The organism is Streptomyces sp. NBC_01497, from assembly GCF_036250695.1.
Taxonomy (GTDB): domain Bacteria; phylum Actinomycetota; class Actinomycetes; order Streptomycetales; family Streptomycetaceae; genus Streptomyces.
Genome location: NZ_CP109427.1, coordinates 4,547,515 through 4,605,185 on the forward strand (window position 1 = coordinate 4,547,515; position 57,671 = coordinate 4,605,185).

General features: G+C 70.9%; 46 protein-coding genes and 1 tRNA gene (2 of these 47 only partly in view). 25 read left to right on the plus strand and 22 right to left on the minus strand.

Annotated features, from left to right (window positions below; all coding sequences use genetic code 11):
• The 5 genes from OG310_RS19400 to OG310_RS19420 form a co-directional block, all read right to left on the minus strand.
• Positions 1 to 1,192, minus strand: the 5' portion of a protein-coding gene (locus OG310_RS19400; protein ID WP_329457144.1) for a relaxase/mobilization nuclease domain-containing protein. Its footprint begins 548 nt before the window's first position; 1,192 of the gene's 1,740 nt are visible here — the first part of the coding sequence; its start codon is at positions 1,190 to 1,192; its stop codon lies off the left edge, out of view.
• A complete protein-coding gene (locus tag OG310_RS19405; protein ID WP_329457145.1) occupies positions 1,189 to 1,530 on the minus strand; it encodes a plasmid mobilization relaxosome protein MobC in 342 nt (113 codons plus the stop codon). Before OG310_RS19405 ends, OG310_RS19400 begins: the two co-directional genes overlap by 4 nt.
• Positions 1,531 to 1,859: 329 nt before the next feature.
• A complete protein-coding gene (locus OG310_RS19410; protein WP_329460254.1) occupies positions 1,860 to 3,161 on the minus strand; it encodes a hypothetical protein in 1,302 nt (433 codons plus the stop codon).
• A gap of 243 nt (positions 3,162 to 3,404) precedes the next feature.
• A complete protein-coding gene (locus OG310_RS19415; protein ID WP_329460255.1) occupies positions 3,405 to 4,103 on the minus strand; it encodes an ATP-binding protein in 699 nt (232 codons plus the stop codon).
• Complete coding sequence (locus tag OG310_RS19420; protein WP_329457146.1) at positions 4,100 to 5,029, minus strand: hypothetical protein; 930 nt, start codon at positions 5,027 to 5,029, stop codon at positions 4,100 to 4,102. Before OG310_RS19420 ends, OG310_RS19415 begins: the two co-directional genes overlap by 4 nt.
• 837 nt (positions 5,030 to 5,866) lie before the next feature.
• Here OG310_RS19420 and OG310_RS19425 point away from each other — a divergent pair.
• Together OG310_RS19425 and OG310_RS19430 are read left to right on the plus strand one after the other, a co-directional pair.
• Positions 5,867 to 6,235 carry a helix-turn-helix domain-containing protein gene (locus OG310_RS19425; RefSeq protein WP_443078866.1) on the plus strand — a complete coding sequence of 123 codons (369 nt, stop codon included), beginning with the start codon at positions 5,867 to 5,869 and terminating at the stop codon, positions 6,233 to 6,235.
• Positions 6,236 to 6,282: 47 nt separating this feature from the next.
• Positions 6,283 to 7,803, plus strand: coding sequence for a LacI family DNA-binding transcriptional regulator (locus tag OG310_RS19430; RefSeq protein ID WP_329457147.1), 1,521 nt, complete (start codon positions 6,283 to 6,285; stop codon positions 7,801 to 7,803).
• 75 nt (positions 7,804 to 7,878) lie between these two features.
• Here the strand turns inward: OG310_RS19430 and OG310_RS19435 are convergent, their stop codons facing one another.
• From OG310_RS19435 to OG310_RS19450, 4 genes are all read right to left on the minus strand, one after another.
• The gene (locus OG310_RS19435; protein WP_329457148.1) at positions 7,879 to 10,944 is read right to left on the minus strand and encodes a hypothetical protein; all 3,066 of its coding nucleotides are present in this window, start codon (positions 10,942 to 10,944) and stop codon (positions 7,879 to 7,881) included.
• A gap of 158 nt (positions 10,945 to 11,102) precedes the next feature.
• Positions 11,103 to 12,164, minus strand: coding sequence for a hypothetical protein (locus OG310_RS19440; RefSeq protein WP_329457149.1), 1,062 nt, complete (start codon positions 12,162 to 12,164; stop codon positions 11,103 to 11,105).
• A gap of 223 nt (positions 12,165 to 12,387) precedes the next feature.
• Positions 12,388 to 12,461, minus strand: a tRNA-Pro gene (locus OG310_RS19445).
• A gap of 169 nt (positions 12,462 to 12,630) precedes the next feature.
• Positions 12,631 to 13,560 carry a metallophosphoesterase gene (locus OG310_RS19450; RefSeq protein WP_329457150.1) on the minus strand — a complete coding sequence of 310 codons (930 nt, stop codon included), beginning with the start codon at positions 13,558 to 13,560 and terminating at the stop codon, positions 12,631 to 12,633.
• A 166-nt stretch (positions 13,561 to 13,726) separates the two neighbouring features.
• Between OG310_RS19450 and OG310_RS19455 the strand changes: the two genes are divergently transcribed.
• The gene (locus tag OG310_RS19455; protein WP_329457151.1) at positions 13,727 to 14,188 is read left to right on the plus strand and encodes a GatB/YqeY domain-containing protein; all 462 of its coding nucleotides are present in this window, start codon (positions 13,727 to 13,729) and stop codon (positions 14,186 to 14,188) included.
• A 301-nt stretch (positions 14,189 to 14,489) separates the two neighbouring features.
• Here OG310_RS19455 and OG310_RS19460 read toward each other — a convergent pair whose 3' ends face one another.
• Positions 14,490 to 16,769 carry a transglycosylase domain-containing protein gene (locus OG310_RS19460; protein WP_329457152.1) on the minus strand — a complete coding sequence of 760 codons (2,280 nt, stop codon included), beginning with the start codon at positions 16,767 to 16,769 and terminating at the stop codon, positions 14,490 to 14,492.
• Between the two features lie 572 nt (positions 16,770 to 17,341).
• Here OG310_RS19460 and OG310_RS19465 point away from each other — a divergent pair.
• Positions 17,342 to 17,689: a WhiB family transcriptional regulator gene (locus OG310_RS19465; RefSeq protein ID WP_329457153.1), complete on the plus strand. Its 348-nt coding sequence runs from the start codon at positions 17,342 to 17,344 to the stop codon at positions 17,687 to 17,689.
• 267 nt (positions 17,690 to 17,956) lie between these two features.
• Here the strand turns inward: OG310_RS19465 and OG310_RS19470 are convergent, their stop codons facing one another.
• Positions 17,957 to 19,441 carry an ArsA family ATPase gene (locus tag OG310_RS19470; protein ID WP_329457154.1) on the minus strand — a complete coding sequence of 495 codons (1,485 nt, stop codon included), beginning with the start codon at positions 19,439 to 19,441 and terminating at the stop codon, positions 17,957 to 17,959.
• Entirely contained in the window at positions 19,438 to 20,403 is a 966-nt protein-coding gene (locus OG310_RS19475) for an ArsA family ATPase (protein ID WP_329457155.1), read from the minus strand. The genes OG310_RS19470 and OG310_RS19475 overlap by 4 nt, the downstream gene beginning before the upstream one ends.
• Before the next feature lie 94 nt (positions 20,404 to 20,497).
• Between OG310_RS19475 and OG310_RS19480 the strand changes: the two genes are divergently transcribed.
• The 4 genes from OG310_RS19480 to OG310_RS19495 all read left to right on the plus strand — a co-directional run bounded on the left by OG310_RS19480 (position 20,498) and on the right by OG310_RS19495 (position 23,265).
• On the plus strand, positions 20,498 to 20,659 hold the full coding sequence (locus OG310_RS19480; protein ID WP_106965770.1) for a DUF4177 domain-containing protein: 162 nt from the start codon (positions 20,498 to 20,500) through the stop codon (positions 20,657 to 20,659).
• Entirely contained in the window at positions 20,656 to 21,126 is a 471-nt protein-coding gene (locus OG310_RS19485; protein WP_329457156.1) for a RidA family protein, read from the plus strand. Before OG310_RS19480 ends, OG310_RS19485 begins: the two co-directional genes overlap by 4 nt.
• Positions 21,127 to 21,511: 385 nt before the next feature.
• Positions 21,512 to 22,438 (plus strand): NUDIX hydrolase, encoded by a 927-nt coding sequence (locus OG310_RS19490; protein ID WP_329457157.1) that lies wholly within the window; start codon positions 21,512 to 21,514, stop codon positions 22,436 to 22,438.
• On the plus strand, positions 22,435 to 23,265 hold the full coding sequence (locus OG310_RS19495; protein WP_329457158.1) for an MBL fold metallo-hydrolase: 831 nt from the start codon (positions 22,435 to 22,437) through the stop codon (positions 23,263 to 23,265). The genes OG310_RS19490 and OG310_RS19495 overlap by 4 nt, the downstream gene beginning before the upstream one ends.
• A gap of 232 nt (positions 23,266 to 23,497) precedes the next feature.
• On the opposite strand, the gene OG310_RS19500 is transcribed toward OG310_RS19495, so the two are convergent.
• Both OG310_RS19500 and OG310_RS19505 read right to left on the minus strand, forming a co-directional pair.
• Positions 23,498 to 24,415, minus strand: coding sequence for a nucleotidyltransferase domain-containing protein (locus OG310_RS19500; protein ID WP_329457159.1), 918 nt, complete (start codon positions 24,413 to 24,415; stop codon positions 23,498 to 23,500).
• A 121-nt stretch (positions 24,416 to 24,536) separates the two neighbouring features.
• Complete coding sequence (locus OG310_RS19505) at positions 24,537 to 25,211, minus strand: Crp/Fnr family transcriptional regulator (protein WP_329457160.1); 675 nt, start codon at positions 25,209 to 25,211, stop codon at positions 24,537 to 24,539.
• A 298-nt stretch (positions 25,212 to 25,509) separates the two neighbouring features.
• Here OG310_RS19505 and nth point away from each other — a divergent pair, with 298 nt between their 5' ends.
• The 3 genes from nth to OG310_RS19520 all read left to right on the plus strand — a co-directional run bounded on the left by nth (position 25,510) and on the right by OG310_RS19520 (position 28,961).
• Positions 25,510 to 26,337 (plus strand): endonuclease III, encoded by an 828-nt coding sequence (gene nth / locus OG310_RS19510; protein WP_329457161.1) that lies wholly within the window; start codon positions 25,510 to 25,512, stop codon positions 26,335 to 26,337.
• A gap of 582 nt (positions 26,338 to 26,919) precedes the next feature.
• Complete coding sequence (locus OG310_RS19515; protein WP_329460257.1) at positions 26,920 to 27,636, plus strand: NUDIX hydrolase; 717 nt, start codon at positions 26,920 to 26,922, stop codon at positions 27,634 to 27,636.
• A gap of 125 nt (positions 27,637 to 27,761) precedes the next feature.
• Positions 27,762 to 28,961, plus strand: a complete 1,200-nt coding sequence (locus OG310_RS19520) for a MarP family serine protease (protein ID WP_329457162.1) — start codon at positions 27,762 to 27,764, stop codon at positions 28,959 to 28,961.
• A 363-nt stretch (positions 28,962 to 29,324) separates the two neighbouring features.
• On the opposite strand, the gene OG310_RS19525 is transcribed toward OG310_RS19520, so the two are convergent.
• The 6 genes from OG310_RS19525 to OG310_RS19550 form a co-directional block, all read right to left on the minus strand.
• A complete protein-coding gene (locus OG310_RS19525; protein WP_329460258.1) occupies positions 29,325 to 29,558 on the minus strand; it encodes a hypothetical protein in 234 nt (77 codons plus the stop codon).
• A 358-nt stretch (positions 29,559 to 29,916) separates the two neighbouring features.
• Positions 29,917 to 30,861: an alpha/beta fold hydrolase gene (locus OG310_RS19530; protein WP_329457163.1), complete on the minus strand. Its 945-nt coding sequence runs from the start codon at positions 30,859 to 30,861 to the stop codon at positions 29,917 to 29,919.
• Positions 30,858 to 31,361 carry a phage holin family protein gene (locus OG310_RS19535; protein ID WP_329457164.1) on the minus strand — a complete coding sequence of 168 codons (504 nt, stop codon included), beginning with the start codon at positions 31,359 to 31,361 and terminating at the stop codon, positions 30,858 to 30,860. The genes OG310_RS19530 and OG310_RS19535 overlap by 4 nt, the downstream gene beginning before the upstream one ends.
• 647 nt (positions 31,362 to 32,008) lie before the next feature.
• Positions 32,009 to 33,964, minus strand: coding sequence for an acetate--CoA ligase (gene acs, locus OG310_RS19540; protein ID WP_329457165.1), 1,956 nt, complete (start codon positions 33,962 to 33,964; stop codon positions 32,009 to 32,011).
• 213 nt (positions 33,965 to 34,177) lie between these two features.
• Positions 34,178 to 37,177: a SulP family inorganic anion transporter gene (locus OG310_RS19545; protein ID WP_443078867.1), complete on the minus strand. Its 3,000-nt coding sequence runs from the start codon at positions 37,175 to 37,177 to the stop codon at positions 34,178 to 34,180.
• Positions 37,178 to 38,140: 963 nt separating this feature from the next.
• Entirely contained in the window at positions 38,141 to 39,127 is a 987-nt protein-coding gene (locus OG310_RS19550) for an ATP-binding protein (RefSeq protein WP_329457166.1), read from the minus strand.
• Positions 39,128 to 39,322: 195 nt separating this feature from the next.
• On the opposite strand from OG310_RS19550, the gene OG310_RS19555 reads away from it, so the two are divergent.
• Positions 39,323 to 40,180 carry an oxidoreductase gene (locus tag OG310_RS19555; RefSeq protein WP_329457167.1) on the plus strand — a complete coding sequence of 286 codons (858 nt, stop codon included), beginning with the start codon at positions 39,323 to 39,325 and terminating at the stop codon, positions 40,178 to 40,180.
• A 702-nt stretch (positions 40,181 to 40,882) separates the two neighbouring features.
• Here OG310_RS19555 and OG310_RS19560 read toward each other — a convergent pair.
• Positions 40,883 to 41,728 (minus strand): HAD family hydrolase, encoded by an 846-nt coding sequence (locus tag OG310_RS19560; RefSeq protein ID WP_329457168.1) that lies wholly within the window; start codon positions 41,726 to 41,728, stop codon positions 40,883 to 40,885.
• A 515-nt stretch (positions 41,729 to 42,243) separates the two neighbouring features.
• Between OG310_RS19560 and ssd the strand changes: the two genes are divergently transcribed.
• From ssd to OG310_RS19595, 7 genes are all read left to right on the plus strand, one after another.
• Positions 42,244 to 43,389 (plus strand): septum site-determining protein Ssd, encoded by a 1,146-nt coding sequence (ssd, locus tag OG310_RS19565; RefSeq protein ID WP_443078695.1) that lies wholly within the window; start codon positions 42,244 to 42,246, stop codon positions 43,387 to 43,389.
• Positions 43,386 to 44,564 (plus strand): TadA family conjugal transfer-associated ATPase, encoded by a 1,179-nt coding sequence (locus OG310_RS19570; protein ID WP_329457170.1) that lies wholly within the window; start codon positions 43,386 to 43,388, stop codon positions 44,562 to 44,564. The genes ssd and OG310_RS19570 overlap by 4 nt, the downstream gene beginning before the upstream one ends.
• Positions 44,561 to 45,436: a type II secretion system F family protein gene (locus OG310_RS19575; RefSeq protein ID WP_443078696.1), complete on the plus strand. Its 876-nt coding sequence runs from the start codon at positions 44,561 to 44,563 to the stop codon at positions 45,434 to 45,436. Before OG310_RS19570 ends, OG310_RS19575 begins: the two co-directional genes overlap by 4 nt.
• Positions 45,433 to 46,212 carry a type II secretion system F family protein gene (locus OG310_RS19580; RefSeq protein WP_329457172.1) on the plus strand — a complete coding sequence of 260 codons (780 nt, stop codon included), beginning with the start codon at positions 45,433 to 45,435 and terminating at the stop codon, positions 46,210 to 46,212. The genes OG310_RS19575 and OG310_RS19580 overlap by 4 nt, the downstream gene beginning before the upstream one ends.
• A gap of 344 nt (positions 46,213 to 46,556) precedes the next feature.
• Positions 46,557 to 46,748, plus strand: a complete 192-nt coding sequence (locus tag OG310_RS19585; RefSeq protein ID WP_329457173.1) for a DUF4244 domain-containing protein — start codon at positions 46,557 to 46,559, stop codon at positions 46,746 to 46,748.
• Complete coding sequence (locus OG310_RS19590) at positions 46,735 to 47,151, plus strand: TadE family type IV pilus minor pilin (protein ID WP_329457174.1); 417 nt, start codon at positions 46,735 to 46,737, stop codon at positions 47,149 to 47,151. The genes OG310_RS19585 and OG310_RS19590 overlap by 14 nt, the downstream gene beginning before the upstream one ends.
• Entirely contained in the window at positions 47,148 to 47,567 is a 420-nt protein-coding gene (locus tag OG310_RS19595; protein WP_329457175.1) for an Rv3654c family TadE-like protein, read from the plus strand. The genes OG310_RS19590 and OG310_RS19595 overlap by 4 nt, the downstream gene beginning before the upstream one ends.
• 368 nt (positions 47,568 to 47,935) lie before the next feature.
• Here the strand turns inward: OG310_RS19595 and OG310_RS19600 are convergent, their stop codons facing one another.
• On the minus strand, positions 47,936 to 50,449 hold the full coding sequence (locus OG310_RS19600) for a DEAD/DEAH box helicase (RefSeq protein ID WP_329457176.1): 2,514 nt from the start codon (positions 50,447 to 50,449) through the stop codon (positions 47,936 to 47,938).
• Between the two features lie 79 nt (positions 50,450 to 50,528).
• Between OG310_RS19600 and OG310_RS19605 the strand changes: the two genes are divergently transcribed.
• The 6 genes from OG310_RS19605 to topA form a co-directional block, all read left to right on the plus strand.
• Positions 50,529 to 50,882, plus strand: a complete 354-nt coding sequence (locus tag OG310_RS19605) for an STAS domain-containing protein (protein ID WP_003967428.1) — start codon at positions 50,529 to 50,531, stop codon at positions 50,880 to 50,882.
• Positions 50,883 to 51,002: 120 nt separating this feature from the next.
• Positions 51,003 to 51,455: an ATP-binding protein gene (locus OG310_RS19610; RefSeq protein ID WP_329457177.1), complete on the plus strand. Its 453-nt coding sequence runs from the start codon at positions 51,003 to 51,005 to the stop codon at positions 51,453 to 51,455.
• A gap of 120 nt (positions 51,456 to 51,575) precedes the next feature.
• The gene (locus OG310_RS19615; RefSeq protein WP_329457178.1) at positions 51,576 to 51,752 is read left to right on the plus strand and encodes a hypothetical protein; all 177 of its coding nucleotides are present in this window, start codon (positions 51,576 to 51,578) and stop codon (positions 51,750 to 51,752) included.
• Between the two features lie 147 nt (positions 51,753 to 51,899).
• On the plus strand, positions 51,900 to 52,472 hold the full coding sequence (locus tag OG310_RS19620; protein WP_329457179.1) for a small secreted protein: 573 nt from the start codon (positions 51,900 to 51,902) through the stop codon (positions 52,470 to 52,472).
• 289 nt (positions 52,473 to 52,761) lie between these two features.
• Positions 52,762 to 54,321, plus strand: a complete 1,560-nt coding sequence (locus OG310_RS19625; protein ID WP_329457180.1) for a class I SAM-dependent methyltransferase — start codon at positions 52,762 to 52,764, stop codon at positions 54,319 to 54,321.
• Between the two features lie 945 nt (positions 54,322 to 55,266).
• Positions 55,267 to 57,671: the 5' portion of a type I DNA topoisomerase gene (gene topA, locus OG310_RS19630; RefSeq protein ID WP_329457181.1), read on the plus strand. The gene runs 475 nt beyond the window's last position; 2,405 of the gene's 2,880 nt are visible here — the first part of the coding sequence; its start codon is at positions 55,267 to 55,269; its stop codon lies beyond the right edge, outside the window.

The window sequence follows — 57,671 nt, forward strand, 5'->3', positions numbered from 1 at the left end:
CTTCGCCGCGGCCCAGGGCGGTCCCGCTCTGCACAAGATCGCGGGCGGCCTGGCGCAGGGCGCGGTCACGCCCGTGTACGGCCCTGATGTGGGAGCGGCCGGCTCGCTCGAACGCGGAGGCCGCCTCGCGGAGTTGATCACGGGTGTGGGCGGCGGAGGTCTGGGCGAGGGCGTCCAGGACCTCGCCCGCTGCGGCGATCTGGGCGGCTGCCGAGCCGTCGTCGCCGTGGTCGATGATCAGCAGCGCCTGCCAGGTGGCGGCGGTGGCCCTGCGCCGAGCGAACGCGGGACCAGTCACGTCCGGCAGGCCGCGCTGGGCCGGTTCGGAGCCGTCGGCCGGGACGGCGGCCTCTGCCGGAAGCGCCCAGCGTTCGCGGATGCGCGGCAGGGACAGGTCGGGGGCGAGCTTGGAACCGGAGTAGAAAACCGGGTCGCCGTCCTTGTTGCGATCGTCGGTGAGGGCGATCTTGTAGCCGAGAAGATCGCCGGAGGGTGCCACGCGTTTGCGGATCAGCAGGCCGGCGGCGGCCAGGCGGCCGAAGAACTCCTCCTCGCTGGTGGCGCCGGCCACGGCGTGCCGCACGGTTCTCCGAAGTTCCTCGCGCGCCGTGCGGTCCCTGCCCTGGCGTTCGGCTTTGCGGCGTTCGGCGCTGGTGGGGCGCTTGGCGGCGGTGCCGTCTCCGGGTGCGACTCGGCGTAGGCGGTAGTCGGCTTCCACGCGGCGGGCTTCGTTCTGGGCGCGCCGGGCCTCGTTGTGCAGACGGGGGCGGCGGCCGTCGTCGCGGACCAGGGTGGCGATGATGTGGATGTGGTCGTCGGCGTGCCGGACGGCGGCCCATCGGCACGCGGCATCGTCGCCGTCAGGTGCGATACCGGTGGCAGCGAGCATCCGGCGGGCAATGGCCGCCCAATCCTCGTCGGGCAGGATCGGATCCTCCGGGCTGGCCCGTACGGACAGGTGCCACACGTGCTTCTTCGGGCGCCTGCCGACGGGCAGGGCGTTGACGGGCTGGTCGAGCAGTCGCTGAAGCTGCCCGCAGGTGGCCTTCGGGTCGCGGCCGGGGTCGGGGGTGAGCGGGTCGAAGGCGGCGACCAAGTGGGGGTCGGTGTGCTCCTCGTGGGTGCCCGGGCCGTACAGGTAGCGGATCAGGCCGACCGTCTTGCCGCCCCGTTTGTGGAGGCTGGGGATCACGTGGCGACGTCACCGTTTCGGTAAGCGAGCAGGGCGTCGGCCGCGTCCTCCGTACGGCGGGCCGCGCTGCGGACAGCGCGGGCGGCGGCGTCGAGCTGGGGTGTGTCGGCGCCGGAGTTGATGGCCTTGGCGACCTGGTTGAACAGGCCGTGGATGCGGCCCAGGTGTCGGCGGGCGGCGAACAGTTCGTCGATGACCTCCCGTTCGGTGGCGATCTCGGCGGCGGTACGGGTCAAGTCGCGGGCGGCCTTGTCGACGGAGTAGGCGAGGAAGGCGGCGTTGGACATCTCACAATGGGCGGCTGCTTCGGTGAAGCGCTCGTACTCGGCGTCGTTCATACGGCAGCTGGGCTGGTGAACGCGCTTGTGGGATTTCGGTTGACGGGCTCGCTGGCGTCTCTTCGTGAGGGACTCGGTCTGCCGTCCTCCTCCCGGCTGCGGTCCGCCCGCGGTCGCGGCCTGACAGCCCGGTGCCTCCTGGCGCCGGGCTGTTCCCGCCACCCCCGGGGCGGGAACTCCGGGAGCATTGCTCCCGGGACAACTTGCTGCGCCTGGGGCAGAGGTGGCGGCCAGGAAACCTGCGGGCGAGGTGGGGTCTTGGCGGTTCGGGGCGTTCATGGAGTCTCTCTCGTCTCGGGGCGTGGGGATGCGCGTTGGCGTTGAAGGGGTCAGCGAGGTGAATCGCTGTCCGGGGCCGTGAGCTGCGCCTTGAAATGACGGACGATCCGCCCGACTTCGTCGCTGGAGACCGTGTAGCCGGCGGTCCGCAGGGCGTCCTCCACCCGGTCGCGTCCGACGCTTCCGTTCTCCTCGTACGCCCGGCGGGTGAAGCCGAGGATGACCTCGTCGGAGGCGCGGCGCCTGCGGTCCGCGTGTCTCTTCCGGGCAGGGGGCTTCCGCCTGGGCCTGCCCGTGGCGCTGCCCGAGCCGGTGTCTGCCAGCGGTGGGGCGTCTTCGACGTCTGCCCGTGGGGGCTGCCCGGCCCCGGGCAGGGGAGCCGGGAGCTCCTCGCCGTCATCCGGGTCCGACGGATGCGGGCGGGCGGTGTCCTCCACCTGCCCGGCCGGTTCCGGGCGGGCAGCGTCCTCTGCCCGTGGCGTCGGTTTCGAGGCGGCCGATCGCGGTCGACTGCGCCCGGGTTCACGGGCGGTGTACGAGTCCGGGACGTGCCAGCGCGGCGGCAGCGTGATGGATGCGAGGCCGAGGCCCTGCTTGCGCGTGGCGAGTTTGCGCAGCAGTAGTGCGTCCTGCCGGGGATCGCGGTCGACATCGGCCTGCTCCAGGGCCTCGTGCAGCCGGTTGGCCAGGCGTTGTCCCTTCCTTCTGCTGCGCTGCTTGTCGGTCATCGCCTCGGCCCGGAGTATCAGGGCGACGGAATCACTCAGCGCGCGCTCGCGGATGAGCCGGGCCGCGTCGGCGTCCTGGTCCGCGATGCCGAGCCGGGCCAGCAGATGTTCGCGCGCCTGGCGGACGAGGACGGCGGCCAGGCTGCGTGAGGTGGCGTCGGGGCTGCGGTGGCGCAGCTCGATGCCCATGGCCAGATGCCACAGCATCGCGGCCATAACCGGTCCGATCAAGGCTCGCACGGTGCCACCGACGGGCCCGAACTCGGCGTAGGCGGGGATGATCTGCACGGTGGTGATCACCCACACCAAGGACCCGGGCAGGCCGGGTGCTCTTGCGGGCCCGGCGAGGTTCTGGCGGGCCATCAGCGCGGTGGCGAAGAGGGCCAGCTCGGCGGTGGCGAACATGAAGGCGCGCTCGACGGTGCTGCCCATGTCCAGGTAGTCGGCGGCGAACCGCCAGCTGGTGTCCGCGCTGTAGACGGTGCAACCTAGCGCGGCCGTGGCCGCTACGGGTACCGCGATGGTTCCGCGCCGACGGTTGGCGCTGGGCAGCTGCCGGCGCTGCCGGTGGATCAGCCATCCGGCGAAAAGGGCGAGCAGCACGAACAGGGCGAGGAGCACCAGGGTGGTCTCTGAGGATGTGGCCCAGTCCGGGAGGAGCCGGGTGCCGCGATCCCGGGTGGCCAGGGGCGTGAGAGTGCGAGCAGGCAGGGTGGGTCTCCAAGGTGCGGAGGGAACGGAGGCGGAGTGCGGAAACGGCGGACGCTGAGCGCGGCTCAGACGACTCGCGACGGGCGGGACAGAGCAGGCGTGAGCGCGGGCGGCGGGTGAGGCAGGGCCGAGGGCGGAAGTGCCGGTGGCGGCCGGTCAGGCGGCGGACGCTGTGCTGCGGCGTCGATCAGTGCCGTCGAGGACGACTCGGTCGGTCATCTCGGCGAGGCGGGAGGCGACGCGGTCACCGAGGGCGCTGCGTAGCTGATCGGTGGGGAGGTTGGTGGTGATGAGGGTGGGGAGCATGTGCTCGTACCGGTGGTTGATGAGCCGGTACGTCAGCTCCTCGGTCCACTCGCTGGCTTTGGCCGCCCCGAGGTCGTCCAGGAGCAGCAGCGGGCAGCGTGCCAAACTCCGCAGGTCACGTTCGGCGTCGCGGCCGACACGGGGACGCAGGCGCGCGTGGAGGTCCGCGGTGGTCGTCGCCTCCCAGCGCAGGCGGACCCCTCGGGCGAGGAGAGCTCGGATGGCGCCGTACGCCTGGTACGTCTTGCCGGTCCCGGTGGGGCCGGCGATCAGTAGGGACGGACCTTTGGCGATGCCGGGCCCGCCGGGGCCGGGGCGCCCGGCATGGGCGATCTGGTCGGCCCAAGCGGTGACCTTTGGGCGGTCGGCCAAGGCCCGGCGGTAGCGGGCGGGGATCCTCGCGTCGGCGAGTTCGAGCGCGGTGACGGGTTCCGCATGCGCCTCGTCGGCGGCGGTAGCGAGGTCGATGCCGCGGCTGGCCAGGATGCCGTTGAGCCGGTCGGCGAGTGGACCGACCCGGTGGGGCTCGCGGGTGGCGGTGGCGTTCAGAGCTCACCTCCGTAGGCGGCTTCGATGTCGGCGGGGTTTGTCCACGCCCTGTGGACAGCCGGCGCCTTGGGGGCCGCGTTCATGGCTTCGTTCACGAAGCTCGGCAGGGTGCTGGGGTGCAGGCCCTTGGCCCGGTGCAGATCGAGCCCTGCCCGGATGTGTGCGGGCGCGATGCCCTCGTCGAGCAGCTTGCGTACCATCCGGCCGAGATGGCCCAGGACGTCCGTGGGCGGGCGGTGTGCGCAGGCGTCCGCGTATTCGGTGACGAGCTGCTTGGCCGAGACGGTGCTGGGCGCGGGGGCGCTTGCGCCCCCAGGGGTATCTCCTAGATCCATGATCCTAGGTCCTAGATCCGTAGCGTGAAGTGTCACCGCTCCTTCGCGGAGACCTCGCTGCTCCCTCGCGGAGGACTCTGTGAAATCGCTCTGACCTGCTGGTTCGTCGGCATCGATGCGATTCGCCGCCAGTTGGGGCACTTGCTGGGAGCCTTCGCGGAACGGTGCCTGAGGCCGCGGTGAGGGCTCCGTGACACTTCCTCCCGCAGGCGCTGAGACGACGTCCTGTGCGGTGCGAGCCGACCCGTCGTGGTGCGGACAGGCAGGAAGGCGGCTCACGCTGGGTCGGTTGATCTTCTGATGCCGCCGCCAGGTGACGATGTGCAGGTAGCACTTATCGTCCGGCCCCTTGTAGCGGCATATCAGCCCCGCGTCGGCGAGCTGGGCGAGATCCTGCTCGACGTCGGCGGGCGTGTGCTCCGGGCGCAGGACCCACAGCTGTCCGGCGATGATCGCGGCGTGGTCGCGGTGGCGTCCCTGGTCATCGGCCTGCGTGAGCAGACCGAAGAAGGTGCGCTCGGCGGGCAGGGAGACGGTGGCCAGGGACTCGGAGACGAAGGCTTCGGGCTTGATGGTGCGGATTCGTGCCAAGAGGGCGGTCCTCACTCGGTTGCCGTCGGGCGGGCAGTGACGGCCCACCGTCGGGTCGGGCGGACGTGAAGGCAGCGGAGAGGCCCGGCTGTTCGCGCGTGAGCGCTGGGAGCCGGTCGCGTTTCCTGGGGGTGACGTCAACATAGCCACACCCAAGGTGTGCAAGTCCAGCCCGTCGCGGCCGAATCTCTGACGGCAGAAAGGCCACCGAGAATCGGGCTGCGAAGAGCCGTGGGAAAACGGTAAGGCGTGATCGGCTTCTGACCAAAAAGTTGCTCCGGATACCGAGCCAGAAGCATCACATCGTCAAAGCGTTGACCGGCCGGCGGGGAGGAAGCTACAACACAACACCGCACGCCAGGACGCTGTTTGGCCGCCCCCGGCCATTGGGGAACTCGCACCCGTAGCGCCGATGACCTCTCCCGGCACGAGTCGTGCGCGACGCAACATAGACGACGATCGCCGGTTAACCAAAACGGCGAATGCACGCTGAACTGGAGCCATGGCAGCACGATCAGTCGAAACCGGGAGCGCGGGATTACGAGCCGCCTCACCCATCGAAATCCTCCGCGCCGAACGAGGCATCTCCAGGGCGAGTTGGCCACCTGGGTGGCCCCTTCCGCCCTCCTACGCCGAGTGAAGCGTTGTCCCGGATCGAGCGCCTCAGGTACCGCGGCGATGTCGACGACCTCGTCGCGACCGGACAAGAAATCCTCGCCTCGGCCGCTCGTACCGCTCCAAGGCCCGCGCGTCCCGCTACGAGGCCGGCTCCGCTCCCGTGACCGCATCCGCCCGCTACCGAGATAGGACCCCTCGCCCTTGCAGCGTCACTCCGCAATACCCCCTGCCCTCACCCCTGGCCTCTCCGGCACTGAGGGCGAAGCCTCCCTGCCCCGCGTATACCGACCAGAGGAGATCGCCGAGACCCTCGGCTGCTCGGCCTGGTGGGTCAAGGACCGAGCCCGGCGCCGCCTCATCCCCCACACACGAATCGGTCGCTCCTACCGCTTCACCGCCGGCCACCTCGTCGAGATCGTCCGCCTCTACGAAGAGCGTCCTCCGCAAGCACGGACAGCGGCGGCTGCTCCCGCACCGGTACGGCCAGCTGCTCGAACCGCCGTGCCACCTCCCCGGACGTCCGGCGCCTCGGCGCCGAGCTTGCGCGCCCGGCCGCCTCGTCGGGCGCTGTACGACGCGGTCGTGTAGCGGGTCACCCATCAGCCACAGCGGAATAAGGAAGAGGACGGCAGGAATTGGGCTTCGCGGAGAAGCGCGCAACCTACTGGCGCGGCCGATACAAGGTCGCGCCCGGCAAGCACCTCACTGTCGTCGACGAACGCGGCAAGGCGATCAAGTTCGCCACCAAGGGCGAGGCGCAGCGCGCCGCGAGCGAGGCCGAGAACAAGTACCGGCGTGGCGACTGGCGCGACCCCGCGCTGGGACAGGAGACCTTCGGCGAGTACGCGAACCGCTGGTACGCGTCCCAGGACCTGGCCGCGTCGACCATGCAGAACTACAGGCGCCACATCGAGGAGCACCTGCTGCCCGAGTTCGAGGACAAGGCGCTCGCCGGCATCCTGCGCACGGACGTCGACCTGTGGGAGAAGAAGGAGAAGGCCGCCCTCTACGCGGCCTCCAGCGTCAAGACCTGGCGCTCGACCCTCCACCTGATCTTCGAGGACGCGATCGACGAGGGCCTGATCGCCTCGAACCCGGCGGCCAGGAGACGCGGGCGCGGAAAACGGGCCGGTCGTTCCCGAGACCGTGGACCGGAGAAGGTCGTCACCGACCCGCTCGGCATCCTGCTGACCGCGGAGCGGGCCGCTCTCCTGTCAGGCCGCGACGACGAGTTCGTCGCCGTCGTCCTCAAGGGCTACACCGGCATGCGGTGGGGCGAGATCGTCGGCTTGGAGACCGGCTTCGCCCGCCCGGGATCCGTACGCGTCGAATGGCAACTGTACGAACTCGACACGGGCGAGTTGGTGCGCTGCCCCCCGAAGGACGACAGCTACCGCACCATCGACGCGACGGACTGGTTGGCCGCCCTGGTCGCCAACCACGTCGCTCGTACGAAACCCGCGCCGTGCCCCTGCCATGGCAAGATCTACGTCTTCCGAGGACAAGGGGCGGCGCGTACGGGTGGTCACCAAGGCGCGAAGCTCGTCGACGTCGCTCGCCGGGCCGGCGTTTCGACAGGCTCCGTGTCCAACGCCCTCAACCACCCCGAGCGCGTCACCGAAGCCACGCGAGTGAAGGTCGAGCAAGCCATCGCGGACCTCGGCTTCGTGCGTGGTGGCGTCGTGCCGGAGCACGCCGCCCACTGGCGCAGGAACGGTTTCGCGACCTGGCTGTTCACGCCGGCGGTCTCCGGCTGGTACCCGAAGAAGGCACCACAGGAAGCCCGCCCCGTCCCGCTGCTCGGCGAGCCGTGGCCCGGCGTCCCGGCCCGAGGACGCGGAGCCAGCGACCGGGCCGACGCTTGCTGGCTCCCGATCGCCAAGGGCCTCACACCCCACGGCCTCCGCCACACCCACCGGACCGTGATGGAGGACCTCGGCACCGAGAAGGTTCTGATGGACGAACGCATGGGCCACATCGACGGCTCCGTCTCGGCACGCTACGCCCATGTCACCCCTGGCATGCGCAAGCGCCTTGTGCTGGGGCTGACCGAGCGGTGGGAGACGGCGCTCGATGCCCGGCTCGCAATGTGCCCGACGTCGCCGGTGCGCGTGCTCAACGAGCTTCTTCGCGCACGAGCGGTCGCACTCCGGTAGTTCCATTCTGTCCGCGCAGGTCGCTGCGGGGGCAGGGCGGAACTCGGCGCCTGCGAGACGACACCCGTGTCCTGTTCAGCCCGCGAGAGTCGCAGTGGCCGTCGAGATGGTAAAGAACGTGAGCAACCGCCATCCAACTTCGTGAGCTGCGTTGAGTACAGACTTATCCGCCGTTTTGAGCTCTGTAAGGAGCACCTCGGTCTCGCTAAGGTCGCCGCGATACAGAACGTCGAGGAGACGGAGAACCAGCAGCTTCAACGGCCGGTCGACCTCTCTGGCCAGGTGCTCCTCGTCGACATGGGCGATGATCTCCATCAGGATGTGTAGTGCAGGGAGAGCATGGGTGGTCTCGTTCTTGATTAGGGCCATGCCGACCTGCAGGCCGATATTGTGCACAGCTGTTGCGATTGACTGAGGGTTCAGCTTCGATGTGGCCGCGTAGCTGTCGAGCGTTGCGAGCTCAGCGGTGACCTCGGTCCAGCGGCGCTGGAATGCGAGGGCTTCCGCCAAAAGGGCAATGACGTTGATCCGCTGGGTAACGGGCAATCGGGCGTCGTCCAGCATCATGCGACACCGAATCTCGACCTCAGCGTCATCGACGCTTCTATCGCTCAGCGCCTGTGTGATGTCCCCGATTTCAGCAAGAATCTTGGAGACATCTGTATCCGGCAGCCGTGTACCAAGTGCTTGCAGGTCGGCCATAAGACGCATGACCGCTTCACCTGGAACTTCACGATGCGTTGCCATACGGAGTGTACTCATGACGTTGGCGACCGCGTTGGCTGCATCGGTTGGACGGGAGTCAGCGAGTTGCAGAGCTAGCCCGTAGATACGCTTCAGATGCGGGAACAATTGGTCCAGTGGCGCACCCTCTCCTCGCATCACAGCAACGAGGGGAAAAAGCGTCTTGATCTCAAGTACGGGTGCCGGTGTGGTACGGGCCCTAATTACATCGAGTTCCGATTCGAAGCAGGATCGTGCTGCTTCCAGGCTCCCGATGCGGAAGTAGGCGCCGCCGAGATTGCCGTACAGGACTGCAAGGTCGTCGGAGCGAACCCCGAGCCGTAGGGCATGGCCAGCGAGGCTCTGTGCGTGTGGAACCATCCGATGCATGCGGTGCTCATCCTCATCATCGATGAACTCCGCAAGCCATCCCTGGGTGTGAAAGGCGGCGCGGCTCAGAATCGGCTCCACGTTGCTGGAGTTTTCCAGGGTGGTCCGTACTACGTGCTGCACGATCTCGTTGATGTTGATCGTCTCGTCGAGCTCGACAGGATGTCCTGACTCTGTCTGCCGATGAGGCCCGCCGGCGCTGAGCGGCTCACCCCGCTGCACGAGGGACTCGGTCCGCAAGGCACGGTGTATCTCCAGGACGCTGAGAGGATTCCGGCTCGATTCCACCATGATCAGCGGCCCCTTCAGGCCACTGCGCATGACGGACTCCTTGGATACCACGGCCGCGGCGACCAAGAGCTGGAGCGGAATCTGGCGAGAGGCCAGGTACGAGGCGGTGCTGATCGACGCGATTGCAGCACTCGATATGTCCTGCGGTCGAACGCTTGTCGTGGCGCGGCCGATTCGTTGCAGGGCTAGCCGGATTGCCGCGACAAGCGTGCACGGATACCCAGGCGGGACAGATTGCTTGTCGTCCAATGCGCGATCGCGGATGAGATCCAGATAGCGAGGTACCTCTTCAAGGCCGAGCCCGCAACTGGCCAGGTAGCCACAGGCCAGTTCGATGGCTAGAGGCCAGCACTCCAGGTTATGTGCCAGCTCGACTGCTGCCTGTTCACTCACCTTGTTCCAGACGGATCCGTCGTCCGACAGACGCAGACGGATCAGCGACACGGTTTGGTCGGTGGTGAGGTGAGTGACGGGTACTCGTCGGGGGTGGGTTGCCCAACTGCTCTGGTTGGTGGACGTAATGATCAGGTGCCCACGCCCGCTGGTGGGCAGCCATGGAAGTAGATGGCGACGGTCCGAGGCGTTATCGATGACCATAAGCCAGCGGCCCGGGAACGCACTCAGGAGCGCGTGCACGCGATGACGTAGGGCAGAAGAGTCCATGTTCGCCTGCGCTTGCTGTGGGACGAGCCAGTCGTGCAAGACGTGATAGGAGGCGGCCAGGCTGGCGTCGCTCTCCGCATCAATCCAGAAAATGTGGTCGTAGGAGTCCGCTACGTCGTGGGCATACGCAGCTGCTGCACTGGTCTTTCCTATACCGGACAATCCCAGCAGTACGCAGGCCCGCACCACTCGATCCTCGGGTGTTCCCGTGAGTGCCCGGTGAATGCGTGCCAGCAGGTCGGGCCTGGGGAGATCCGGTGGCGACGGGATGGGCCCCACCATGATGCCCCAGTCGAAGCTGCCAAGGTCATGGGCGAGGTGAGCGGCCTCTGTCAAGAGTTCGGAACGGAAGTCCGTCAAGGTCAGCACTCCATCGAACTCGCCACAGGCTCTGCGGAAGATCTCCGAGACCAGATGATTGGTCATGCGCCCTGCCGAGCGAAGTCCGAGGCCGCCCCGCTGCTGCGAACGGAATTGCCTGATGCGTTCCCTTAGCTGCTCGCGCAGCTCATGCGGCTCGCGGGTATCCGGCACGATGCGTGCGCGACGCAACCGCAACAGCTCGTCGTGGTTAAGGCGTTTGGCGTTCCCTTCCTGTCTAGAGCTGCGCTCCAGGAGCGCGGTCAGTTGGTGTTGGAGCTCATCGGGATCGGTTAGGCGCAGAACCCGGTTCAACTGAACGGCCTTGGGGTGCAGTCTCATATTGGTGATCAAGACGTACGTCTTGGCCCTCGGCCTGGCCTTGATCATCCGTATCAGCACAGCGAAAGCAGCCGGAGCAGACAGCTCGGTACCCGGTCCTCCTGATTTCACTTGCGCGGTCAGCACGGGGGACCGGTCGCCATCTACCAGGTCGAAGTCGATGGCGTCCGGGTCGTTCACTACCTCTGCATCGGTTTCAGTCGGTTCGATGACCGCTGCCTGTACGCCAGGTCGGAGCCCCTCGGCAGCAGCCAGCAGCTCCTCCAACGTGACCAGATACTGGTACTGAAACCCGAAGGCAGCAGCCTGCCCTCCGCGCTCCGCCATGCCGCCGCCTTCGTCCCAGCGCTCAAGTTTTCTTGCCGTGATCAACGTGATGGCTGCTGTGGATGGTTCCGTCGCTGCCGGGGCCTTATAACCGGCCCGACCAACCGTGGAAGATGGCGCTCGACAGTCCTCTCAGCGCCACCTGGGGCCAATCACTGAGAGCGATACGTGGAAGCCAGCCTCGACGGCTGGCTCCAGGCAATTCAGGCGCCAAACACTGCTTGGTATGCGCTCTGCCCTGCCCCGACGAGCATGGTCAGGCCAGGAGTAGCCGTACCGATTGCGGTGAGGGTTGAGTTCAGTCGATCAAAGGCCACCCGTACACGTCCCGGTTCAGGTACATCAGTGGCAGCAGTCTCTTCCAGGACTTCTGCTTCTAGAATCAGCTGGCTCTGTTCCTCGGCGGAGACCCCCAGGCTCGGTGCGAACTGCCGTACCTGCTGGGCGAATTCCGCGAGTTTGGATGCGTCCAGGCCGAAGGAATTGTTCTGTACGACGTGCTGCTGGGAGCCCGCAACGAAGCCGTGGGAGTCAGTGATGTTGTAGATGTCGCCGGTCGATTGACTGCTCAGAAAGTCATTCACGGTGCCTCCAGCGAGTACGCAGTGGGTGCCCTGCGCCGTGATCAGGACGGAGACCTCGGCATCTGTGACCACTCGCTCAACGAGAGCGTGCTCGCGCAGGTAGTCGAGAGCGCTGAGAACTTCATCCTCGGTCAGGGGGCCCCCGGCGAAGCTGCACAGTGGGTCTTCCAGGAACGTCAGCGCCGGAACAGAGGCTTGCCTTCCGCCTACGCGTAGGACCCAGCGCAACAACACATCGCAGGCGTGCCCGAAGCGTTCAACCGTGTCGGCGCGCAGAGCGAGCAGGCGGCGCGCTTCCAGCAGTCCGTCGTCGGTGGGAAACACCTCGGAGAGTCCGCCGGCGAGGGTTCGCGCGATCTTGACGAGCCCTAGCTTTTCAAGCTGCAGCGCCATGTTGTCGCTGTCGTCTTCAGGTAGCCCTTCGTCCTGCGCGAAGTCCCGCACGTCTACGTAGTGGCTCGGATTCTGCTGGATCGCCTCGTACAGCCAGAGCAGCAAGCGGGACAGCTGCGGGTCGCTTTCGAGGCCGCTGGCGCTCGCGAGGGTGAGCACACCCATGGATGGGGGCTCGACCTCGATGGGGATGCGGACGGGATGCTTGCGGTTCGCCCGCTCGAACTCCTTGACGATCTCTTTCTGCATCTTTGCGATCGCGCGCTTGTCGATCTTGAACCCGGCCAATCCGGTCTCCTATGGGGCGGTGGTTGTTCAAGGCTAGACGGGTGCACTGACAGCGAGGCCACGCTTCCGGCCGAAGCGTCCGTTGCTGGCGACATCCTCGCAAGCGGCCGGGCGAGGGGCCGCATCCCGAAGTTGGCTCCCAAACGGCTCCCAAATTGGCCCCCAAAGCAAATCAGGCCCGGTACTGATCTCTCAGTACCGGGCCTGACCTGGTCTTACTCTGTCGGGGTGGCGGGATTTGAACCCACGACCTCTTCGTCCCGAACGAAGCGCGCTACCAAGCTGCGCTACACCCCGATCGCTGCCGCGTCGTGCTCCGGCAACGAGGTTTACTTTAGCCCACCCGCCGCCCCAGGCGAAATCCGGTTTCTGGTGGGGCGCGGTCCTCGTCGGACGAGGTCGCGGGACGGCGGGCGGCGTCGGCCGAGAGGCGGGCGGGCGTAGTCCCGACCCTGGTCGGAGCGGGTCAGGCGGCCCTGGCCGTCAGCGTCAGCAGGGTGGCTTCCGGGGGGCAGGCGAAGCGGACCGGGGTGTAGCGGTTGGTGCCGCAGCCCGCCGAGACGTGGAGGTAGGAGGTGTGGCCCGCCGAGCGGTGGGTCGAGAGGCCCTTCACGCGGTCCGTGTCCAGGTCGCAGTTGGTGACCAGCGCGCCGTAGAAGGGGACGACCAGCTGGCCGCCGTGCGTGTGGCCCGCGAGGACCAGCGGGTAGCCGTCCGCCGTGAACGAGTCCAGTACGCGCAGGTAGGGGGCGTGTACGACGCCGATAGAGACGTCCGCGTCCGCTTCGGGGCCGCCGGCGACCTGCTCGTACCTGTCCCGCTTGATGTGCGGGTCGTCGAGGCCGGTGAAGGCCAGTTCGTAGCGGTCCAGCTTGAGCCGGCCGCGGGTGTTGGAGAGGTTGGTCCAGCCCGCCGCGTCGAAGGCGTCCCGCATGGGCTGCCAGGGGTTGTGCAGGGCTTGGACGGCGGGTGCGTTGCCGTTGAGCCCGTGCTTGCCCTGCGCCTTCTCGAAGAGGTAGCGCGCCGGGTTGCGCAGCTTCGGCCCGTAGTAGTCGTTGGAGCCGAAGACGTACACACCCGGGAACTCCATCAGGGGGCCCAGCGCGTCCAGCACCTCCGGTACGGCCTCCGGGTCGGACAGGTTGTCGCCGGTGTTGACGACGAAGTCGGGGCGCAGGCCCGCCAGCGACTGGAGCCAGCGGCTCTTCTTGCGCTGGCCCCGCACCATGTGGATGTCGGAGACCTGGAGAACCCGCAGGTCACGCATGCCACGCGGGAGGATGGGCACGGTCACCCGGCGCAGTCTGAACGAGCGGACTTCGAACCCGGCGGCATAGGCGACGCCTGCCGCGCCGGCCGCCGCGATGGACAAGGGGACTCCGTAGCGTGCGCGCATAGGCCCATGGTCGCAGACCCGGCGTGAGGCCGGTCACGCGCCCGGCCCGCCCGGGTCCCGCGAGCGATCTGCGCGGGTCCGTTTCGTGGCACCCCGCGCGCCGCCCCTCGCGGCCCTCTCGTAATTCGGCGGCCGACCGCTCGTACCGCCTGCCACACTTGACCCCATGACCAGCCTCAAGTCCAAGCTCCACGAAGACCTCACCGTCGCCATCAAGGCCCGCGACGAGCTGCGTTCCGCGACGCTCCGGCTCACCCTCTCCGCCGTCACGAAGGAGGAGGTCTCGGGCCGGACCGCGCGGGAGCTCAGCGACGACGAGGTGCGGAAGGTGATCGCCAGGGAGGCGAAGAAGCGCCGCGAGGCGGCCGACGCGTTCGCCAAGGGCGGCCGGGCCGCGCAGGCCGAGCGGGAGCTGGCCGAGGGTGAGCTGCTGGCCGGGTACCTGCCGAAGCCGCTGACGGACGACGAGCTGGAGTCGATCGTCGCGGAGGCCGTCGCGGAGGCGAAGGCCGGTGGCGCGGAGGGCCGCAGCGCCATGGGAGCCGTCATGAAGATCGTCACGCCGCGCGTGGACGGGCGGGCCGAGGGCGGGCGCGTCGCCGGTGCGGTGAAGCGCCTCCTCGGGTAACCCTGGCTACGGCTACGGCTACGGCTACGGCTACGGCTACGGCTACGGCTACGGCTACGGCTACGGCTACGGCTACGGCTACGGCTACGGCTACGGCCACGGCGCCGCCCCAGCCGCCACCGCCGGGTCGCCCAGGTGGCGGTACCGGCCATCTGGCGGCGCGGCGCCGCGTTCAGGGCATACGCGAGGGCGCCCGCCCCGGTGAGGACCGGGGCGGGCGCCCTCGTTCGTTCGGTTCGGTCTGTACGTTCCGTTCGTTCCGTTCGGTTCGCTCGGTTCGTTCGTCGGTGACCGGCCGCCGTCAGTGGCCGTTGCCGCCGCCGAAGAAGTTGCCGAACCCGCCGCCGTTGTCGCCGGTGGTCCCGCCGTCCTGGCCGGTCCCGCCGTTCTGGCCGGCGCCGCCGTCCTGCGCACCCGCGGTGTCGCCGTTGTTGCCGTTGTCCCCGCCGTTGTCCCCGCCGGTGGCGGCCTGGCCGCCGGTGTCACCCTTGGGGTTCCCGGGCTTCGGGTCCTTCTTCTTCATGTCGGGAAGGTTGATCGTGGGCAGCGGCGGCGACGTCGTGCCCGCCAGCGCCCCGCTCATCGCGTCCTTCCAGATCGGTCCCGGGGTATCGGCGCCCTGGACCTGCGTGTGGTACTGGCCGCCGATGGTGATGTTCCGCATCGACACGTTGTGCGTCGGGCCACCGACCCAGACCGCGCCCGCCATGTCCGACGTGTAGCCGACGAACCAGGCGGCGTTGAGGTTGTCCGTGGTACCGGTCTTGCCCGCGTTGTCGCGGTCGCTGAGGCCGGCGAGCGTACCCGTACCGTCCTCGACCACGCCCTTCAGCAGGGAGTTCAGGACGGTGGCGGTGTGCTCGGACATCGCCTGCTTGCACTGCGACTTCGGCACGGGAAGCGACTTGCCGGTCGTCGTCGTGATCGACTCCACGGCGACGGGGGAGCAGTAGACGCCCTTGTTCGCGAAGGTCGCGTACGCGTTGGCCATCGTCAGCGGCGAGACGAGCTGCGTGCCCAGGGTGAGCGAGGGCACCTGGTCGAGCTTCTTGCCGTCGGCGCGCTGCACGCCCATCTTCGTGGCCATCTGCGTGACCGGGCAGACGCCGAGCTTGCTGATCAGCTGCACGAAGTAGGTGTTGACCGACTTGGCCATGGCCTCCTTCATGTTCATCGGCCCGACCTCGGACTTCGACTCGTTCTCGACGGTCGCGGGGTCCGTCGTGCTGTTCTGCCAGGTGCTGTTGCAGGTCTGCACCGGCGAGGGGTAGTTCATCTTGTTCGGCGCGGATTCGACGGTGCCGGGGTCCGTGCCGCTGTCGATCGCGGCCGCGGCCGTGATCGGCTTGAACGTGGAGCCGGACTGGAAGCCGTTGCCGCCGCCCATGTCGTGGTCGGTGCTGAGGTTGAGCTGGGTCTCGTTGGTCCCGAAGCCGTACGGGCGGGACTGGCCCATCGCGACGATCTTGCCGGTGCCCGGCTGGACAAGGGTCACGGCCGTGGCGACCGAGTCCGTCTTGTAGACGTGGTTCTGGATCGAGGCCTGGACCGATCCCTGGGCCTTCGGGTCGAGCGTCGTCTTGATCGTCAGACCGCCGGTGTTCCAGCGGTCGGCGCGCTCCTGAGACGTCTTGCCGAAGGTCGGGTCGTCCAGCAGGGTGTCGCGCACGTAGTCGCAGAAGAAGCCCGCGCCCTTGACGGCGGTGATGCAGCCGCTCTTGGGGCGCTTCACCTTGAGCTTGATCGGCGTCGCGATCGCTTTGTCCGCCTCGGACTGCGAGATGTCGCCGACCTGCTCCATCCGCGTGAGGACGGTGTTGCGCCGCTTGAGTGCGGTCGGTTCGTCGTTGATCGGGTCGTACTGGCTGGGCGACTGGACGAGGCCGGCCAGCAGCGCCGACTCCTCAAGATCCAGGTCCTTGGCGTGCTTCGAGAAGTACAGCTCGGAGGCCGCCTCGACGCCGTACGCCTGCTCCCCGAAGAACGTGATGTTCAGGTAGTTCTCAAGGATCTTCTTCTTGCCGAGTTCGTCCTCGACCTGGATCGCGTACTTCAGTTCCTGGACCTTGCGGCCCAGGGTCTGCTGGGTGGCCTGCGCGACCTTGGTGGGGTCGTTGCCGGCCTCCTCGATGAAGACGTTCTTGACGTACTGCTGTGTCAGCGTCGACGCGCCCTGCGCGACGCCGCCGGACTGCGCGTTCTGGTTGAGTGCGCGGGCGACGCCCTTGATGTCGATCGCCCCGTGCTCGTAGTACCGCGAGTCCTCGATGGCGACGAGCGCCTTCTGCATGTACGGGGAGATGTCCTTCAGCGGCACCACCGTGCGGTCGCGCGAGTAGACGTCGGCGATCTTGCCGCCGTCCGCGTCGAGGATGGTGGTCCGCTGGCTCAACGGCGGGGTCTTGAGGTTGGCGGGGAGTTCGTCGAATCCCGTGACCGTCCCCTTGGCCGCGAGACCCAGCGATCCGAAGGCCGGCAGGGCGATGCCGGCGAGCACCGCGCCGGCGAGCACGCTGACTCCCAGGAACTTGGCGGCCTGCTGGGTCTTGGACAGGCCTCCGCCCGAGCGCTTCTTTGGCATGGGTGCAGCCTACGGTCTGATTCGCCGGACAAGGGTCAAGGCTCTGGCCTAAGCTGCACTCAACTGTCACGATCTCGCACGCGGGTGTGGCGAAGCACCACGCGGCATCCCGAGCCGGTGCGGTCGAGGACGTACGAAGCAGAGGTACGGAACGTACGAGCAGAGGTGCGGGACGTACGAAGAGGTACGGGACGTACGGGGCGAGGACTCCGAGAGATATGCCGACGGCAGCCGGGCCGAGACCGGCCAGGGTCACACTTTCGGGTGGTCTTGTGTCATGAATTTCCGGCGAACCCGAGCGCCGGAAAACGTGCGCGGGCACCCTCCGGTGTGCTGCCTGGCATCGGCTGTGACGAGGCTGAACCACCTGGTCGTACGGGTTTGTTCAGGGCCTCTTTCGTTCACTCCCCTGGGTGATCTTTCGAGCACGCATAGTCCGTTCGGGCCATTCAAGATTGGGCACGAAGGGGGTGTTGCGCTGTGCCCGCCGCCCGTAACGTCCTCAACTGGCAGCGGTGAATATGCCTCTGCCGCCGTGGGGGAGCCTCGATTCGGGAGAGGACGGCGCCGGCATGGGCTGGGTTACCGACTGGAGTGCGCAGGCAGCCTGCCGCACTACCAATCCGGACGAACTATTCGTTCAAGGTGCAGCGCAGAACAGGGCCAAGGCGGTGTGCACCGGTTGCCCGGTGCGTACGGAGTGCCTGGCAGACGCGCTCGACAACCACGTCGAGTTCGGCGTATGGGGCGGAATGACCGAGCGGGAGCGCCGTGCGCTGCTGCGCAGGCGGCCGACGGTCATGTCGTGGCGGCGCCTGCTGGAGACGGCGCGCACGGAGTACGAGCGCAGCGCGGGCCTGCTGCCCGCCGGGCTCGAGGGTGACGAGGTGAACTTCGAGACGTTCGCGGCGGTCAGTTAGCCCGGGCAGTCCACCCACCGCCGGGGGAGCGGTGACCGACATCGGACCGAAGCGCCGGCCCGGGATGGCGCGCTTCGACGCGCCGACCTGCGGTTGCGGGGGCGTCTGCGCGCTTCGTCCCGCCAGTGCGCCCCGGGAGCCGTCACCGCAGCTGAGGGCGGCCACCGCTGAGGGCACGCTGTCGCTGAGTGCCGCCGTCGGTTCCGAGCACCACCGTTTCGTGCCACCGCCATGCCGCCACCGGCGCCGCCTATCGGAGCGGGCGCGTCACTCCGACGTGTCACCCGCCGCCAGGCGGTCCCCCACGGACCTGAGTCCGACCAGGTCGTGCACGTCTCCGGGCAGTGCCGGGACGGCGATCACCGCCACCTCAGGGTGGAGTGCCGTGAAGCGGTCCCGTGTGCGCTGCTCGCGCGCGATCACGTGCATGCGGTCCGCGTGGAGCCGCAGCAGACCGGCTGTCAGCTGTTCCACACTTGTGACAGAGTCGACCGCCGGTGAATCGGAACTACCCGGCGAATCGGTTGAATCGGTTGGGCTCGGGTCCGGGGATTCGGGGTTCTCGGACGGCCCGGCGGCCTCGGGAGAGGAGTCATCGCGCGGGGTGCCCGCACTGCTTGTCGCGCTACGGGGAGTGGCGCCACGGACACCATTCCCGGCCTCCTGATCCACAATGCCGGACTCTTCAAGATTTTCCGCGGCGGCCCGCGCCCGGTCCGCCGACAGCCGGCGCGCGCCGCTGTCATGCACCCGGTTGAGGACCAGTCCCGCCAGCGGCATCCGCTCCGCCGCCAACCGGCTGACGAAATAGGCCGCTTCACGCAGCGCGTCCCGCTCGGGCGCCGCCACCACGAGGAAGGCCGTGCCCGGCGCCTGGAGCAGCCGGTACGTCGCGTCCGCGCGGGTGCGGAAGCCGCCGAACATCGTGTCCATCGCGGCCACGAACGTCTGCACGTCGTTGAGGAACTGCCCGCCGAGCAGTTTGCCCAGGGTGCCGGTCATCATCGTCATGCCGACGTTGAGGAACTTCATCCCCGCGCGCCCGCCGACCTTCGCGGGGGCCATCAGCACCCGGATGAACTTCCCGTCCAGGAACGACCCGAGGCGCTTCGGCGCGTCCAGGAAATCGAGGGCGGAGCGCGACGGCGGGGTGTCCACGACGATCAGGTCCCACTCGTCGCGGGCCCGCAGCTGGCCCAGCTTCTCCATGGCCATGTACTCCTGCGTACCGGCGAACCCGGCCGACAGGGACTGGTAGAAGGGGTTCTCCAGGATCGCGCGCGCCCGCGCCTTGTCCGCGTGCGACTCGACGATCTCGTCGAACGTCCGCTTCATGTCCAGCATCATCGCGTGCAGTTCGCCGGGGCCCTCGACCCCCTTGACCTGGCGCGGGGTGTTGTCGAGCGAGTCGATCCCCATGGACTGCGCGAGCCGCCGCGCCGGGTCGATCGTCAGGACGACCACCTTGCGTCCGCGCTCCGCCGCCCGTACGCCGAGCGCCGCGGCCGTCGTCGTCTTGCCGACGCCGCCGGAGCCGCAGCAGACGATGATGCGGGTCGCGGGGTCGTCCAGCAGGGCGTCCACGTCGAGCGCGGGCGTGTCCGACGGCAGCCCGGCCCGCGCCGGGGGACCGTCCTCCCGGCGACGACCGTGCCCGGTGCCGGTGCCGGTGCCGGCACCGGTCGCCCTGCCGCTGCCGCTGCCGCTGCCGCTGCCGTTGTCCGTGCCGCCGGGCTCCTGGGCCTTGCTCATGCGAAAGCCTTCCCGAGCTGTCGAAGCTCCCTGGCCAGCTGGTAGAGCCCGGCGAGATCCATGCCCTCACCCAGCAGGGGCAGTTCGTACGTGGGCACGCCGACCCTCTCCAGTACGGCGCGCTGCTCACGCTCCAGTTCCACACGCTGCGCGTGCTCGGAGGCCTGGTCGAGCAGCGGGCCCACGAGCTTCGTCGGCGCGGCGAGCCCCGCCGACGCCAGCACCTTGGTGACCTCCTTGCGGCGGTCGCAGGAGGCGGCCCGTACCGCCGCCTCGTCCAGCAGGTGCGGGCGGACCATGTTGACGATCACGTTGCCCACCGGAAGCTCCGCCGCGCGCAGCTCGGCGATGCCGTCCGCCGTCTCCTGGACGGGCATCTCCTCCAGCTGCGTCACGAGGTGCACCGCGGTCTCGCGCGACCTGAGGACACGCATCACGGCCTGCGCCTGATTGTGTATGGGGCCGATCTTCGCGAGCCCCGCCACCTCGTAGTTCACATTGAGGAAGCGGGTGATGCGGCCGGTGGGGGGCGCGTCCATCACCACGTAGTCGTACGCGAACCGGCCGTTGCGGTCGCGCCGCCGTACGGCCTCGCACGCCTTGCCGGTCAGCAGGACGTCCCGCACACCGGGGGCGATGGTCGTCGCGAAGTCGATCGCGCCGATCCGGTTCAGCGCGCGCCCGGCGCTGCCCAGCTTGTAGAACATCTGGAGGTAGTCGAGCAGCGCCCGCTCCGCGTCGATGGCCAGCGCGAATACCTCGCCGCCGCCGGACGCGACGGCGATCTTCCGTTCCTCGTAGGGCAGCGCCTCCGTTTCGAAGAGCTGCGCGATGCCCTGCCTGCCCTCGACCTCGACGAGGAGGGCGCGCTTGCCCTCTGTCGCGAGGGAGAGCGCGAGAGCGGCGGCCACCGTCGTCTTACCGGTGCCGCCCTTGCCGCTGACGACCTGGAGCCTGCTCACATATTCGAGCCTAACCAGTCGTGTCCCGCCCTACGCACCTGGCCGCCCCTGGGGTTTCTCGGGGTGCCCCCGAGGTTGCGACTACAGTCGCCCCATGACCAAGTGGGAATACGCCACCGTGCCGCTTCTCGTGCACGCGACCAAGCAGATCCTGGACACCTGGGGCGAGGACGGCTGGGAGCTCGTCCAGGTCGTGCCGGGCCCCAACAACCCCGAGCAGCTCGTGGCCTACCTGAAGCGGGAGAAGGGCGCGTGAGCGGCACCGTCGAGGCGGCGATCGCCGCGGCGGGGCTGACCCTGCCGGACGTCGCGCCGCCGCTCGCCGCGTACAAGCCCGCCGTCCGCAGCGGCGTGTACGTCTACACGGCGGGCCAGCTCCCGCTCGTGGAGGGCAAGCTTCCGCTCACCGGCAAGGTGGGTGCGGAGGTCACCGCCGAGGAGGCCAAGGAGCTGGCGGCCACCTGCGCGCTGAACGCCCTCGCGGCAGTGAAATCCGTCACCGGCGACCTCGACCGCATCGCGCGCGTGGTGAAGGTCGTGGGGTACGTGGCGTCCGCCGCGGACTTCACCGGCCAGCCCGCAGTGATCAACGGCGCGAGCGAGCTGCTCGCCCGCGTCCTCGGTGAGAAGGGCGTACACGCGCGCAGCGCCGTGGGCGTCGCGGTACTGCCGCTGGACGCACCGGTCGAGGTCGAGATCCAGGTGGAACTGACCGAGGACTGAACCACCGATCCTGGAAACAGCGGGCGCCGGGGCCACAAGAGTGGCGAGGAGCCCGGGAAGCCGGCCGGCGGGACCCCTGCGAGGGTCCGCCGGCCGGCTTTTCGCACGAGGCGTGTCGGCGGAAGGGTCCGTCCCGTGCGCACCCGGCCGTGCGGTCGTCATGCGAGGCCGGGCACGGAGGCCGCACCTTCAGGCCGGGCCGGGAGGCCGGACGCCACGGGAAGGGCTGGCGGGCCGGCAAACCTGGCCTCCTCCTTACGGCGGGCGTACGTCTCGAAGGCCGGGCCCGGAAACCCGCCCCCTCCTTACGACGGGTGCACGGCCCGGTCAGGCGCTCGTACGGCCGCCCCTCGAACATCCGGTCACGAACGCATAGCATCCGCCCATGCCTACAGGTCAGTGGTATCCGCCGGAATGGCCGGAGCGCATCCGGGCCCTCGCCGCGGGCGGGCTCGCCGTGGTGCCCCCGCGCCGCGCCGCCACCGTCCTACTGCTGCGGGACGGCGTGCCCGGTCCCTCCGTGCACATGCTGCGGCGGCGCGCCTCGATGGCCTTCGCCGCCGGCGCGTACGTCTACCCGGGCGGCGGCGTCGATCCGCGGGACGACGACCGGCTCGTCGGCTGGGCGGGGCCCGACCGGGAGACCTGGGCGCGCAGGCTCGGCGTCGGACCGGCCGAGGCGCAGGCCATCGTCTGCGCGGCCGTGCGCGAGACGTACGAGGAGGCGGGCGTCCTGCTCGCCGGTGAGAGCGCGGACACGGTCGTCGACGACATGACGGGCGACGACTGGGAGGCCGACCGGGCCGCCCTCGCGGGCCACGAACTGTCCTTCGCGGAGTTCCTGGACAAGCGGCGGCTGACGCTGCGCAGTGACCTGCTCGGCGCCTGGGCGCGCTGGATCACCCCCGAGTTCGAGCCGCGCCGTTACGACACCTGGTTCTTCGTCGCGGCGCTCCCCGCCGGACAGCGCACCAGGAACGCCTCCACCGAGGCCGACAGGACCGTCTGGATCAGGCCCGCCGAGGCGACCGCCGCGTACGACGGAGGCGAACTGCTGATGATGCCGCCCACGGTCTCGACGCTGCGCGCGCTCGAACCGTACGGCTCCGCCGCCGACGTCCTCGCCGCCGCGGAGCAGCGCGATCTGACGCCCGTACTGGCCAGGGCCCGCATGGAGGGTGGCGAGCTCGTCCTCAGCTGGCCGGGCCACGACGAGTTCACCAAGCGGGTCAGCAGCACTCGTCTTCCGGCCGCTCAGGACGCCGGAAAGGCCGAAGCCCCCGGCCGGGACCAGGAAGGCGAACAGCGATGACCGGCGCAGGGGAACTGCCGGGACGGCCCCGCGCCGGCGTCGCATCGGGTGCCGCGACCGCGCGTGCGTTCAACGTCCTCGCGCCCAATCCGTCGCCGATGACGCTGGACGGCACGAACACCTGGATCGTCGCGGAGCCGGACTCCGGCCTCGCCGTCGTGATCGACCCCGGGCCGCTGGACGAGGCCCATCTGCGGGCCGTGATCAGCGCGGCCGAACGGGCCGGCCACCGGGTCGCGCAGACGCTCCTCACGCACGGCCATCCCGACCACGCCGAGGGCGCGGCCCGCTTCGCCGAGCTCACCGGCACCGGCGTGCGCGCGCTGGATCCGGCCCTGCGCCTCGGAGACGAGGGCCTCGCCGCAGGCGACGTGGTCACGACCGGCGGCCTCGAACTGCGGGTCGTGCCGTCCCCCGGTCACACGGCGGACTCGCTCTGCTTCCACCTCCCCGCCGATCGCGCCCTGCTCACCGGCGACACGATCCTCGGCCGTGGCACGACGGTCGTCGCCCACCCCGACGGGCGGCTCGGTGACTACCTCGACTCGCTGCGCAGACTGCGGTCGCTGACCGTGGACGACGGTGTCGACACCGTCCTGCCTGGTCACGGGCCCGTCCTGGAGGACGCGCGGGGCGCCGTCGAGTACTACCTCGCCCATCGCGCCAACCGCCTCGCGCAGGTCGAGACGGCCGTGGAGAAGGGCCTGCGGACGGCCTCCGAGGTGGTGGCGGAGGTGTACGCGGACGTCGACCGGAACCTCTGGCCGGCGGCCGAACTGTCCGTACGCGCGCAGTTGGAGTACCTGGGCGAGCACGGAATCATCTAGGGCCCGGCGGGCCCGGCGGGCCCGGCGGGCCCGGCGCGCGTACGGGGGGCGGACGTCTTCCCGCGCGCCTTCCCGCCACCGGGTGGCCGCCCTCCCGCACGGGACGTACCGCATGTGCTGGACGTGCCCCACGTGTTCCCGGCATCCCCACGTCGGGCGTCTCACGTCGGGCGTCCCGCGTCGGGCTTCGCGCACGGTGGCTGTTCCTGTGGCCGCGACCGCGCCGCGACTCTCAGGACTCGGGCCAGGACTTCCGGCCGTGGAGGCGCGTGTATTCGGCGGCCAGCCAGGGGCCCAGGTCGTCCGCGTACTCCTGGAGGACCGCGGGGTCCGTGACGGGGACGCGGGCGACGGCGGCGGCCGCGCGGAGCTGGTCGCCGCGCTGCGGGTAGTAGCGGGCGAAGATCTCCGCCGATCGTTCGAGGTCGCTGGTCCAGCCGCCCCAGCGGGGCATCACGAGCGTGAACGCCGTACGGACGAGATGGCGCGCGTACGCGCGGCTGAGCCGGGCCCGCTCGGCGGGGTCCCCGGCGGCGGCGTTCTGCCGGCGCCAGCGCGGGAGCCGGAGCTCAAGGCTCCCGTTGGTCTCGCGGGCCAGCAGCGAGTCAGGACGGTATCTGGGCAGACGGGCCGCCAGGTCCTCGCCGTCCAGCGGCGTGCAGAGGCAGGCGACGAACCAGCCGAGGTCGAACCGCTCCCGCCCGCTGAGCAGCCGCCCGGCCGTGTACAGCAGGATCCCGGCGCCGTCGATCACGTCGTACGACGCGTCGAGCGCCGCCCCCAGCGCGTGGGCGGCGGCCCGGTCGGCGTCCGAGGGCTCCGCCGGGACGGTGGAATCGTGCCCAGGGATGGGGCCTTCCGGGTGCAGGGCGATCAGGAGATCGAGGTCCGACCGGCCCGGCCTGGCCGTGCCGCGCGGTACGGATCCGTACAGATACACACTGTGCAGCCGTGGACCGTAGGTGTCCGCCACCCGTTGCCGGGCGTCGTCGACGAGCGGCGCGAAGGGTGCGCCCACCCGGCCGAGGGAGCCCTCCCGCGCGATGAAGCCGTCCGAGTCGAGCCCCTTACCGCGTTCGAGGTCGCGCTCCGTGCCGCTGTCGCCGCGCGCGCCGCCCTCGCCGTCGCGGGACGGATCGTGGTCGGGCATGTCCCCCCTGGCCGGGAGCGCCCGGCAGACGTCGGCGACCGACGCCGACCGCCGGGCCCTACGAGCCCTCCACGGGCAATCGGCCTGCGGGTGCAGGCACTCAGCACACGGGCGTAGGCGCTCAGCGCGAGCGCTTCGCCAGCCGCTCCACGTCCAGCAGGATCACCGCGCGCGCCTCCAGGCGCAGCCAGCCGCGCTGCGCGAAGTCCGCCAGCGCCTTGTTGACCGTCTCGCGCGAGGCGCCGACCAGCTGGGCCAGCTCCTCCTGAGTGAGGTCGTGGACGACGTGGATGCCCTCCTCCGACTGCACGCCGAAACGGCGCGACAGGTCGAGCAGGGCGCGGGCGACCCGGCCGGGCACGTCGGAGAAGACCAGGTCGGACATCTGGTCGTTCGTCTTGCGCAGGCGTCTGGCGATGGCACGCAGCAGCGCGGACGCCACCTCGGGACGCACGTTCAGCCAGGGCAGCAGGTCGCTGTGGCCGAGACCGAGGAGCTTGACCTCCGTCAGCGCCGTCGCCGTCGCCGTGCGTGGGCCGGGGTCGAAGAGGGACAGCTCACCGATGAGTTCGCCGGGACCGAGCACCGCGAGCATGTTCTCGCGACCGTCCGGGGAGGTGCGGTGCAGCTTCACCTTGCCCTCGGTGACCACGTAGAGGCGGTCTCCGGGGTCCCCCTCGTGGAACAGAGCGTCACCACGCGCCAGCGTGGTCTCACTCATCGAGGCGCGGAGCTCGGTGGCCTGATCGTCATCGAGCGCCGCGAAGAGCGGGGCACGCCGCAGAACGTCGTCCACGAGTTCTCTCCTTGTCGACCTGCTCGGGAATCGGACTCCCTGACGGGAAACCGTGATCCCCATGATGCCGTAGGTGCTGCTGATGCCGTACGTGCAGCAACCTCATCCGTACGGAAAGTTTGACGTACAAAGAACGCTCTGCCGCTCGCTCCGGCGGAATCGGGTGACGGACGGCTCGTGTCCCTCCGGATGTCAGTGGCGGGCTTTAGGCTGGCCGGGTGTCCAACTGACCGGTGAACGACCGGCGGCAGCGCAGGCCAAGGGGGCTTGAAGAGTGTCCGCGGAGTCCCATTCCGCTGTGGGCGAACAGTCCTCGGCAAAAACGAAAAACAGGAAAAATGCTGTGAAACCGGAGTCGCATCTCGCGATGGTCCGCAGGGCCCGCCGCATCAATCGCGAACTCGCCGAGCTGTATCCCTACGCCCACCCGGAACTCGACTTCAGGAACGCGTTCGAGCTCCTGATCGCCACGGTCCTGTCCGCCCAGACGACGGACCTCCGGGTGAACCAGACGACGCCCGCGCTGTTCGCGAAGTACCCCACCCCCGAGGACCTTGCGGCTGCCGACCCCGAGGAGCTGGAGCAGGTCATCCGCCCCACCGGCTTCTTCCGCGCCAAGGCGAAGTCCCTGATCGGCCTGTCCACCGCTCTGCGCGACCGCTTCGACGGGGAGGTGCCGCCGCGCCTGGAAGACCTCGTGACGCTGCCGGGCGTCGGCCGTAAGACCGCCAACGTCGTGCTGGGCAACGCGTTCGGGGTGCCCGGGCTGACCGTCGACACCCACTTCGGCCGGCTCGTGCGCCGCTGGAAGTGGACGGAGGAGGAGGACCCGGTGAAGGTCGAGGCCGCGGTCGCCGAGATCTTCCCCAAGAGCGAGTGGACGATGCTCTCGCACCGGATCGTCTTCCACGGCCGGCGTGTCTGCCACTCCCGCAAGCCCGCATGCGGCGCCTGCGCGATCGCGCCCCTGTGTCCCGCGTACGGCGAGGGCGAGACCGACCCGGAGAAGGCCAAGAAGCTGCTGAAGTACGAGCTGGCGGGCAAGCCGGGGCAGCGGCTCAGCCCGCCCGCCGACTACCCGGGCAGGGCCGCGCCGCCGCTGGGCGCCCCGGAGAGCGACGCGTGACGGGGCGCCAGGCACCGGCGGGGACCGCGCCGGGAGGGGCGCCCGCCGCCGGCGGGGGCCCTGGGCGAGCCTTCTCCGGCCGTGTGCCGTCGCGGCGCGCTGAGACGGGAGCGCTGGACGTGGCGCGTGACGGGCGGACCGGCGGTGGCTGACAGCGCCGCGCGTGACGGTGCCGCGCGTGACGGTGCGGCGCGTGGGGGTGCGGCGCGTGGGGGTGCGGCGCGTCGTGATGACGCGCCGCGTGACGGTGACGCGTGGAACGATCTCGCGCCCGATCGGCGTTACACCACGGGGGTGCCGATGACGCACACGGAGACACCGATCGAGACAGGGACCGACGCGGCGGTCGGGACACCGAGCCGGACGCGGGCCGGTGACCACCCGGGCACGACGACTGCCGCAGCGGCCGGGAGCGGGACCGGAGCATCGACCGGGAAGCAGGCGCCGGGCGGAGCGCCGGCGGGGCAGGGGACGGCCGGCACGGCACCCGCCGCCGACGCCGAGCTCAGCGGTGACCGCAAGCTCAGTACGCCCGGGGACGCCACGGTCAGCAGGCCCGTGGATGCCACGGGTAGTACGCCCGTGGGTGCCACGGTCAGCAGGCCCGGCGATGCCACGCTCAGTACGCCCGGCGAAGCCACGGTCAGCGCGGCGGGCCTGCCCGACTGGCTCCAGCCGGTGGTGCGCGCCGCCGCGACCGTACGGCCCGAGCAGCTCAGCTCCTTCCTGCCGCCCGCCGACGGCGGCGGCCGGCAGTCCGCGGTCCTCGTCCTGTTCGGTGAGGGCGACAGCGGCCCGGAACTGCTGCTCACGGAGCGCGCGAGCAGCCTGCGTTCGCACGCGGGCCAGCCGTCCTTCCCGGGCGGCACGCTCGACCCCGAGGACGGCGACCCGGCCACGACGGGCCCGCTCCACGCGGCCCTGCGCGAGGCGCGGGAGGAGACCGGGCTCGACCCCTCCGGCGTCCAGGTCTTCGGCATCCTGCCCCGGCTCTACATCCCGGTCAGCGGCTTCGTCGTCACGCCGGTGCTCGGCTGGTGGCACACCCCGAGCCCGGTCGGTGTCGTCGATCCCGCGGAGACTGCGCGTGTCTTCACGGTCCCCGTGGCGGAACTCACGGACCCCGAGAATCGCATGATGACCATCCACCCCAGGGGTCACCACGGCCCTGCGTTCCACTGCGGATCCTCCTTGGTCTGGGGTTTCACGGCCGGAGTGATCGACCGGATCCTGCACTACGCCGGGTGGGAGCAGCCCTGGGACCACGAGAAGCGGGTCCCCCTCGACTGGCGGGCATGACAGGCTGACACCCGCACCCGGACCTGCCCGAGACCCGGCGGGTCCGGGCGGGCGGGCCACGACCCTGCCAGGCCCTCGGGACCACCACGCGAGGCGCCTGGGACGACAATGCGAGGCAACTGACGGTGAACGTGCTGGACATCCTGCTGCTGGTCGCCGCCGTCTGGTTCGCGATCATCGGCTACCGCCAGGGATTCGTCGTCGGCATCCTGTCGGTGATCGGCTTCCTCGGCGGCGGCCTCGTGGCCGTCTACCTGCTGCCCCTGGTCTGGAGGCAGCTGACCCGGGACGCCAACGTGTCCACGACCGCGGCTGTCGTCGCCGTCGTGATCGTCATCGTCTGCGCCTCCGTCGGCCAGGCCTTCACCACACACCTCGGCAACAGGCTGCGGAAATTCATCACCTGGTCCCCGGCCCGCGCGCTGGACGCGACGGGCGGCGCCCTGGTGAACGTCGTCGCGATGCTGCTCGTGGCGTGGCTCCTCGGATCCGCGCTGGCCGTCACCTCCCTGCCGACGATCGGCAAGGAGGTGCGCGGCTCGAAGGTGCTCCTCGGCGTGTCGCAGGTGATGCCGAATCAGGCGACGACGTTGTTCACGGACTTCTCCTCAGCTCTCGCGCAGAACGGCTTCCCGCAGGTCTTCAGCCCGTTCGCGAACGAACCCATCACCCAGGTCCGGGCGCCCGACCCGGCCCTCGCGGGCAGCCCCGTCGCGGCCCGCGCCCAGAAGTCCGTGGTCAAGGTCGTCGGCACGGCCTCCGGCTGCGGCAAGGTCCTGGAGGGCTCGGGCTTCGTCTTCGCCGACCACAGGGTCATCACCAACGCCCACGTCGTGGGCGGCGTCAGCGACCCGACCATCCAGATCGGCGGGGTGGGCAAGCTGTACGACGCGAAGGTCGTGCTCTACGACTGGCAGCGCGACATCGCCGTGCTGGACGTGCCGAACCTGCGGGCCACGCCGCTGAAGTTCAGCACGGCCGACGCGCAGAGCGGTGACAGCGCCATCGTCGCCGGCTTCCCCGAGAACGGCGCGTACGACGTCCGATCGGCGCGCGTACGCGGCCGGATCAACGCGAGCGGCCCCGACATCTATCACCGCGGCAATGTCACGCGCGACGTGTACTCGCTGTTCGCGACCGTGCGGCAGGGGAACTCCGGCGGCCCGCTGCTGACCCCCGCAGGCAAGGTCTACGGGGTGATCTTCGCCAGGTCGCTCGACGACGACGACACGGGGTACGCCCTGACGGCGGACGAGATCCAGCCCGACATCAAGGCGGGCAGGACCGCCGACCGGCAGGTCGACACACAGGGCTGCGCCCTCTGACTCTCCGGGCGGATGTCACCGGCCCGGAGGTGGGCGCCTGCCCCCTCTGACCGGGCTGGGCGGGCGTGAGCGGCCCGGGTCGCGTGACCGCCTCGCGCCCGGGACGGGCCGGTCCCCCGATGGCCCTCGTGACGCTGGCTGGTCCCGTCCCCGCAGCGGCGCTCGGTGCCGGTGCCCCGTCCCGGTGCTCCGTGCCGGCACGGGACGCGTCTCCAGCTCGGTCCCCTCGTACCGCCCCCGCGGACGCCCCCGAAAACGGATGAGCCCCGGGCGGTCGGCCCGGGGCGGTGGTCGTGGTGGTGTGTCTCGCGGTCTCTCGTGATCTCTCGCCGGTGGCGGCACGTCAGCCGGTCCGGCGCGGAATCAGGTGCCGGTGCGTGTACCTGCCCTGGCCGTCGCGCCGCCGCGCTGATGGCGCAGCCTGGCCGAGACCCAACGGGCCCTGCGGCGGATGATGCGGGGAATGCCGAGCCCGAGTTGCTGATCCTGCTCCGTGGCCCCTATCTGCGGGACACCGCCCCTCGGGTGCGTGATCGGCGCGATGGCCGACGTGGGGTTCCTGCGTGCTGCGTCACCGTGATCGTGCGTCCAGCCCATACCCGACGTCTGCCCCTGCCCCATGGTCGGTAACCGCCTGAGTGGGCGCCAATCGGCCTATGCTTCCGGCATTTGGCAGCTCGTACGATCGTCGTAGTGGATGCGTCTGTTCGGGGGATCTGTTCGAGGGGTGACGCCAGTGGACGCGGTGATGGGTGACCAGCGCCTGCCCCGGACGACGCCCGCCACACATCCGGCGGTGAGGGCCCAACGGAACGCGGGCGGACCGGCGAGGCGTGGAAACGGAACGCGGCGATCCGACGGTACGGGGACGACAAACCGCGCGACCCGGCGCCGAGGACGATGAAACGGGCGATCCAGCGCCGGCACGACGAAACGCCGACGGGGCCGGTCGGCCCTACGCGCCCCGCCTCTCGCGGTCCTCCCGGCGGTCGTGCGCCGGGTCGGCCAGCCAGTCCAGCAACTCCGTGGAGAACGCCACCGGGTCCTCCTCGTGCGGGAAGTGCCCAAGGCCCTCGAACAGCCGCCAGCGGTACGCCGCCTCCACGTACTCGACGGACCCCGCCGTGGACCGCGTCCGCATCGCCGGGTCCAGCGCGCCGTGCAACTGGAGCGTCGGCACCCGCACAGGCCGCTTCATACGACGGTAGAACTGGATGCCGTCCGGGCGTGCCAGGGACCGCACCATCCACCGGTACGGCTCGATCGAGCAGTGCGCCGTCGACGGGATCATCATCGCCCGCCGGTACATCCCGATCGCTTTGTCATCGGGCTCGTCCGAACCCGACCACTCCCTGATCAGTTCTCCCACCAGCGCGGCATCGTTCGCCAGCAGCCGGCGCTCCGGGATCCACGGGCGCTGGAAGCCCCACACGTACGACCCGGCACGGGTCTGCGCGAAGTCCGAGAGCATCGCCGAGCGCCAGCGGCGCGGATGCGGCATGGAACTCACGACCAGCCGCCGTACGAGCTTCGGGCGCATCACCGCCGCAGTCCACGCGAGGTAACCGCCCAGGTCGTGCCCGACGAGTGCCGCGTCCGGCTCGCCGAGGGAGCGCACGACGCCGGTGATGTCGAGCGCGAGGTTCGCGGGGTCGTAGCCGCGCGGCGTGCGGTCGCTGCCGCCCACGCCCCGCAGGTCCATGGCCACGGCCCGGTACCCGGCCTCCGCGAGCGTCACCAGTTGATGGCGCCAGGTCCACCAGAACTGAGGGAAGCCGTGCAGGAGCAGCACGAGCGGCCCCTCGCCCATCTCGGCGATGTGGAAGCGCGCACCGTTGGCCGCCACATCGCGATGGGTCCAGGGGCCGTCGATGCGCACACCTGAGTCAGAGGCCGTCATGCAGACGAGCGTGCCACAGACGAGGAGTCCGTCGTGCCGGTCCCGAGCTCTCGCGGGTGCGGCTTGGCGTTCTGGAGCACCGCCGCCGTCTGCTTCGCCGACGCGATGCTCTTCTCGGGCGGCTTGACCTTCTTCAGCTTCAGCATCGCGAACCCGCCCAGAATGGCGGCGAGCACCACGAAGGCGCCGCCGACGATCAGGAACGACCAGGCGAGGCCGAGGCCGAGATTGTGGATGCCGTACGCGGCCGCGAAGCTGAAGACGGGCAGCGAGAACAGCAGGAAGACGCCCGCCACGCCGCCTGCGGCGCCGCCCGTCGCCCCCCGCTTGACGTCCTGCCGCAGCTCCGCCTTCGCGAGAGCGATCTCATCGTGCATCAGCTCCGACATCTCGGCCGTGGCGGCGGCGACCAGCTGACCGAGACTGCGGTCGGCTGGGACGGTCTCGACGACGGTGCCCGTCTTTACCGCGTCAGCAACCTGCTTGTCGGGGTCGCTCATCGGTGACTCCCTCTCCTCGGCCGTAACCGTTTTCTTGTGTCGTGCTTCTTCGTGTACCGGCGTCCGGCACCGGTGTCCGGGTATCCATGTGTCCGTTGTCAGATCATGCCGGACCGCCGCCGTCCTCGCGCGCTGCCCCCACGCGTCGTGGCCCGGAACTACGGTGTTACCCATCGGTACCCCCGCTTGCCCGCGTTCTACCCGCCCGATGTCGGCAACCCACCGGAGAGGCGGTACCCGGCCCGGGAACGGCGCCACGCGTCCGGAAAGCGGAACGACGCGCCCTGTATACGGAGCCGAGACGGGCCCGGGTGTCCGGGTACGGAGCCGAGACGGGCCCCGGTGTCCGGGCCACGATCGGATCAGGCACCCCTCGTCACGGGACCCGGACCGTGAACCTGGATCCGGATCAGGACCCGGCACTTGAACCCGGATCCGGAACTTGAACCCGGACCCGGATCGCGCGTGCCCATGCCGGAGACCTGTGCGGGCGGCCCGCGCGGCGGCGAGGACCGGTTCCGGTAGGACGAAAGCCGGGCCCGACACGGCGAGGACCGGTTCCGATACGACGAAGGGGGTGTGGGGTACGCGTACAGGCCGCGTACCCCCCACCCCCATCCGAGCCCGAGCCCAGGGGACCGATCAGGTCACTCGTCGCTGGAGGCCGTCGGCAGCTGGCTCTGGATGAGGTCCATGACGGACGCGTCGGTGAGCGTGGTCACGTCACCCAGCTGGCGGTTCTCCGCCACGTCCCGCAGCAGCCGCCGCATGATCTTGCCGGAGCGGGTCTTCGGCAGCTCCGCCACGGGCAGGATGCGCTTCGGCTTGGCGATCGGGCCGAGCGTGGCGCCGACGTGGTTGCGGAGTTCGGCCACCAGCCCGTCGTCCACCGAGGCGGTGCCGCGCAGGATGACGAACGCGACGATCGCCTGGCCCGTCGTCTCGTCGGCCGCACCGACGACCGCCGCCTCGGCGACCTTCGGATGCGAGACGAGCGCCGACTCGACCTCCGTGGTGGAGATGTTGTGGCCCGAGATCAGCATGACGTCGTCGACCCGGCCCAGCAGCCAGATGTCACCGTCGTCGTCCCTCTTCGCGCCGTCACCCGCGAAGTACTTGCCCTCGAAGCGGGACCAGTACGTGTCGATGTAGCGCTGGTCGTCGCCCCAGACGGTGCGGAGCATCGACGGCCACGGCTCGGTCAGCACCAGGTAGCCGCCGCCTCCGTTGGGCACCTCGTGACCCTCGTCGTCCACCACGGTGGCCGAGATACCCGGCAGCGCGCGCTGTGCGGAGCCCGGCTTGGTCTCGGTGACACCCGGAAGCGGGGAGATCATGACGGCACCCGTCTCGGTCTGCCACCACGTGTCGACGATCGGGGTCTTGCCGCCGCCGATGTTCTCCCGGTACCAGATCCACGCCTCGGGGTTGATCGGCTCGCCGACCGACCCGAGTACGCGCAGGCTGGACAGGTCGAAGCGGGCCGGAATGTCGTCGCCCCACTTCATGAACGTGCGGATCGCCGTCGGCGCCGCGTACAGCAGCGTGACGCGGTACTTCTGGATGACCTCCCAGAACCGGCCCTGGTGCGGGGTGTCGGGGGTGCCCTCGTACATGACCTGCGAAACGCCGTTCGACAGCGGTCCGTAGACGATGTACGAGTGTCCGGTGACCCAGCCGATGTCGGCGGTGCACCAGTAGACGTCGCTCTCCGGCTTCAGGTCGAAGACCGCCTGATGCGTGTAGGACGTCTGGGTGAGGTAACCGCCCGACGTGTGCAGGATGCCCTTCGGCTTACCCGTCGTACCGGACGTGTACAGGATGAACAGCGGGTGCTCGGCGTCGAACGCCTCGGGCGTGTGCTCCGGCGACTGGCGGTCCACGATGTCGTGCCACCACACGTCGCGGCTCGCGTCGAACTTCGTCTCCTGGCCCGTCCGGCGGACGACGAGGACGTGCTCGACCTGCGGGCACTTCGCGACGGCGTCGTCGATCGCGGGCTTGAGCGCGGTCGGCTTGCCGCGCCGGTGGCCGCCGTCCGCCGTGATGACGAGCTTGGCGTCGGCGTCCTGGATGCGGGAGGCCACGGCGTCCGCCGAGAAACCTCCGAAGACGACGGAGTGCGGCGCGCCGATCCGCGCGCAGGCCAGCATCGCGACGACGGCCTCGGGGATCATCGGCAGGTAGATGGCGACCCGGTCGCCCTTCGCCACGCCGAGCTCCAGGAGCGCGTTGGCCGCCTTGGAGACCTCGTCCTTCAACTGCGCGTACGTCAGGGTCCGGCTGTCGCCCGGCTCGCCCTCGAAGTGGATGGCGACGCGGTCGCCGTTGCCGGCCTCGACGTGGCGGTCCACGCAGTTGTACGCGACGTTCAGCTTGCCGTCCGCGAACCACTTCGCGAAGGGCGGGTTGGACCAGTCCAGTGTCTGCGTCGGCTCGGTGGCCCAGGTGAGCCGCCTCGCCTGCTCGGCCCAGAAGCCGAGCCGGTCCGCCGAGGCCTGTTCGTACGCCTCCGCCGTCACGTTGGCGTGCGCGGCCAGATCGGCAGGCGGTGCGAACCGACGCTCTTCCTTGAGCAGATTGGCCAGGCTCTCTTTGCTCACGACATCTCCCATTCCCAGGGCGTCCCTACGTTTCTCCCGCTAGCTCATCAGCCGGACGCCCACGTGACAAGAGCCGACGGGGAATTGGTTTAGACCTCTGTGGATGTGCGTCAGCCTACGCCCTCGGTACGTGTGCCCGGAGCGCGACGGAGCCCCTCCTCGTGCACGCGAGGAGGGGCCCACACCGTCTCACGGATGGTTGCGCCGGGAACCTCAGGCGCGCGACCTGGTGGATTCGGCGGCGGTCACGCGGTGGAAGACGGCGACGGGGGCCGCCACCTGACCGGCTGTTCGCCGGGTCTGTGCCGTATCGACCCGGTCCCGGCCCTGGCCTCGCTCCAGGTCCAGGTTCTGGTCTCGGAATTGGTCCCGGTCCCCGGCCCGGTCTTGGTCTCGTTCCTTGCCGTCCTGGTCCTGGTCCCGGGCAGGGCCCGCTTCACGATCCCGGGTCAGGTCATGCGGATCTGCCTGCGGGCCGCTCCCCCCGGCCGGCGCCGGCCCGTCCTCGCTGAGCAGGTACGCCTGGGCCTCGCCGACATGGAAGTACATGCCGTGCAGCGTCAGCACCCCGTCCGCGAGGCGACGGGCCACCGATGTGTGCGCCCGCAGGTTGTCCAGTTGCTGGACGACATTGGTGAGGCACAACTGCTCCGCCGTGTCGGCCGTCGGGCGGGCGGAGAGCCGCGCCGCCGGGCCGAGCCCGTCGCGCATCCGCCGCAGGCTGGGCAGCCCGTGCCGCAGCCAGCGCCGCAGCGGGGTCGACGGCCCGGCCGCATCGCCCGCACCTGGAGCCCCGGCCGCACCGGAGCCCGAAGTGTCGGCATCCCTCGCCGTAGTGGCGGCGGCGACGGCGGTGGCACGGTTTGTGGCTGTGGGTGCGGCGGTGACCGTGGCTGCGGCTGTGGAGTTGGTGTCGTCGTCGAGCAGTGCCTGCATCGCCCCGCAGCCCGAGTGCCCGCAGACCGTGATGGACTCCACGCGCAGGACGTCGACCGCGTACTCGATCGCGGCCGCCACCGAATCGTCGCCGCCCTCCGCGCCCGGCAGCGGTACGAGGTTGCCGACGTTGCGCACGGTGAAGAGGTCACCAGGGCCGCTCGCCGTGATCATGCTCGTCACCAACCGCGAGTCGGAGCAGGTCAGGAACAGCTGGGAGGGCCGCTGCCCCTCGCGCGCGAGCCGGGCCAGTTCGTCCCGCACCAGGGGTGCGGTGTTGCGCTGGAAGGCGCTGAGTCCGCTGGCCAGGCGGCTGGCACCGGAGGTGCGGGAGTCCCGGGTCCCTGCCGCTTCCGGCATGTCCCCCCGGCTCCGCTCGCGTTCCGGCCCGGAGCCGCACGGCTTGTCGTGGCCGTGCTCGCGGTCCGGCTCTGGCCCCTGCGCAGGGCCCAGATCAGGGCCCTGATCTCGGGTGAGCGCACGCCGGTGCCCGGGTTTCGGTCCCTCGTCCCGACGGCCGGGATTCCACTGCACGCCGTCCGGCAGCCGGCCGGTCAGCCGTCCTTTGCCCAACGGGTCGTGCCCCACCCCCTCTTGCTCCACCCGCTCTTGCTCCAGCCGCTCGTCATCCTGCTGCCCGTCTTCCGGTTGCCCGTCATCCGGTTGCCCCGTGGGCTGCCGGCCGATCCGCTGCGTGAGCCGACGCCTGAGGCGGCTTCCCGGCCCCGGAGCTCCCGGCACGGGCGGCTCGTCGCAGTGGTGGTTGCGCCACGGCGTCCAAGGGCGGCAGCAACTGCTCTCCTCACGCACGGGATCGGCGAAGCGGCCGCCCGCCCTGCCCGTGAACTCCACGGCTCCGCCGTGGGCCACGTGCGCCGCCCGCCACTCGTGCAGCACCTCGTACGCGGCGTGGTCCATGAAGGACCCGTCGAGTTCCACGACGCACTGTGCGTGTTGCGGCACCTGGTGCAGGACGCGGGTGAGCCGTGGCACCGCGAGGAAGGTCAACTGCCCGCGTACACAGACGTGGTACGTGGCCGCGAGCGTCTTGATCGTGATGCGCGTACGGGTCAGCCCGCGCAGAGCGACCGCCACTGCGACGGCCCCGCCGACGGCCACGCCCTGCAGAACGCCGAAGAGGATGACCGACGCCACCGTCGCCACGTAGACCGGGAACTCCCGGTGCCGGTGCACGTTGCGGATGTGCGCGTACGACACCATCTGCACGCCGACCATCATGACCAGCGCGGCGAGCGCGGCCAGCGGGATCCGTTCGAGGGCGGAGACGAGGAGCCCGGCGGCGAGCAGCACCCAGACGCCGTGCAGGATCGTGGACGCGCGGCCTGTCGCCCCGGCCCGCACGTTCGCCGAGCCGCGCACCGCGCCGCCGGAGACCGCGAGTCCCCCGAGAAGGCCGGACAAGGCGTTGGCTGCGCCCTGGGCGCGCAGTTCCCTGTCGAGGTCGGGACGGGGCCTCCGAGGCACGGGACGGGCTCCGGGACGACTCCCGGCGGCCGTGGCGCGGGCGGCGGCCAACTTGTCCACGGCGACTGCGGACAGCAGTGATTCGAGGCTCGCCACGAGGGTCATCGTGAGGACGGCCGTCAGCAGCGGGAGCACAGGGCCGCTCGGCAGGCCCGGCAGCACGTGCGCGCTCCAGGACGGCAGGTCGACGCGGGCGATGCGGGGCGCGGCGAAGGCTGCGACGCCTGTCGCGGCCCCGACGGAGACCAGAGCGGCCGGCACCTTCCCGATCGTTCCTCTCGCCCGGCCGGGAAGCCGGGGCCAGAGGATCAGGATGGTCAGGGTGAGCGCGCCGATCAGTGGTGACGCGGGCCCCACGTGGGCCAGTTGGTGCGGCAGCGCGGAGATGTTCGCCACGGCGGAGCTCTCCGGCGAGCCACCCAGCACGACATGCAGTTGGGCGAGCGCGATCGCGACGCCGATGCCCGCGAGGGTGCCGTGCACGATGGCCGGGCTGACGGCGAGTGCGGACCGAGCGGCCTTGAACGTGCCGAGCAGGATCTGCGTGAGTCCCGCACCGATGGTGATGACACAGGTGGTCCGCCACCCGAACTGCTGGATCATCCCGGCGGTGACGACGGTCAGGCCGGCGGAGGGGCCGCTGACGAGGAGGGGCGATCCGCCGAGCGCGCCGGCGACGATTCCGCCGATGCCGGCGGACAGGAGCGCGGCGCCCAGTGGGGCGCCCATCGCCACGGCGAGGCCGAGCGACATGGGAATGGCGATCAGGAAGACGGTGATGGACGCCGACAGATCGGCGCCGGCGATACGGAATCGGCGGGGGCGGCGTCCGCCGGGCCCGTCGCCCGGGTCCCGCACGGGAACAGGCGGGCCGTGCGGGCGCTGGTGGCGAGGGGCGGACGTGGTGCTCGCGGCGTCGGTACGGGCGGGGCCCGAGGCGGGGCCGGGTACGCGTGAAGACATGTGTTTCCCGTCTCCTCTGGGGTGGCGCGGTCGCGGAATGTGGTCCGGCGGCCGTGAGTCACGACGTGCAGTGGCGGGATCGATCCGTGATTCAAGGCTTGGTAAACGAATCGTAACTATCAGTAAAGTCTGTGTCATGCGTCGAAGGGCGAATGGCGGAACTATTCACCCGCAATGATGAATAGTAATTTTTTATATTCGATCACGGGGATTTCCTTCGATGGTGTCGGCGAAAAGAAAGGGGGAGAGGGGTGACGGAAAGGGGCGAGGTGGACGCGGTGAAAGGGGCGTGTTCCGAAGCGGTGGAAACGTGCGGGGCCGGGGCGATCGGAATGCCGCCGGGCGCTGCGGGGTGCTACCGGACGCCATCGGATGTCGTGGGACGGCATCCGGACGCAATGGAGCGGCATAGGACGCTACGAACAACACGAGAATGCGGCGAAATGCGGCCGGTGAATCGGCGGGACGTGGATGGGGTGGGGGTACGACGAGGGGGGTGCTGAGATCGACGAGGGCGTGCGGGAAGCGGCGGGGGCGTGCGGGACCCGACGCGGGCATGACGGAGCCCCGACGCGGGCGTCGGGGCTGCTGAGGTCCGGTTCCGGCCTGGGGGCGCCGGCATCGTGGGTGCGGGGTGCGGGGTGCGGGGTGCGGGGTGCTGCGTGCTCGGCGCTCGGCGCTCCGGCCGGGGTTCGGAAGGCCGAGGGTGAGGCCGGGGGGTGCGGGGACCTGTAGTCCGGGGTTCGGGAGCCGGCGCGCCTGGGGGGAGGGGCCGGTCATGTGACCGGCCGGTCAGCCGGGTTGCGGCACGGCGGCCGTCTCGCTCAGGACGAACGCCGGATCGACCTGCGAGGCGAGGTCGGCACCGGTCTTCGCGTTACCCCAGCTCTCCGCGTTCTTCAGGTGGAAGTGCACCATCTGCCGGGTGTACCGGGGCCAATCGCGGTGCTCGTACGACCGCAGGGCGGCTGCCTTCACGGTGTCCAGCGCGGCCCGGTTCGCCGGCTCCAACTGCCCGAACGGGGCGGGCCTGCCCTTTTCCATGGCGCGTACCCAGTTCGAGTGGGTGAGGGTGACGAGCAGGTCGTCGCCGACCTCTTCGCGCAGGAATTCCAGATCGGTCTCGTCCTGCACCTTGTTGCCCACGACCTTCAGCGCCACACCGAAGTCACGTGCGTATTGCTTGTACTGCCGGTAGACGGAGACGCCCTTACGGGTCGGCTCTGCCACCAGGAACGTCATGTCGAAGCGCGTGAACAGGCCGGAGGCGAAGGAGTCGGAGCCGGCGGTCATGTCCACCACGACGTATTCGTCGGGCCCGTCCACCAGGTGGTTCAGGCAGAGTTCGACGGCGCCGACCTTGGAGTGGTAGCAGGCGACGCCGAGATCGGCTTCCGTGAACGGGCCGGTGGCCATCAGCCGGATCTCGCCGTCGTCCAGCGCGACGCGGCGGGCGCAGGCGTCGTAGACCGGGTTGTCCTCCACGACGCGCAGCAGCCGCGAACCCCTGCCGGGGGGCGTCGTCTTGATCATGGCTTCGGCCGAGGCGATACGCGGATTGCTGCCCCGGACGTAGTCCTTGATCAGGGGAAGGTGCGCGCCCATCGCGGGAAGGGCGGCCGCCTCGGCCTCGGTGAGGCCGAGCGCGGCACCCAGGTGCTGGTTGATGTCGGCGTCGATGGCGACGACGGGTGTCCCGTCCGCCGCCAGACTGCGGATGAAGAGCGAGGACAGCGTGGTCTTGCCGCTGCCGCCCTTGCCCACGAAAGCGATCTTCATGTTCACGTAGCGTAGTCGATCCGCTGCGGGGCGTCGCCGGGTTCCGTGAAGAATGCCACTGGACGGTGGGTGATGTGACACGGGCGCGTAGCCTCGCTACCTATGAGTAGGTCCGCCTCTGACGTCCCCGACGCCTCAGCCGACAGGTCGCACACGCCCCCGGGTGCCTCTGGTGCTCCCGACGGGGCCACGGCTGTGGCTGCCGTCCGGCGGGGGGACGATCCGCTCGCCGCCCTCGCCTCGCTCCCCGGCGTGCCCGATGCGGTGGAATCCGTACGCAAGGCCGTCGACCGTGTCTACGGACACCGCGTGATGCGCCGGCGCAGCACGGAAATCACCTCCGAGGCGGCCTTGCGTGCCGCCCGCGGTTCCGCCGCGCTGTCCGGCGCGGACTGGGGGCTCGAAGAGGTCCGGCGGCGTACGGACTTCAGTGCGCAGGCGGAAGCCCGGACCGTGGGCGCCGCGCTGCGCGTCACGGCGGAGGCCGGGCAGTTGCTGTCCGTCTGGCGGCAGTCGCCCACGCGGGTACTCGCTCGGCTGCATCTGGTCGCGGCGGGCGGGGCGAGCGTCGGTGACGAACGGATCGGGCGGCCCCGGCTGGCGGACGAGCCGGCCGTGGAAGCGCCGGGCTGCGAGGCCGTGGGACCGCTGACCGAGGCGCCGCTGCCGGACCCGGCGGAGGTGGCCGGGCGACTCGACGGCCTCACCGAACTCGTCCTCGCACCGAGTGGCGCGCCGGCCCTGGTGACGGCGGCCGTCGTGCACGGCGAACTGCTGGCGCTGCGCCCCTTCGGTTCGTACAACGGGGTGGTGGCCCGTGCCGCCGAGCGGATCGTGCTGATCAACAGCGGGCTCGACCCGAAGTCGATCTGCCCCGCGGAGGTGGGCCACGCCGAACTGGGGCGTGCCGCGTACGCCGCGGCCTTCGCGGGCTACCTCTCCGGCACCCCGGGCGGCATGGCCGCCTGGATCTCCCACTGCGGGCGAGCCGTGGAACTGGGCGTGAGGGAGTCGACGGCGGTCTGCGAGGCGCTCCAGCGGGGCGCGGCCTGAGGCTGCTGGCGGGTTCACGGGTTCACGGGTTCACGGGTTCACGGGTTCACGCGCCGGCGGGCTGGCGGTGCCGGCGGCTCAACGGGCTCAAGCGCCGAGGGGAGAACTGGGGCGTTCTCCGATCCGGCGGGCTGCCGAGTGCGCCCGCCCGGCTGTCGAGTGCGCCCGTGGCTCTCTCCGGCGCGGCGTCGCGACGGTGAAATGAGTGCGGCGGCACCCATGGGGTGCCGCCGCTGGCACGGTCGCCGGGTTACCAGGCGTCCTCGGATATGTGCCCATCAGGTCGGGTGCTTCGCCCGTGACCTGGTGCGGCTGGCCCGTAATCGACGGGTCGACGTCGCGTGGGTGCCCGGTTGCGTGCTCGGTCCGTTCGGCCTGTGCGTGTGTGAGGTGATCCTCTCGGATGTCCTTGGTCTCGCGGGCCGTTGATTCCTTTGTACTCCTGAGGCCACCGGGGCGGAACCCGGAACCAGTTAACTTTACTTTTAGGTTAAAACAGTTCAAACAAGGACAAGTAGGGAACGACGGAGACGCCCGAGTGCCCAGGTGCCCGAGTGCCCAGGTGCCCAGGTGCCCAGGTGCCCGGGCTCCTTGTGTGCCGGTCCCGTCCTGCGGGGCGTGCGGGTTGCGGGTGGCCCGGCGCGCTGTCCGGCCTCCGGCGCCGGCCGGTGGCCGGTGGCCGGAGTGCGGGGGCCGGGCCCGTCAGGCGCGGGCGCGCCTGCGATTCGTCGCGTACCAGACGAGGCCCGCCGTGGCCACGGCCGCGCCGAGCGCGACTGCCGCCACCACACCGGGCGGGGCGGGCAGGGTGAACGCGGGGAGCCGCTGCCGGAGCCGGACCGGCCGGTTGAAGACGAGGACGGGCCACTCGCGGGCGGTGGCCTCGCGGCGCAACGCCCGGTCGGGGTTGACGGCGAAGGGGTGGCCGACCGCCTCCAGCATCGGCACGTCCGTGATGGAGTCGCTGTACGCGTAGCAGCGCGTCAGGTCGTATCCCTCCGATCCGGCGAGCGCCCGGACGGCCTCTGCCTTGGTCGGACCGTAGGCGTAGTACTCCACCTCGCCGGTGAAACAGCCGTCGTCGCCGACCACCATCCGCGTCGCCACGACCCGATCCGCGCCGAGCAACTCGCCGATGGGTTCGACGACTTCGGCCCCGGAGGTGGAGACGATCACCACGTCGCGGCCGGCCGCGTGGTGATCCTCGATGAGTGACGCGGCCTCGTCGTAGATGATGGGATCGATCAGGCCGTGCAGGGCCTCGGCGACGATCTCCTTGACCTGCTGGACGTTCCAGCCTTTGCAGAGCGAGGAGAGGTACTGCCGCATGCGTTCCATCTGGTCGTGATCGGCGCCCCCTGCGAGGAAGACGAACTGCGCGTACGCGGTCCGCAGTACAGCGCGACGGTTGATCAGACCGCCTTGATAGAAGGACCGGCCGAAGGTCAACGTCGACGACTTCGCAATGACCGTCTTGTCCAGGTCGAAGAAGGCAGCTGTACGTGGCAAGTAGTCGTTTTCCACGCCCCGAGCATATGCGCCCACCATTCGGCGTAAGGTGCGGCGTGTGGGTTTGCTCGGGAAGGCTCTCGGGTACACCATGGAAGTCACGGATCGTTCGCGACCGTGTCTAACCCGGTCCGGCTCCTCCCCCCCCGAGTCGGCCGTGGGGACGACCCCCGCTCTCCCCCCCGGCGGGGGTCGTCGCATGTCCAGGCCCAGTTGGCCGCTCCTCTCCTTTGCGCGGTGCGCGCCCTGCCCGTGGTCGTGGATGCTGCCCGAACCTTTCTTGCCCAGCTTCGGTCGTCACGATGCGTAGTGGGTGGGCCGCTCGGCGAATGTCACTGATTTGAGCTACTGAGTTATTCACATTCGCTGAGTTGTCCACAGTTTTCGAGCAAGATCCCCATGATTTCCCGCTGCCGGGCAGCCTGATTCCAGCTGCGAAGTCCGCAGAAGCCGGAATCGTCGATACCGGATCCATCGGATGTGTCCCGGAAGGGAGGCGTTCACGGATCGGGCGGTCCCGCAGGCGTACAGAGGTACGGACAGGGGGCGGGGACATGGTCGGGTCCAAGGCGTCGGGGTGGTCACGCGGGACGCCGGACGAAACACCACGGGGCGTGGCACGTGGATCAGCGGACCGCAACGGGCGCCCGCTGATCGTCACGGAGGACGTGGAACTGCTCGATGACCTGCTGCGACTGTGCGCGGCAGCCGGTGCGGAGCCGGAGGTGCATCACAAGATCCCAGACGCGAGGGGGAGTTGGGAGAGGGCGCCCCTGGTGCTCGTGGGGGACGACGCTGCGGACCGCTGCCGCGGGGCGACGCGCAGGCCCGGTGTGATGCTCGTCGGCCGCGACCAGGACGACCCGGCCGTCTGGCAGCGGGCGGTGGAGATCGGCGCCGAGTGCGTGCTGCGCCTGCCCGACGCCGAGGGGTGGATCGCCGACCGGCTGGCGGACGCCGCTGAGGGCGCCGCGGAGCACGCGGTGACGGTCGGGGTGATCGGCGGCCGGGGCGGCGCGGGAGCGTCGACTCTCGCCTGCGCGCTGGCGGTCACGGCGGCGCGGGCGGGCCTGCGGACCATGCTCGTGGACGCGGACCCGCTCGGCGGCGGCCTCGATGTGCTGCTCGGCGGCGAGCGGGCCGAGGGCAGACGCTGGCCCGACTTCGCCGCCTCGAAGGGGCGCGTCGCGGGCACGGCGCTGGAGGAGTCGCTTCCTCGTGTGCACGACCTGAGCGTGCTCAGCTGGGATCGCGGCGACACCGTGACCGTGGGGCCCGACGCCATGAGGTCGGTGCTGGCCGCTGCCCGCAGGCGCGGCGGTGTGGTGGTCGTGGATCTGCCACGCCGGGTCGACGAACCGGTGGCGGAGGCGCTCGCACAACTCGATGTCGGACTGCTCGTGGTGCCCGCCGAGTTGCGGGCCGTCGCGGCGGCGGAGCGTGTGGCCTCCATGGTCCGCATGGTGTTGGGGGACCTGCGCGCCGTGGTGCGCGGGCCGCATGCGGCCGGGCTGGACGACGCGTGGATCGCCGAGGCCCTGGGCCTGCCGCTGGCCGGTGAACTGCCGCCGGAGCCCGGCCTGTCGGATGCGCTGGACAGCGGTGACCCGCCGGGGTCGCGGGCCCGGGGACCGCTCGGGGTGTTCTGCGCCGCTTTCTGGGAGCGGGCACTCGGCCAGGACGGAGGTGCCCGGACATGAGGACCACGGAGGAGAACAGGGGAGACGCCGGTGCGGCCCTGCTCGACGCGGTACGAAGGCGCCTCGCGCAAAGCGGCGCCGATCCGACACCCGCACGGGTCGCCGCAGCCCTTCGGGCACAGGGCAGGCTGCTCGGCGACACGGAAGTACTGGGCGCCGCAGAGGAGTTGCGCAGCGAGCTGGTCGGTACGGGCCCGCTCGAAGGGCTCCTCGCGGACAGCTCGGTGACGGATGTGCTGGTGGCGGCGCCGGACCGGGTGTGGGTCGACCGAGGGGGCGGCCTGGAGCTCACGGACGTGGCATTCCCGGACGCCGCCTCCGTGCGGCGGCTCGCCCAGCGGCTCGCGGCCGTGGCGGGCAGGCGCCTCGACGACGCCCGCCCGTGGGTGGACGCGCGCTTGCCGGACGGCACGAGGATGCACGCGGTGCTGCCACCCGTCGCCGTCGGGTCGGCATATCTCTCGCTCCGGGTGGTGCGCCCCAAGGCGTTCTCACTGGCGGAGCTGACGGCCGCCGGGACGCTGCCGCCCGGCGGAGAGCGGGTGCTGCGCGCCCTGCTGGAGGCGAGGCTGTCGTTCCTGATCAGCGGTGGCACGGGGACCGGCAAGACGACGCTGCTCTCCACACTTCTTGGCCTCGTCGGGACGCGGGAGCGGATCGTCCTCGCGGAGGATTCGGCCGAGCTGCGCCCCGACCACCCGCATGTGGTGCGGCTGGAAGCCCGTCCGGCCAACCAGGAGGGAGCCGGAGAGGTGACGCTGAAGGACCTCGTCAGGCAGGCCCTGCGGATGCGTCCCGACCGGCTGGTGGTCGGCGAGGTGCGCGGGGCCGAAGTGACCGACCTGCTGGCCGCCTTGAACACGGGGCACGAAGGCGGCTGCGGGACGGTCCACGCCAACGCGGCCGCCGATGTGCCGGCGCGGCTGGAGGCGCTGGGCACGGCGGCCGGGCTGGACCGGGCCGCGCTGCACAGCCAGTTGGCGGCGGCGGTCTCGGTCGTACTCCATTTGGTACGGGACAGGAGCGGGCGTCGGCGGGTCGCCGAAGTGTGCGTACTGGAGCGGGACCCGGCGGGCCTGGTGGTGCCGGTGCCCGCGTTGCGCTGGGGGCCCGACGGGTTCGCCCGGGAGCACGGGTGCGCGCGCCTGACCGCACTGATCGGACGCTCGCTGTGACGGGCGTGTCCGCGCCGGAGTGCGGTTGGGCCGCGGCGCTCTGCGTCGGCTGTGCCGGGTGGCTGGCGCTGGCGGGGGAGTCCCGGCGCCGCAGGGCCAGGGCGTTGTGCGCCGGCTTCCCGGGCGGAGCTGGGCCACGGGTGCCGGTCGGCGAGCGGGTCTCCGGGTGGCTCAGGAGCCGGGCCGGAGCGTTCGGCGGGGAGTGGCTGTGCCTGCCGGTGGCCGTCCTGGTCGCGGCGGCGGGCGCCTCCGTTCTGCCGCTCGTCGCCGGGGCGTGCGCGGTGCCGCTGGTGCGGCGCGGGCTGCAGGCCGCCGGGCGGCGTCGGGCCGCTGGGCGGCGCGCCGAGGCGGTCGTCGCCCTCTGTGCCGCGACCGCGGGCGAGCTGCGGGCAGGCGCGCAGCCGGCGCGGGCACTGATGGACGCCGCGGGGGCGACCGGGGGCCTGGGGAAGGACGAGACGGCGGTGGTGGCCGCCGTGCGGTTCGGCGGCGACACGCCGGCCGCGCTGCGGCAGGCAGCCCAGGTACCGGGCGCGGACGGCCTGGTGGGGCTCGCGGCCTGCTGGCAGGTCGCGGTGGACGGCGGCGCCGGGCTGGCCGCCGGGCTCGATCGGTTGGAGGACGCGCTGCGGGCCGAGTACGACCAACGTCATTCCCTGCGAGCCCAGTTGACCGGCGCCTGGTCGACGGTGGTGGTGCTGGCGGTTCTGCCGGTGGTGGGTCTCGCGCTCGGCGCCGCGATGGGCGCGCATCCCCTGCGCGTACTGCTGCACACACCGGCGGGGATCGGGTGCCTCGGAGCCGGCGCCTTGCTGGAGGGGGCCGGTCTGTGGTGGGCCGGCCGGATCGTCAGGACGGCGGAGTCGGGATGAGTGACTTCTTTATCCACAGGCTGTGGATGACGGTCTCGGCGGTAGCCGCGATGGGATCCCTGGGGCTGGCGTGGGCCGAGCGGCGCGGCGAGCGAGCGGTCCGGCGACGCACCGTGGCCCTGCTCGCGACGGAGCGTACCCGGGAGCGCCCGGCGTTCCGCCCGGCTCTCCGGGACGGGGCGAGCCGGTGGGGGCCGTCCCTCGCCGCGCTCCTCGTGGGCTGGTTCCTGGTCGGCGGGGCGCTCGGGGCAGGTGCGGGGCTCGTCGCGGCGCTGGGTGTGGCGCGGTGGTCGCGCGGGCGACGCGGTGAGGACGGGAGAGCCGCGGCCGAGGAAGCCGGGCGCAGGCTGCCGCTCGTGGCGGACCTGCTCGCCGCGTGTGCCGCCGCGGGAGCGGGCCCGCGTGAGGCGGCGGAGGCCGTCGGAGGTTCGCTCGGCGGACCGGTCGGGGACCGGCTGGCCGGGGCGGCCGCGGAGATCGTGCTCGGTGGCGAACCGGCCGCGGCATGGGGGAGGTTCGGGGAGATACCGGGCGCCTCGGGGCTCGCCCGGTGCCTGGAGCGTGCCTCGGCCACCGGGGCGCCCGTGGCCGAACCGCTGGCCCGGCTGGCGGAGGGGCTGCGGGCCGAGCGGTCGAGGAAGGCCACCGTCAGGGCACAGCGCGCGCAGGTGCTGATCACGGGACCGGTGGGCCTGTGCTTCCTGCCGGCCTTCCTCGCGACGGGCGTGGCACCCGTGGTCATGGGCCTCGCCACGGGGCTGCTGAACGGCGGCTGAGCTCGGCAACGCCGGCTGAGTTCGTACGGAGTGCGGTGAGCCGGGGACGCGCCGGCATTCGGACCGAGGGGGACGACCCAGGAGCCGGACGCGCCGGCATACGGGCCGAGGAGGGCAACTCAGGAGCCGGGGGCGGCGGGATACGAGCCGGGGCGGGGAGCCCATGGCGTGATCACGAGCGAGCAGGGGGCCTGGAAGCGGGATCGGCGACGGGGATCGATGGCGGGACCGGCGACGGGCGGCGTGACGGACCGATGCGACGGGTTGTCGGACGTGCGCCGCGCGCCGGAGTCGGACAGCGAAGGACTGAGGACGGCGGGGACGCCGGACAGGGGGAACACGTGATGAAGACATGGCTCAAGGCGCTGTGGGCACGGCGTACTCGTGCGGACGACGGTATGACGACGGCGGAATACGCGATGGGCACCATCGCCGCGTGCGCCTTCGCGGCGGTGCTCTACAAGGTGGTGACCAGCCCTTCCGTGCAGGCCGCGCTGGAGTCGCTGATCGGGCAGGCGCTCCATGCGAAATCCTGAGCGCCGCCCGGGCAGCCCTGGGCGACGCGACGGGGGATACGTCACGGCCGAGGCCGCCGTGATCGTGCCGGGTCTCGTGGCCTTCGCGATGGCCCTGGTCTGGGCACTCATGGCGGCCGCGGCACAGATCCAGTGCGTGGACGCGGCCCGGGCCGGTGCGCGGGCCGCCGCGAGAACGGAACCGCGGGCCGCCGCGATCGAGGCGGCCCGATCCGCGGCGCCCAAGGGGGCCGAGATCACCGTCGGACGGTCGGACGACCTGTGGCGCGTGCGGGTGACGGCGCCCGCGCCGGGGCCGCACGCCCTCGCGCTCACCCTGTCGGCCGAGGCGGTCGCGTCCGCCGAGGACACCGTTCCGGACGCCGCGGCCGCTTCGGCCGCCTTGGAAGGGGCACGTCCGTGAGCGGGTCGGCCCGCAGGGAGCGGGACCGCGGCTCGGCGACGGTTCTGGTGGCCGTCCTCGCGACGGTGCTGTGCGCGCTGTTCGCGGTGATCCTTGCCCTCGGGCAGGCCGTGACGGCCCGGCACCGTGCCGGAGCGGCAGCCGACCTCGCGGCCCTCGCCGCCGCCGACCGGGCGCTGTCCGGCAGGGATGCGGCCTGTGGTGCGGCGGAACGGGTGGCGGCGGCCCAGGGCGCGCGGTTGACGCTCTGCGCGCTGGACGGCCGGGTCGCGGACGTGACCGCGCAGGCCGGCGTCGGACCGTATGTGCCCGCGGTCCGGGCGCGCGCCGGGCCCGGACCGACCGACCCGGATCCGCCGGACGGGGGACCCGTGGGCCCCGGCAGGGAACCCGGGCCCGGTGGCGGGGGGAGCTGATGAGCACGGACACCGGTCGCCCGGAAGTGGAGTCGACGAGCGCGGATAGGAGGCGCCCGCAAGACGCGCCGGGGGAGCCGGCGGCCCCGGACGCCAGAAGCCGAGGACCCGTACCGGGGGCAGTGCCGAGTCCGCAGGTCAGGGGGGCTGCGGGAGCTGACAGGCGCGGACGTCGGGCGGCCCGGAAGACGTACCGGGAGCGCTGTAGGGCCTGGACGTCAGCCGCCGAGCACTGATGCCGAGCACTCGTGCCGAGGACCCGTGCCGAGGACCCGTGCCGAGGACCCGTGCCGAGGAGTTGGCGGGCCCGGCCGGACGTCAGGGGGCGCGGGACGCGCATCCGGAGCCTTCGGGGCCGGGGCCGGCGGTCAGGGTGCGGCCTGCGTCGCCGTCGGTGCCGCCGGCCGGCCGGGATCCTCCGGCGACTCAGGATCCTCTGGGGCGTTCTTGAGCAGCTCACCCAGGAGGCGGACGGCGCCGCGCTTGTGCAGGGGGTCGTTGCCGTTGCCGCATTTGGGCGACTGGATGCAGGACGGGCACCCCGCGTCGCATTCGCAGGAGGCGATCGCCTCTCGGGTGGCGGTGAGCCAGGAGCGGGCCGTGCGGAAGGCGCGTTCGGCGAACCCGGCGCCGCCGGGGTGGCCGTCGTAGACGAAGACCGTGGGCAGCAGCGTGTCCGGATGCAGCGGGACGGAGACGCCGCCGATGTCCCAGCGGTCGCAGGTGGCGAAGAGCGGAAGGAGTCCGATGGAAGCGTGTTCCGCGGCGTGCAGGGCGCCGCCGAGCTGCTCGGGGTTGACGCGCGCCGCGTCGAGTTGGTCCTCGGTGACGGTCCACCACACGGCGCGGGTGCGCAGGGTGCGCGGCGGCAGGTCCAGCTTGCTCTCGCCCAGCACTTCACCGGTGATCAGACGGCGTCTGAGGAAGGAGACGACCTGGTTGGTGACCTCGACGGAGCCGTAGCACAGGCGTCCGTCGCCCCACGGGATCTCGGTCTCCGTCTCCAGTACGGAGATGGCGGTGGTGTCCCGCGCCGTGGTCGAGTACGGCGGGTTCGCCTCCTCGACCAGGGCGACCGAATCGGCCAGGTCGAGCTGTTTCACCAGGTACGTGCGGCCCTGGTGCAGGTGGACGGCCCCGTCGTGGACGGCGGTGTGGGCCGCGGCCTCGTCGACAGTGCCCAGCAGCCGTCCCGTGCCGGCCTCCACGATCTGGACCGGGTCGCCGCCCGAGCCGCGGATGTCCGCGAGGTCGGCGGCGCGCCTGCGCTGGGTCCAGTACCAGCCGGAGGAACGGCGGCGCAGCAGTGCGGCGGCCTCCAGCTGCGGCAGCAGGTCCGCCGTGGCGGGTCCGAACAGCGGCAGGTCCTCCTCGGTGAGCGGCAGCTCGGCGGCGGCCGCGCACAGGTGCGGGGCGAGGACGTACGGGTTGTCCGGGTCGAGGACGGTCGACTCGACGGGCTGGTGGAACAGCGCCTCCGGGTGGTGGACGAGGAAGGTGTCCAGGGGGTCGTCCCTGGCCACCAGCACCGCAAGGGCGCCCTGCCCGGCCCGGCCTGCCCGGCCTGCCTGCTGCCACAGGGAGGCCCGGGTGCCCGGGTAGCCGGTGATCAGGACGGCGTCGAGGCCGGAGACGTCGATCCCGAGTTCCAGCGCCGTGGTGGCGGCAAGGCCGAGGAGTTCGCCCGAGTGCAGGGCGGCCTCCAGAGCTCGGCGTTCCTCGGGCAGGTAACCGCCCCGGTAGGCGGCCACCCGGTCCGGTAGCGAGCGGTCGACCTCGGCCAGGCGTTCCTTGGCGATGACGGAGATCAGTTCCGCGCCACGGCGGGAGCGGACGAAGGCAACCGTGCGGACCCCCTGCACGGTCAGATCGGTGAGGAGGTCGGCGGTCTCGGCCGTCGCGCTGCGGCGCACGGGCGCGCCCTTCTCGCCGCTGAGATCCGTGAGAGGCGGTTCCCACAGGGCGAAGACGAGCTCACCCCGCGGTGAGGCGTCGTCGGCGACCTCGCGCACGGGCAGGCCGGTGAGGCGGCCCGCGGCGAGGGCGGGCTGCGCCGCGGTCGCCGAGGCGAGCAGGAAGACCGGGTTCGCCCCGTAGCGGGCGCAGACGCGGCGCAGCCGGCGCAGCACCTGGGCGACGTGCGAACCGAAGACGCCCCGGTAGGTGTGGCACTCGTCGATCACGACGTAGCGCAGGGCGCGCAGGAAGGAGGCCCAGCGCGGGTGGGACGGGAGGATGCCGCGATGCAGCATGTCCGGATTGGTCAGTACGTAGTTCGCGTACTGCCTGACCCATTCGCGTTCCTCGACCGGGGTGTCGCCGTCGTACACGGCGGGCCGCACGGCCGTGCCGAGCGGCGCGGCGAGTTCCCGCACGCCTCGCCGCTGGTCTGCGGCGAGGGCCTTGGTGGGCGCCAGGTACAGGGCGGTGGCGCCCCGGCCGTTGGGGGCCTCCGAGCCGTCCAGGAGGGCCGTGAGGACGGGCGCGAGGTAGGCCAGCGACTTGCCGGAGGCGGTCCCGGTCGCGATCACGACGGATTCGCCGTCGAGAGCGTACTCGGCGGCCTCTGCCTGGTGGGCCCAGGGGTGCTCGATGCCTGCCCGCTGGATCGCCGAAATGATCTCGGGTCGAATGCGGTCGGGCCAGACTGCATGACGGCCCGGTCGCGGGGGCAGGTGCTCCGTATGGGTGATGCGCGCAGCTCGGCCCGCCCCCGCGGCGAGGCGGTCGAGGACCGTGTCCGGCGTGGGGCGGTTGTCCCCGCTCCGGGCGGGTCCATTGGGGTGGTGATTCCTGGCCATCGGCATCGAGTGTGTCACTGGCGTGCGGGACAATGGCCCCAAGGCGTCGTGCATGGCTGCCGGTAAGTGATTGAATGCCATCGCGGCTGGCGATACGTCCCCTGGCTCCGTCGGGGAGACCCGAGGGGCGACCGCTCGATAGCAAGGTGCTGGAGGATCCGTGGACCTGTCCCTGTCGACTCGCAACGTGTCCGGCCCTGGAGGCGACCGAACGGTCGTCGAGGTCGGTGGCGAGATTGATGTGTATACCGCGCCCAAGCTGCGCGAGCAGTTGGTGGAGTTGGTGAACGACGGCAGTTACCACCTGGTCGTCGACATGGAGGGCGTGGACTTCCTCGACTCGACCGGACTCGGCGTTCTCGTGGGCGGACTCAAGAGGGTCCGTGCGCACGAGGGCTCGCTGCGTCTCGTCTGCAACCAGGAGCGCATTCTCAAGATCTTCCGGATCACGGGTCTCACCAAGGTGTTCCCGATCCACACCACGGTGGACGAGGCCGTGGCCGCGACCGACTGACGTCGGCCGCGGCTTCCGGAGGAATGGGCAGGGGAGCCGGGCGAGCATGCCCGGGTCCCACGCCCGCAAGCTCGTGGAAGTGGTGGAGAGTGCACGCTCGTATGTTCGAGGGGGATCCGAATGGCCACCGTTGAACTCCGCTTCAGCGCCCAGCCGGAGCATGTCAGGACGGCCCGCCTGGTGGCGGCGGCCGTCGCGCGGCGGGCGGGAGTCGACGAGGCTGTGCTCGACGAGGTGAGGCTCGCCGTCGGTGAGGCGTGCAGCCGCGCCGTGGGCCTGCACCGCACTCATGCCGTCACGTCCCCGGTGAAGGTGGTGCTGACCGAGGAGGAGAAGACGTTCTCCATCGAGGTCGGTGACGACGTGCCGGGGTCGGGCGCGTCCGTCGCGGGTGTGGCCGGTGGCCGCCCCGGTGCGGACGGTTACGAAGCGGACGTGGAGGGTGAGGACGAGATGGGCCTCGCCGTGATCAGCGGTCTCGTCGACGACGTGAAGGTCACCTCGGGTGCCGATGGTGGAGTGATCAGGATGAGCTGGCCGACGACTGCGGCTGCGGCTGTGCCGTTGTCGTGAACCTGAGGTCCCGGCCGGCCGGAGTGATCGTTTTTGCTTCGGCACGGTCGACAGCTTGATGGGGAGAGGTCCTGTGGACAGGGCCTCTTTTCTTATGCCTTCGCGCTTATGCCGCCGCCCGTGTTCGACGTGCGCGTGGCGTCCGTTGCTCTGGCCCCCGTCCGTATCCGGATCCGGGCCCACGCCGACGCCCAGGTCCGTGTCCGTATCCCGGCCCATGTGGACACCGGGAGCACGGCCGGCGCCCGCGCAGATGCCCAGGCCCAGGCCCATGTCACCCACCCGTCCGAGTATTGACTCGAATTTCTGTACCCGTCGGTAGCGTGAGGTGTCTCTCGCTCGGCATAAATCAGTGCAACAGGAACGGAACGGACCTCGGCGGCCGGGGCGCGGGTCACGTGGCGTGTAAGTTCCGGGGCCGAGAGCCTCGGAAGGGACCGATCAGTGAACAAGAAGCTAGCGGCGACGCTGTCCGGTGGCGCGGTGGTGCTCCTGGCACTGTCCGGGTGCGGCAGCAACGACGCCAAGGTGAATGACTGGGCCAAGGGGTTCTGCGACAAGGTGCAGCCCCAGCGGCAGGCGATCGCCGGCGCCAACGCGTCCATCGTGAAGGCGACCTCCACGGCCAGTGCCCCCGCCGACGTCAAGAGGGTGGACTCGGCCGCCTTCGGGACCAACGCCACCGCCTACGCGGCATTGGCGTCCGCGGTGAAGGCCGCCGGCGCGCCGCCCGTGGACGACGGTGCGAAGACCCAGCAGGACGCCATCCAGGAGCTCAACTCGACGTCCACCGCGTACGCGCAGCTGAAGAAGCAGGTCGACGGACTGGAGACCTCGGACCAGGCGAAGTTCGCGGCGCAGTTGAGCGACGTCTCCACGCAGCTCGGCAAGATCGGCTCCGGGGGCGACACGGCGCTGCGCAAGCTCCAGTCGGGCGACCTGGGCCAGGCCATGGCCAAGCAGGCCGGCTGCAAGAAGGGCGCACCGGCCGGGGCGGATTCGTCCACGGCCTCCTGACCTTCCTTCTCCTCCAGGCACGTCCGAGGCGTAGTGGCGGCGGGACGGGCCGGTTCGAAGGACCGGTTGTCGTTTCGAGCGGGGCGTACGGGGGCCGGTGACGGCTGGGGCCGGCCGCGTCCGGTACGCGGACCGCTGCGGGCGCTCGGTATACCGACGATCCCGGGCGCGTACGCGGAACGGCGGGCGCCCGGTTGACGGTCGGTCCGGTGCGCGAGCACTGTCCGGCGCGCGGGTGCGGTGCGGGCCGGTGCGGGGCGCTGTCAGTGGCGGCCGTCACAATGTGGGGGTGAGTACCACCAGTCTTCCCGCACCCGACCGCGCTGACCGGCTCCGTGAAGCCCTGCTCGCCGCGGAGTTCACCGTCGACGGCCTCCTCGACCTGCTCGGCGCGCCCGCGTATGCCGCGCTGGCCCGCAGCGAAACCGTGCCCGCGCTCCGTGCCACCCGTGGCGCTTCCCGGCTCGACACGCTGGTGAGGCTGTTCCTTCTGCAGGGCACCGTGACGGTGGAGCGCGCCCGCGCCGCTCTCCCGCTCGACGAGGCGCTGGGGGACGGCTGGCTCGTTCCCGCTGAACCCGATGGCGCCGCGTCGGAGGCCGATCTCGACGGGGCGGACGCCGTGCGGGCGACGCTCGACGTCCGGCCGTACGGCGGACCCGACGGGGAGGACTGGTTCATCGTCTCCGACCTCGGCTGCGCGGTCGGGGGCGCGGCGGGTGCGAGCGGCCGGGGCGAAGGCGTGGTGCTCGGTGTGGGCGGTGCCTCCACCACGCTCGCCGGGCTCACGGTCCGTACGAGGGTGGGCTCGGTGCTCGACCTCGGCACGGGCTCCGGCATCCAGGCGCTCCACGCCTCGCAGCACGCCGCACGCGTCACAGCCACCGACCTCAACCCGAGGGCCCTGGCGTTCGCCCGGCTGACCCTCGCGCTGTCCGGGGCGCCGGCGGCGGAGCTGCTGACGGGCTCGCTGTTCGAGCCGGTCGGGGACACGGCGTACGACCTGATCGTCTCGAATCCGCCGTTCGTCATCTCGCCCGCCGGGCCGGACACCGCCGGCGCGCGCCGTACGTACCGGGACGGCGGGATGGCGGGTGACGACCTGTGCCGCACGCTGGTCCAGCAGGCGGGCGCCCATCTGACCGAGGGCGGATTCGCGCACTTCCTCGCCAACTGGGAGCACGTCGAGGGGGAGGAGTGGCAGGACCGGCTGCGGTCCTGGGTGCCGCGCGGGTGCGACGCGTGGATCGTGCAGCGAGAGGTCCAGGACGTCACGCAGTACGCGGAGCTGTGGCTGCGGGACAGCGGCGAGCACGGCACGGGCGATCCCGAGCGCTACGCCGGCCTGTACGACGCCTGGCTGGACGAGTTCGACGCCCGCAAGACCCGGGCCGTCGGCTTCGGCTGGATCACGTTGCGGAAGACGGGGACCGGGCGTCCCTCGGTCGTCGTGGAGGACTGGCCGCACCCGGTGGAGCAGCCGCTCGGCGAGACCGTACGGGCCCATTTCGACCGGCAGGACTATCTGCGTACGCACGACGACGCGGCGTTGCTCGCCGGGCGGTTCACCCTGGCGTCCGAGGTCGTGCAGGAACAGGTCGGAGTGCCGGGCGCGGAGGACCCGGAGCACGTGGTGCTCCGTCAGCACCGGGGGATGCGCCGGGCCACGGAGGTCGACACGGTCGGAGCGGGGTTCGCGGGCGTGTGTGACGGGACACTCACGGCCGGCCGGATCCTCGACGCGATCGCGCAGCTGGTCGAGGAGGACCCGGTGGCGCTGCGGGACCGTACGCCCGAGTCCATCCGCCTGCTGGTGGAGGAGGGTTATCTGGAACCGGTGGGGGACTAGGCCGACGGGTCCGACAGGGCCGTCGGCCGGTCGGGGGAGACGGGGCCCCGGGACGCGGCGAGGGGCGGGCGGCTCGCGGGGGCGGGTCGGGCGTGACGGCGCGCGGCGTAGTGACGAAGGGAACGCCGGCATGGCCCGGCCGGGGGCGGACGGGAGCGGGACGGGCACCACCGGCCCGGGGCGCGGAGGCGTTCCCGGCCGGCGGGGCCGGGCGCCGCGGGCTGCTGGGGCGGGTGCCCCCGGCTCTCGTGGGGGGCGCCATCAGCCGCCGGGGCGGCCGTCACCGCAGGAGGGGTGTTTCCGCTGCTCAGGGGCGGGTCCCCGCGGTCGGAAGGGCCCAGGCAGGGCGCATCGAGCCGGCCGTACGCGCGGGGCGTCGCACGCCGGTGGTACGGGGAACGCGCAGGGCGCGCCGGTGGCCTCCGGCGTGGTCTTCGTCGCTCTCGGCGTGTGCGTCTTCGTACGTACGTGATTCACGCCGTTCCGGCGGAACCGTTGCGGGCGGACCGTGACGGGACGGGACCAGCGGGCGACCGGAATCCGCCGTGCGGGATGCGGCGAGCTGCTGCCATGGATTGCGCCGACCGGTACCGTACGCGGTCTGACCTGCGAAAACGAGATGCGCGCCGGCGGGTCGGGGCCGACCGGACGGATCGTGCGGCGCGCCGACGCGGAACGCGTGGGGCGGCCGTGCGCCGATCGTGTCCTGCGCCGCGGCGGGCGGGGTCCGGCGGCAGGAATGCCGGAAGTCGGGTTACCGTTCGAGGGGCCGTTGCGGGAATGCGCCGTTTGACACAGGGGCGGGTTGTACCGTCACACTCCGCAGCGGAGGAGCGCCACAGTGGGGCCACACCACGGGTCCCGTGGAGTCGCGCCGTACTGTCGTAAGAGTCGTACGGACCCGCCGGGCCCCGTCGAGCGTCGACCGGAGAGAGAAGAACGAAGTTGTCCCCGACCAGCGAGACCGCGAATGGCGGTCGCCGACTCGTCATCGTCGAGTCGCCCGCCAAGGCCAAGACGATCAAGGGCTATCTGGGTCCTGGATACGTCGTCGAGGCGAGCGTCGGGCACATCCGCGACCTGCCCAACGGCGCGGCCGAGGTCCCCGAGAAGTACACCGGTGAGGTGCGCAGGCTCGGTGTCGACGTCGACAACGACTTCCAGCCCATCTACGTGGTGAACTCCGACAAGCGTTCGCAGGTCAGGAAGCTCAAGGAGCTGCTGGCCGAGTCGGACGAACTCTTCCTCGCCACCGATGAGGACCGCGAGGGCGAAGCCATCGCGTGGCACCTCCAGGAGGTGCTGAAGCCCAAGGTCCCCGTCCACCGGATGGTCTTCCACGAGATCACCAAGGAAGCGATCCGGGCGGCGGTGGCGAACCCGCGCGAGCTGAACACGCGGATGGTCGACGCGCAGGAGACCCGCCGCATCCTCGACCGGCTGTACGGGTACGAGGTGTCGCCCGTCCTGTGGAAGAAGGTCATGCGTGGCCTGTCCGCGGGCCGTGTGCAGTCCGTGGCGACCCGGCTCGTCGTCGAGCGGGAGCGCGAGCGCATCGCCTTCCGCTCCGCCGAGTACTGGGACCTGACCGGCACTTTCGGCACGGGCCGCGCTGGTGACGCGTCCGACCCGTCGTCGCTGGTGGCGCGGCTCGTCTCGGTCGACGGCCGCAGGGTCGCGCAGGGCCGCGACTTCGGGTCCGACGGCCGTCTGAAGTCCGACCAGGTGCTCCACCTCGACGAGACGAACGCGCGCGCCCTGGCCACGGCCCTGGAGTCGGCGTCGTTCGCCGTGCGGTCCGTCGAGTCGAAGCCGTACCGTCGCTCGCCGTACGCCCCGTTCCGTACGACGACGCTCCAGCAGGAGGCGTCGCGGAAGCTGGGCTTCGGCGCGAAGTCGACGATGCAGGTCGCCCAGAAGCTGTACGAGAACGGCTTCATCACCTACATGCGTACGGACTCCACCACGCTGTCCGAGACGGCGGTCTCGGCGGCGCGTGCGCAGGTCACGCAGTTGTACGGTGCCGATTACCTGCCGGACAAGCCGCGTACCTACGCCACCAAGGTCAAGAACGCGCAGGAGGCGCACGAGGCGATCAGGCCCTCGGGCGATCGTTTCCGTACGCCCGCCGAGACGGGACTGACCGGCGACCAGTTCAGGCTGTACGAGCTGATCTGGAAGCGGACCGTCGCCTCCCAGATGAAGGACGCGGTCGGCAACAGCGTCACCGTCAGGATCGGCGGCCGGGCCTCGGACGGCAGGGACGCCGAGTTCTCCGCGTCCGGTAAGACGATCACGTTCCACGGCTTCATGAAGGCCTACGTCGAGGGCGCGGACGACCCGAACGCGGAGCTCGACGACCGTGAGCGCCGGCTGCCGCAGGTCGCGCAGGGCGACGCGCTGCACGCCGAGGAGCTCACCGCCGACGGCCACTCCACCAAGCCGCCCGCCCGCTACACCGAGGCGTCGCTGGTCAAGGAGCTGGAGGAGCGGGAGATCGGCCGTCCCTCGACGTACGCGTCGATCCTCGGCACGATCCTCGACCGCGGCTATGTGTTCAAGAAGGGCACGGCCCTCGTGCCGTCCTTCCTCTCCTTCGCGGTGGTCAACCTGCTGGAGAAGCACTTCGGCCGGCTCGTCGACTACGACTTCACGGCCCGTATGGAGGACGACCTCGACCGCATCGCGCGGGGTGAGGCGCACTCCGTGCCGTGGCTGAAGCGCTTTTACTTCGGTGAGGGCGGCGAGGACGCGGGTGCCGCGTCCGGCGCGGGCAACGGCGACGGCGACCACCTCGGCGGTCTCAAGGAGCTGGTCACGGACCTCGGCGCGATCGACGCGCGCGAGATCTCGTCGTTCCCCGTCGGGGACGGCATCATGCTGCGCGTCGGCCGCTACGGCCCGTACGTGGAGCGCGGCGAGAAGGACGCGGAGAACCACCAGCGCGCGGACGTGCCGGAGGAGCTTGCTCCGGACGAGCTGACCACCGCGTACGCGGAGGAACTGCTCGCCAAGCCGAGCGGCGACTTCGAGCTGGGCGTGGACGCCGAGAGCGGCCACCCGATCGTCGCGAAAGCCGGCCGTTACGGCCCCTACGTGACCGAGGTGCTTCCCGAGGACACGCCGAGGACCGGGAAGAACGCGGTCAAGCCGCGTACGGCTTCCTTGTTCAAGTCGATGTCGCTGGACACGGTGACCCTCGCCGAGGCGCTCAAGCTGATGTCGCTGCCGCGGGTGGTCGGCGCGGACCCCGAAGGGGTCGAGATCACCGCGCAGAACGGCCGCTACGGCCCGTACCTGAAGAAGGGCACGGACTCCCGGTCGCTCCAGAGCGAGGATCAGCTCTTCGA

Excerpts from the sequence above, each read along its gene's own strand:
- OG310_RS19405 (WP_329457145.1), bottom strand. The coding sequence starts at position 1,530 with ATGAACGACGCCGAGTACGAGCGCTTCACCGAAGCAGCCGCCCATTGT.
- OG310_RS19450 (WP_329457150.1), bottom strand. The coding sequence starts at position 13,560 with ATGCGCGCACGCTACGGAGTCCCCTTGTCCATCGCGGCGGCCGGCGCG.
- OG310_RS19455 (WP_329457151.1), top strand. The coding sequence starts at position 13,727 with ATGACCAGCCTCAAGTCCAAGCTCCACGAAGACCTCACCGTCGCCATC.
- OG310_RS19460 (WP_329457152.1), bottom strand. The coding sequence starts at position 16,769 with ATGCCAAAGAAGCGCTCGGGCGGAGGCCTGTCCAAGACCCAGCAGGCC.
- OG310_RS19465 (WP_329457153.1), top strand. The coding sequence starts at position 17,342 with ATGGGCTGGGTTACCGACTGGAGTGCGCAGGCAGCCTGCCGCACTACC.
- OG310_RS19470 (WP_329457154.1), bottom strand. The coding sequence starts at position 19,441 with ATGAGCAAGGCCCAGGAGCCCGGCGGCACGGACAACGGCAGCGGCAGC.
- OG310_RS19480 (WP_106965770.1), top strand. The coding sequence starts at position 20,498 with ATGACCAAGTGGGAATACGCCACCGTGCCGCTTCTCGTGCACGCGACC.
- OG310_RS19490 (WP_329457157.1), top strand. The coding sequence starts at position 21,512 with ATGCCTACAGGTCAGTGGTATCCGCCGGAATGGCCGGAGCGCATCCGG.
- OG310_RS19495 (WP_329457158.1), top strand. The coding sequence starts at position 22,435 with ATGACCGGCGCAGGGGAACTGCCGGGACGGCCCCGCGCCGGCGTCGCA.
- OG310_RS19500 (WP_329457159.1), bottom strand. The coding sequence starts at position 24,415 with ATGCCCGACCACGATCCGTCCCGCGACGGCGAGGGCGGCGCGCGCGGC.
- OG310_RS19525 (WP_329460258.1), bottom strand. The coding sequence starts at position 29,558 with ATGGGCTGGACGCACGATCACGGTGACGCAGCACGCAGGAACCCCACG.
- OG310_RS19530 (WP_329457163.1), bottom strand. The coding sequence starts at position 30,861 with ATGACGGCCTCTGACTCAGGTGTGCGCATCGACGGCCCCTGGACCCAT.
- OG310_RS19535 (WP_329457164.1), bottom strand. The coding sequence starts at position 31,361 with ATGAGCGACCCCGACAAGCAGGTTGCTGACGCGGTAAAGACGGGCACC.
- OG310_RS19550 (WP_329457166.1), bottom strand. The coding sequence starts at position 39,127 with ATGAAGATCGCTTTCGTGGGCAAGGGCGGCAGCGGCAAGACCACGCTG.
- OG310_RS19560 (WP_329457168.1), bottom strand. The coding sequence starts at position 41,728 with ATGGTGGGCGCATATGCTCGGGGCGTGGAAAACGACTACTTGCCACGT.
- ssd (WP_443078695.1), top strand. The coding sequence starts at position 42,244 with ATGGTCGGGTCCAAGGCGTCGGGGTGGTCACGCGGGACGCCGGACGAA.
- OG310_RS19570 (WP_329457170.1), top strand. The coding sequence starts at position 43,386 with ATGAGGACCACGGAGGAGAACAGGGGAGACGCCGGTGCGGCCCTGCTC.
- OG310_RS19580 (WP_329457172.1), top strand. The coding sequence starts at position 45,433 with ATGAGTGACTTCTTTATCCACAGGCTGTGGATGACGGTCTCGGCGGTA.
- OG310_RS19585 (WP_329457173.1), top strand. The coding sequence starts at position 46,557 with ATGAAGACATGGCTCAAGGCGCTGTGGGCACGGCGTACTCGTGCGGAC.
- OG310_RS19590 (WP_329457174.1), top strand. The coding sequence starts at position 46,735 with ATGCGAAATCCTGAGCGCCGCCCGGGCAGCCCTGGGCGACGCGACGGG.
- OG310_RS19600 (WP_329457176.1), bottom strand. The coding sequence starts at position 50,449 with ATGGCATTCAATCACTTACCGGCAGCCATGCACGACGCCTTGGGGCCA.
- OG310_RS19610 (WP_329457177.1), top strand. The coding sequence starts at position 51,003 with ATGGCCACCGTTGAACTCCGCTTCAGCGCCCAGCCGGAGCATGTCAGG.